This window comes from Dermacoccus sp. Ellin185 (genome assembly GCF_000152185.1).
GTDB classification, from domain to species: Bacteria; Actinomycetota; Actinomycetes; order Actinomycetales; family Dermatophilaceae; genus Dermacoccus; species Dermacoccus nishinomiyaensis.
The window spans coordinates 1-44,040 of the sequence record NZ_AEIQ01000105.1 but is presented as its reverse complement, the minus strand read 5'-3'; the positions used below and the strand labels follow the sequence as shown (position 1 = coordinate 44,040).

The following is a 44,040-nucleotide window of genomic DNA, read 5'->3' as shown; positions in this document are numbered from 1 at the left end:
CGCCACCCGCTCGGGGCAACTTCTTAACCGTAATCCATCCGGCTCTTGGGCGTCAATTCCGGCTCTCGCCGTTATCTCGCGCACTTGGCTCCAGATGAAGCATCAGCCGGGCCGCACCGTCGTGTACCTGCCGGACCTTCGATCATGGATCGAAGCGGGGTTTTCGCTTCCGGTGCCCGCCCTGTCGGGCTGACTTCGTAAACATTAGCCCAGGTTCTTCGGAGCGTGCAAATCGGGCCGGCCGAGCCGCTTGGGCCGTTCCCCTCCGCGGCGGGGGCGTGGCACCTAGACTCGCATCGGAAACCGTGGGCGACCGCGCCCAAAGCCGGAAGGAACACCCCATGCCTGAAGCCGTCATCGTCTCCGCAGCACGCACGCCCATCGGGCGCGCGTTCAAGGGTTCACTCAAGGATGTCCGACCCGACGACCTCGCCGCCCAGGTCGTCGAGGCCGCCCTCGCCAAGGTGCCCGACCTCGACCGCTCGCTCGTCGAGGATCTGTACCTGGGGTGCGCCGAGCCCTCCGGGCGCCACGGCAACAACATGGCTCGCGTCGTCTCGGTCCTGCTCGGGATGGACACCGTGCCGGGCGCCACCGTCAACCGCTTCTGCGCCAGCTCCGTGCAGACGACGCGCATGGCCGCTCACGCCATCAAGGCCGGCGAGGGCGACATCTTCATCTCCGCCGGCGTCGAGTGCGTCTCCCAATACACGAACTTTGCCGGTGCGGGTGCTTCGGACGACGCTGACCTCAACCCCCGCTTCGCCGACGCCATGGCCCGAACCCTCGAGACGGCCAAGACGAACGCACGCTGGAGCGACCCCCGTGAGTCGGGCGAGCTTCCCGACGTCTACATCGCGATGGGCCAGACCGCCGAGAACGTCGCCACCTACCGCGGCGTCTCCCGTCAGGAGCAGGACGAGTGGGCCGTCCGCTCGCAGAACTTCGCGGAGAAGGCCATCGCCGACGGGTTCTTCGCCCGCGAGATCGCCCCCGTCACGCTCGCGGACGGCACTGTCGTCTCCACCGATGACGGCCCCCGCGCCGGCGTCACGTACGACTCGGTCGCCGGACTCAAGCCCGTCTTCCGCGAGGAGGGCACCGTCACCGCCGGTAACTGCTGCCCGCTCAACGACGGCGCCGCGGCGCTCGTCGTCATGAGCGACGTCAGGGCCCAGCAGCTCGGTCTCAAGCCGCTCGCCCGTGTCGTCTCCACCGGCGTCAGCGGCCTCTCCCCCGAGATCATGGGCATGGGCCCCGTCGAGGCCAGCAAGCAGGCCCTCGCTCGCGCCGGAATGAGCATCGGCGACATCGACCTGTACGAGATCAACGAGGCCTTCGCCGCGCAGGTGTTGCCGAGCGCCCACGACCTCGGCATGGACCTCGACAAGCTGAACGTTCACGGCGGCGCCATCGCTCTCGGCCACCCCTTCGGCTCGACCGGCGCGCGCATCACGACGACGCTGCTCAACGGACTCCAGTCCACCGACGGCCAGTTCGGCCTCGAGACGATGTGCGTAGGCGGCGGCCAGGGCATGGCCATCATCTACGAACGCCTCAACTGATCGACCCGCTGCTCGGCGCGGCCGAGCGGCGCTGGCGATCAAGACACCGCATGACACGAACGGCGGGCCCTTTGGGGCCCGCCGTTCGTGTCATGCCGTGGCACTCGTCCCGTGGTGACGCTCGGCCGAGGCATCGCATGCGGGTGGTCGTCATGCGCACGTTCCCATGGGATGCGCGTGTGCAGGCTGTACCGCGGGGTGGATGAACGCCGCGATCGATCTCGTAGGGTGTGCCGGCCATGCCCAGCCCGGGTTCAGGCCTACGGACGGGCCTGCGACGTCGCGATGTTGATCATCCAGTTCGTGCCGAAGCTGTCGGTCAGCATTGCGAACTCGTCCCCCCACATTTGGACGGCGAGCGGCAGCGTCACGTCGGCGCCTTCAGAGAGCGCTGCGAGCCATCCGCGCAGGTCGTCGGCGTCGTCGCCGGAGAGCGAGATCGTGATGTTGCCACCGGGCGTGTGCTCCATCTGCTCCGGCGTGTCCGAGGCCATGAGCGTGAAACCGGACGGCGTCGTCAGCATGCCGTGCATGACCTTGCCCGCCTCGGCGCCCTCGACTCCCATGTCACCGAACATCGAGATCGTCAGTTCGCCACCGAAGACCCGGGCGTAGAACTCGAGTGCGTCCTTCGCGGTGTCGCGGAACTGGATATAGGGGTTCATCCGCGAGGTCATACGGAGCTCCTGAGATCAACGCGGCGGGGCGCCACGCCCGTGCGACGCCCTGTGATCGTCAGCGTAATGGCGTCGAGTCACCACACGTGCCCCCTGCGACTCCTGCGAGGGCCCCCGGGGCAGCACCCACGGCCGTCGAGTTCGCGTCTCAGCCGACGGAGCTCATCTGCCAGTGCCAGGCGCTGCTCGTCGGATGCGCCGGAGGAGCCGTCAGCCATTGTCGCGGGGTTCACCACGTCGCGGACGAGCGTCGCGATGACCGCGGCAGCCCACGCGCCGTCGAACTGCGCCGTGCGCGCCGCCAGCCGTTCCGACTCCTCGTCCTCCCCCGCGGCCATGCGAACGAACCGGGCGAACGCGCAGGCTGCATGGTCGGGCGGCGCGCCCGGGGGCAGCGCCCGCAACGTGCGGACGACCCGCCCGAGTTCATCCTCGAGCGGGTCGCCGGCGCCAGGAAGAATCGCCGTCATCGTCAGTCGCGGAAGCGGGCGATGAGACGCAGCATCTCGACGTAGAGCCACACCACGCTCACCATCAGGCCGTACGCCATGAGCCACGACGTCTGGCGCGGAACGCCCGCATTGACGCCCTGCTGGATCGAGTCGAAGTCGATCGCGAGCGAGTACGAGGCAAGTGCCACCGCGAACAGGGAGATGCCGATGCCGAGGGCGCCACTGCCGCCGATGCCGAAGCCGCTCTGCAGCCCCGTCAGGACGAGAACGAAGTTGACGAGGGCGAACAGCAGGTACCCGATGAGCATGCCCGCGAAGATGCGACGGGAGCGAGCCGTCACGCGGATGACGCCGGTCTTGTACCCCAGCAACATCCCGCCGAAGACACACAGCGTCGCGAGGATCGCCTGCCCGACCACCCCGGGGTAGGCCGAGTTGAAGAACGCGCTGGCGGCGCCGAGGAACAACCCCTCGAACACCGTGTAGGCGAGGATCAGCGGAACCGAGATCGTCTTGCGGAACGCGATGACGAGCGACAGCACGAAGGCGACGATGCCACCGCCGGCCCACAGGCCGAGGGCCGTCGAACTCGTCTGCGAGTCGATCGCCCGATCCGCGAAGACGAACGTGCCCGCCGCCACGACGAGCAGCAGCCCGAAGAGGTTGAGTGACTTCGTCACGACGTCATCGAGCGTCATCCGCTCCGGCTGCACCTGTGGCGCACCGAACGTCGGGTTGTACATGGGCCCGGACGCCGGCTGCTGCGGGAAGCCGTACCCCTGCTGCTGCCCACCCGCCTGAAAGCCTGCGGCCTGACCTGAACGCATGTCACGCTCGAACTTGCTGAACACCGGATTACCGGCCATGGGGCCCCTCCTCAAGGACGTGACGTGGTGCCCTCGACGGGATTCGAACCCGCACTGAAGCGATTTTAAGTCGCCTGCCTCTGCCGTTGGGCTACGAGGGCACCTCATCCTAACGACAGGGTCATGACGCCCTTGCGGACGACATGACTTCGTTCACCCACGACAACGCCCCGGCAGAACACGGTGTTCCCCGGGGCGCCTCCGCGTCATGCGCTCCGACTCAAAGCATGCTCATCGCGATGCCGTCGAGAATGTCCGACTCGCTCGTCACGCACATGGTGACGCCCGCGCGCTCGCGCACGCGTTCGACAATCGTGCGCCAGATCAGCGCACCCGCGCCGATGACGTCGACACGACCCGGATGCATGAACCCCATCGCGCCGCGCTCGGCGCGCGTCGCACCCAGGACGGCGTCGCACGAGCCGATCACCTGCTCGCTCGTGAGGCACGCACCGTGGATGCGCGACGAGTCGTACGCAGACAGCCCCAGCGCGTGCGCCGTCACCGTCGTGATCGAACCGGCGAGGCCGACGAGCGTCGCGACCTGTGACAGGTCGACGGCGGCCTCCGCCTCGTCGAGGGCGGCATCGATATCGACGAGGGCAGCGTCGATCTCGGCCTGCGTCGGCGGATCGCTGCGCAGGTGACGCTCACTCAGGCGCACGGAGCCGATGTCGAGGGAGATCGACTGCTCGACATCCTGCGAGCCGCGCACCAGCTCCGTCGACCCGCCGCCGAGATCGACGACGAGATACGGCGCGCGCGCCTCGGCACCGAGGCCTGCCGTCGCGCCGGCGAAACTGAGCGCCGCCTCCTCCAGCCCGGAGACGACCTCGGGGACGACGTCGTCCCCGAACGCGGCGAACGCGCGTCGCACGCCGTCGGTGAATTCATCCGCGTTGGCGGCGTCGCGGGAGGCCGAGGTCGCGACGAAGCGGACGGCGTCGACGTCGTACTCCCGACACAGCTGGGCGTACTCGCGCGTGACGAGCAGGGTGCGCTGCATCGCGGCGTCGGCGATGCGGCCCGAGACGTCGATGCCCTGGCCGAGGCGCACGATCTCGCTGCGCCGCGCCAGGTAGGTGAGCCCCGACCCGCCGTCGGCCGCCACGAGCAACCTGATCGAGTTGGTCCCGCAGTCGATCGCCGCGACCCGACGCTCACTCATCGTCATCGTCTCCTTCGTCTCCCGCACCGCAACAACCGTTCTTCCACCACGCATCGCCGAGCAACGCCAGCGCTTCGTCACCGAGCGGGTTGATGCCGGGGCCCACCGACAGCGAGTGCGCGACCAGCACGTGCAGGCACTTGACGCGCGTCGGCATGCCGCCGGCGGAGATGCCGTCGATCTCCGGCACGTCGCCGAGCTCGCCGCGGCGCCTCAGATAATCCTCGTGGGCGGCGCGGTAGGCGGCCGCAAGGTCGGCGTCGGCTTCGAGACGCTCGCTCATCTCCTTCATGACACCCTGCGACTCGAGCGTCGAGATGGCACCCGTCAGGCGGGGGCACGTCGCGTAGAACGACGTCGGGAACGGAGTGCCGTCCGGCAGGCGCGGCAGCGTGCGCACCACCGTCGGACACCCGCACGCACAACGCGCCGACACCTCGACCGCACCGCGCGGCACCCGTCCGAGCTGCTTCTCGATCGCCGCAACGTCCTGCGGGCTGACGCCCGAGTGTTCGTTCATGTCCGTCGTGCTCACTTCTCGCCCTCCGCCGGGGTCGAGATCGAACCCCAGATCTGCCCGTACCACGGGTGCGATGACAGACCCGTGGCATCTGCCACACCGTTGCGCGGCGTCGTCGCGTGCGTCGTGCCGGCATCGTCCACGTACACCGTGATCGACTTGCCCGGCATCGCGTACCCGAGCCGCTCCTGCGCCTGCTGCTTCACGTACGCCGGGTCGTCCCAGCGTTTGCGCTCGGCGGTCAGCGCGTCGACGCGCTGCTGACCGGCGACCTTCTCCCGCTTCAATTCCGCGATCTCGCTGCGCTGCTGCAGATAGCTACGCAGCGTGGGCGTGAGGACGACGAGCATGACGGCGAGCAGAGCGCTCATCGTGATGAAACGGCGAACCGTGCCCGGGTCGGCTCGACGACGCGCCACCGGCGCCTCGTCGAGCTGCTGACGCAGCGTCGGACGTGTCGAGCCACGCGGACTCGAGCCGCGTGGGCGGGAACGATCGCGGCCGGCGGGACGCGAGCCGGTGCGGGCGCGCGAACCCCCCGCCCCGGTGTCATCACCGGAGCGGGAGGTGGGGAAACTGCGATTCGCCAAGACGCCGCTCAGTTGTTCGAGAAGCGCGGGAAGGCCTTGCGACCGGCGTAGACCGCCGCGTCGTCGAGGTCCTCCTCGATGCGCAGCAGCTGGTTGTACTTCGCCACGCGCTCCGAGCGCGCCGGGGCACCCGTCTTGATCTGGCCGCAGTTCGTCGCCACGGCGAGGTCGGCGATCGTCGTGTCCTCCGTCTCACCGGAACGGTGCGACATCATGCAGCGGTAACCGTTCGTCTGGGCGAGGGTGACGGCGTCGAGCGTCTCCGTCAGCGAACCGATCTGGTTGACCTTGACGAGCAGCGCGTTGCCGGCCGCGTTGTCGATGCCCTTCTGCAGACGCTCGGGGTTGGTGACGAACAGGTCGTCACCGACGAGCTGCACGGCGTCACCGAGCTTGTCGGTGATGTGCGCCCAGCCGTCCCAGTCGTCCTCGTTGAGCGGGTCCTCGATGGAGACGAGCGGGTACGCCTCGACGAGTTCGGCGTAGTAGTTCGTCATCCACTCCGCGTCGCGCTTCTGCCCCTCGAACGTGTACGTGCCGCCGTCGTAGAACTCGGACGCCGCGACGTCGAGCGCCAGCGCGATCTGCTCGCCCGGCTTGTACCCGGCCTTCTCGACGGCTTCGAGGATGAGGTCGAGCGCCGCACGGTTCGACTCGAGGTTCGGGGCGAAGCCACCCTCGTCGCCGAGGCCCGTCGCGAGACCCTTGTCCTTGAGGACGGCCTTGAGCGCGTGGTAAACCTCCGTGCCCATGCGCAGGGCCTCCTTGAAGCTCTCCGCACCGATCGGCGCGATCATGAACTCCTGGATGTCGACGTTCGTGTCCGCGTGCGAACCACCGTTGAGGATGTTCATCATCGGCACCGGCAGCACGTGCGCGTTGGGGCCACCAACGTAGCGGTACAACGGCAGACCCGCAGACTTCGCGGCCGCCTTGGCCACGGCCAGCGAGACGCCGAGGATGGCGTTCGCGCCGAGCTTGCCCTTGTTGTCCGTGCCGTCGAGCTCGATCATCTCGGCGTCGATGAGGCGCTGCTCATCCGCGTCGAAACCGACGAGGTGCGGCGCGATCTGCTCGATGACGGCGTCGACGGCGTCCTCGACACCCTTGCCGCCGTAGCGCTTCTTGTCGCCGTCACGACGCTCGACCGCCTCGAAGGCGCCCGTCGAGGCACCCGACGGGACAGCCGCGCTCTCGTTGGTGCCGTCGTCGAGGAGCACGACGGCCTCGACCGTGGGGTTGCCGCGCGAGTCAAGGATCTCGCGAGCGCCGATGCCTTCAATGGTTGCCACAGAACTCTCCGATACACGTGGTTGATTCGGGCAGCGGGTCTGATCACCCGCGTCAGTGTCGAGCCTAACGAACCGCTGGGGTACTGCCGGGTAGGAACGTGGGGTCTGTCGAGAACGGGACGCGCGTCACCCGCCGCCTCGCGGCAGGTCGGCGTCCGGCGGGGCGGGGTGGGGCTCGGCGTGATCAGCGTGGTCGATGCCCCCGAGGTGATCACCGAGGGGCGCGGCGTGCAGGCGCGACAGCGTGGCGGAGAGCGCGACGCTCGGGTCGACTCCGAGGCCACGGGCCTGCACGACGAGGTCGAGCAGCGCCGCCCCGATGGAATCCTCGGCGGCGAGGGCCTCGACGCGTTCGGCCTGCCCCGCCTTCGTCAACCGCCCGACGACCTTGACGGCCCGCTCGAGCGGCGGCAGCCCGGCCGGGATACCTGCCAGCGGATCGTTCGCGTCACGCTCCGGCTCCTCGGCCGCCTTGATCCTCGCCCATTCGGCCTCGACCTCCTCGGGGTTCGAGGCGGCACCGTCGGCGAAGACGTGCGGGTGACGCCTGACCAGCTTCTCGACGAGCGTCGCCGCGACGTCGTCGACGTCGAAGCCGTCCTCCTCGCGCTCCGCGGCCACGCGGGCGTGGAAGAGCACCTGGAGCAGCACGTCGCCGAGCTCCTCCCGCAGGTGCTCGCCGCTCGCCTCGGCGATGGCCTCGGTGACCTCGAACGCCTCCTCGACGAGGTACGGAGCGAGGCTCGCGTGCGTCTGCTGGGCATCCCACGGGCAGCCGCCGGGCGAGCGCAACGTGTCCATGACGGCGACGGCGTCGAGCAGGCGCGAACCGGGGGCGTCCCACGACCCGACGACGACCTCGACGGGCGGCGGGTCGTCGAGACGCGTCAGCTCGCCGGCGAGCGCGTCGGTGAGACCGGGATCGGCGTCCGCCGAACCTAGCCAGACGACGTGACGCCCGGCGACCCCCGCCGCGACGAGGGCATGTGCCGTGGCGGCCGGGGGCTCGTCACGGATCTCGACGTCGAAGCCCTCGTCGCGCGTGACCTCGACGAGCGGTTCGTCACCCGCGCGGCCCAGGACGGCGTCAGCGCTTTCGAGCCGCCGCCAGGCGTCGCGCGTCATCAGCCCGGCGGGCACCCGCGGGCTGACGACGAGCAGGGCGATGCTGCCGCTCATCGTCGCGCTCCGCCCGCGCGCGCCATCTCCTGCGCCGCCGCGGCGGCGGCGATGTCGTCGAGCAGCACGGCCTGGACGAGCTGCGCTGCCCACTGCAGGATCGCCTGGTCGCGAAGCGGCTTGCCGGCGACGGGCTTCGTCATCGGCATGGGCACGAGCAACCGCTCCTGGTTGGTCTTGACGAGCGTGCCCGGGAAGAGGCGCTCGAGGCGCATCTGCTGCGACTCGCGCAACTCGGTGACCGGGCCGAAACGGACGTACTTGCCCTGCACCCCGATGTCGCTGATGCCCGCTTGCCGCGCGATGGTGCGCAGCCGGGCCACGTCGAACAGGTTGAGCACAGGTGCGGGCGGCTCGCCGTAGCGGTCCTTCAGCTCGGCGATGATCTCGTCGAGGGCCGCTTCGTTCTCCACACTCGCGAGCTTCTTGTACGCCTCGAGGCGCAGCCGCTCCCCCGGCACGTACTCGTGCGGCAGGTGGGCGTCGACGGGCAGCTCGATCTTGATCTCGACCGGCATCGACGAGGTGTCGTCGCCGCGGTAGTCGGCGACGGCCTCACCGACCATGCGGACGTACAGGTCGAACCCAACCCCCGCGATGTGGCCGGACTGCTCGCCGCCGAGCAGGTTGCCGGCACCGCGGATCTCCAGATCCTTCATCGCGATCTGCATGCCTGCGCCGAGGTCGGTGTTGCTCGCGATCGTCTGCAACCGGTCGTGCGCCGTCTCGGTCAGCGGCTTCTCGGCCGGGAACATGAAGTAGGCGTACGCGCGCTCGCGACCGCGCCCCACGCGTCCGCGCAGCTGGTGCAGCTGGCTGAGGCCGAGCTGGTCGGCGCGCTCGACGATGAGGGTGTTCGCGTTGGCGATGTCGAGACCCGTCTCGACGATCGTCGTCGAGACGAGCACGTCGAACTTGCGCTCCCAGAAGTCGACGACCACCTCCTCCAGGCGCGCCTCCCCCATCTTGCCGTGCGCCGTCGCGACCCGCGCCTCGGGCACGAGTTCGCGGATTCGCGCAGCCTGCTTCTCGATGCTGCCGACCTTGTTGTGGACGTAGAACACCTGACCTTCACGCATCAGCTCGCGTCGGATGGCCGCCGTCAGCTGCTTCTCGTCGTACGCCCCGACGAACGTCAGGACGGGGTGACGCTCCTCCGGCGGCGTCGCGAGCGTCGACATCTCGCGGATACCGGTGACAGCCATCTCGAGCGTGCGCGGGATCGGCGTCGCCGACATCGCAAGCACGTCGACGGCCGTGCGCATCTGCTTGAGCTGTTCCTTGTGCTCGACGCCGAAGCGCTGCTCCTCGTCGACGATGACGAGCCCGAGATCCTTGAACTCGATCTCCTTGCTCAGCAACCGGTGCGTTCCGATGACGAGGTCGATCGAGCCGTCCTTGAGCCCCGCGAGAACCTCGCGCGCCTCCTTGTCGCTCTGAAAACGCGACAGCGACGCGAGCTTGACGGGGAAGCCCGCGTAACGCTCGGCGAACGTCTGATAGTGCTGCTTGACGAGCAGCGTCGTCGGCACGAGGACCGCGACCTGCTTGGAATCCTGCACCGCCTTGAACGCCGCGCGCACCGCGATCTCGGTCTTGCCGTAGCCCACGTCACCACAGACGAGACGGTCCATGGGCACCGTCTTCTCCATGTCGGCCTTGACCTCTTCGATGCTCGAGAGCTGATCGGGCGTCTCGACGTACGCGAAGGCGTCCTCCAGCTCGCGCTGCCACGGCGTGTCGGGCGCGAACGCGTGACCCGGCGTCGCCTGTCGAGCCGAGTACAGGCGGATGAGCTCGCCGGCGATCTGCTTGACATGACGGCGGGCTTTCGACTTGGTCGCCGCCCAGTCCGAGCCGCCCATCTTCGACAGCGTCGGCATCTCGCCGCCGACGTAGCGCGTCACCTGGTCGAGCTGGTCGGTGGGCACGAACAGCCGGTCGCCGGGCTGACCGCGCTTGCTCGCCGCGTACTCGAGGACGAGATATTCGCGCGTCGCGCCGCCGACGGTACGCTGCATCATCTCGACGAACCGGCCGACACCGTGCTGTTCGTGGACGACGTGATCGCCCGGCTTGAGCTGCAGCGGGTCGACGACGTTGCGGCGGCGCGACGGCATGCGTCGCATGTCCTTCGTGCTCGCCGTTCCCGCCGAGCCGGTGAGGTCGGCCTCGGTGAGGACGACGAGCCCCGCAGCGGGCATCTCGAAGCCGCGGCCGAGCGAACCCGTCGCGACCTCGACACCGGGGGCGACCTGCGTCATCGGGCGCGCGGCGAGGTCGTGCTCGGCGAACACCTGGGTGACGCGCTTGGCGAAGCCCGGGCCGTCCGTCACGACGGCGACGCTGCGCCCGGCCGCGACGTGAGCCGCGACCTCGGCGGACGCGCGCTCGGTGTCGCCGCGGTAGTTCGGCACGTCCTGCGAGTCGATCGTGACGCGGGTACCCGGCAGGTCGTCCTCGAGGAACTCGTGCAACTCGTCGTCGGCCGCGAACGAGCTGAACGACCACCAGGGGTGAGCGGTCGCGAGCGCATGCTCACGCAGTTCGAGAAGGCTGCGGTACGACGCGCCGTCGAGCACGCCTCGTAGGTCGACGGGGACGGCGTTGCCGGCGGCCGCATTGGTCCAGCTCGCCTCGAGGAACTCCTGCGACGTCGAGACGAGGTCGTGCGCGCGGGTGCGGACGCGCTCGGGGTCGACGAGAACGACGCGCGCAGCATCCGGCAGCACGTCGATGAGCGTCTCCATGCCGGCCGGCAGCAGCGCCGGCATGAGCGACTCCATGCCCTCGACGGCGATGCCCTCGCTGACCTTCGTCAACATGTCGGCGACGCCCAGCAGGCTCGGCGCGAGCTCAGCCGCGCGCTCACGGACCTCGGGGGTGAGCAGCAGTTCGCGGCACGGCGGGGCCCACAGCCCGTGCGGGTTGACCTCGAGCGAACGCTGGTCGGCCACCTTGAACCAGCGGATCTCCTCGACGGTGTCGCCCCAGAACTCCAGGCGCACCGGGTGATCCTCGGTGGGCGGGAACACGTCGAGGATGCCACCGCGCACGGCGAACTCGCCGCGGCGCTCGACCATGTCGACGCGCGTGTAGGCCGCGGCGACGAGGGCTTCCACGATGTCCTCGAGCGGGCGCTCGTCACCGGCGGCGAGGCTCACGGGTTCGAGGTCGCCGAGGCCCTTCGCCATGGGCTGCATGAGGGCGCGCACCGACGCGACGACGACGCGGACGGGCCCGTACGTCCCGCCCGCTTCCGGGTGCCTGAGGCGGCGCAGCACGGCGAGACGCCGCCCGACCGTGTCGGAACGCGGCGACATGCGCTCGTGCGGCAGCGTCTCCCACGACGGAAACTCGGCGACGTCGTCGTAGTCGACGAAGTTGCGCAGGGCCGTCGCCATGTCGTCGGCCTCGCGCCCCGTCGCGGTGACGACGAGCATCGGCCCCGCCACGTCGCCGCCAGTCTGCAGCAGAGCCGCCACGAGAGGAGCGCGCAGACCGGCCGCGGCCGCGATGTCGACGAGCGACTCGTCCGCGGCCAGCGCGAGCAGCCGCTTGACGGATTCGTCGGCGCACACGCGCGTCAGCAGGGGCGCGAGCGGCAGGTGTGCGGCCTCGGGCATGCGGGCTCCTTCGTCGAATCGGTGACGACGCACGCAGGCGCCGCGCGCGCCCGGAAGGGGCGACGGCTTCGTCGGCGGGCGACGCGTGAAGTCTAGAACGGGGCGGCGACAACCCCGGAATTCCGGGCATTCACCCCCTCATCACCCTGCGGGGCACGAACGATGGAGGGATACGCCGGGGGCAGTCACGGCCGTCCGAACAATTCCACGTCACGCGCCGTCGACGAGCCGTCGAGACGCACGCGCGTCCACCCGTCGGGCGTCGGTTCGAGGACGACGCGCGGCGCGTCATCCCGCCCGGCTCGCTGGTCGCTGGGGCCGCGCTCCTCGATGACCCGGGCGTGCAGGAACGACGACCAGCGCGTTCGTACGATGACGTCGCGTGAGGGTTCGACCCGCAGGATGAGGTGGGAGGAGGTCTTGTCCGTGATCGTGGCGCCGTCGGTGACGAGCGGCTTGGCGTCCGGCACCTCGAACACGCGCCACTGGTCGTTCGACCATACCTCGTGCCAGCCCGGGGGCGTCGCGGCGACGGTGCGCCACTGCCCCGTCTTCTTCACCGGATGGCGGTTGAGAGCGACGTAGCGCACCGCCGAATCCTGCAGCCACCCGGTGAGTTCCGCGTCGGAGATGTGCGCCTCGCGGTCGACGAACGCGTCGGAGAGGCTGCGGTCGGCCTGCGTCTCGTACCCGCGCGCCAACCAGAAATCCTCTGCCAGGACGAACGCCGAGGTGTGCGTGCCGTCGGCGACGACCTCGATGCGGCTGTTCTCGATGCCGGGCAACGCCTGGAGCGCGTCCGACAGGGGCCGGTACACCGTCACCGACGACGCCGATGCGCGGGCGTCCGCGAGATCGTGGGCGGTGAAGTACCCCGACCAGACCAGGGCCGGCAGCACGGCGCACGCCGTCATCCGGTTGCTGCGGCGGGCCGTCGCGGCGACGGCGACGGGCAGCACCGCGAAGACGAGGCGCGCGAGGTTGGAGCCGAGCGCGTTGGGGACGGCGGAGAACACGAGCACCGCGACGGCGGCGATGGCGATGGCGAGGACGACCGGTTTCGCAGGCTTGGCGAGCAGGAACAAGCCGAGAAGGACGAGGGAGGTGAGCGCTCTGCCCCAGCCATACCCCTCTGGCCCACTGCTACCCCACACGAGCGACGAGACGCCCATGAAGGCGATGCCGACCAGGATGGGAACGAGCGAGATCCGACGGACGAGCAGCCCCGCCCCGAATCCGACGAGCACGAACGCCACTGCCACGGGTGAGGCGAGGCCGCTGAGGATGACGAGCAGCGACGCCGTCCAGCGACGGTCGCGGATGGCGGCATCAAGCGCCCCGAGGGCGATGACGGCACCGACGAGGAACGTCGTGCGGCCGGCGCCGAGCGTCATCACGGCGCTCAGCGTCGCGACCCACACGGCCACGATCGGGCGCCGCACCTGCGTGACGGTGAGTGCCACAGCCCATGGGATAGCCGTGGCCGCGAGCGCGACGACGGCGTGGGCACCGAGGGCGGCCGACAGCCAGGGCACGAGGACGGAGTATCCGCCCGGAGGGTGGGCGCCGCTGTACCAGCTGAACCAGTAGCCGAGGCCCACGCCGTCCCGCGCCGCCTGAGCGCGCGCGAGCGCCGCCCACATGTCGCCCACACCGGGCGCGACGACGACGAAGAGCACGCCGGCGAGCGCGACCACCGCGGTCGCGAGCCAGGTGTGCAGCGCGAGCCGGCGGCTCACGCCCTCAGCGGGCATGCACGAGGTTCTGTGCGTCGTCGAGACCGCGGTGGACGAGCAGTTCGACCGCCTCCGCGCCCGAGGGGATGAGGAAGTCGAGTTCGCGTCGCTCGGTCGCGGAGAAGTCCTTGAGTACGAAGTCGCTCACCTCCATGCGTCCGGGCGGGCGCCCGATGCCGAGGCGGACGCGCAGGTAGTCCTTCGTGCCGATGCTCTTGCTGATCGAGCGCAGCCCGTTGTGGCCGCCCTCGCCGCCACCGAACTTCAGGCGCACCGCGCCGAAGTCGATGTCGAGTTCGTCGTGGATGACGACGAGGCGCTCGGCGGGGATCTTGAAGAACTTCATGAGCGCGCTGACGGGCCCGCCCGATTCGTTCATGTACGTGCTCGGCACGGCGAGGACGACCTTCGGGCCGGGCAGCCCGCCCGGCAGCGTCCCCAACCGAATCTCTGCTGCCGCGGCGCGCGCCTTGTGCGCGCGCAGGGCGACGCCGGCGTCAGCGGCCATGCGCTCGACGACCATCGCGCCCACGTTGTGCCGGTTGCCGGCGTACCGGGGCCCGGGGTTGCCGAGCCCGACCACCAGCCAGGGTTGCGTGCGCGCCTCATCCACGAGGCCCAAGTATGCCGGATCGCGCATGGGCGCACGCTGGGCACGTTGACGAAACGCGCGCCCTCATCCGCGATCGGGCCAGCGATCGAGCCGACGACCGCGCCGCGACGGAACGCGAACGACGGGCTGCCGCTCACCAGGATCGGTGAGCGGCGGCCCGTCGTCGTGAAGATCCGATGCCCGCGTGGAGGCGGGCGGCGGATCACTCGGAGTCTTCGGAGCCAGCGGCGTCGCCCTCGGCGGGAGCCTCGGCAGCGTCGTCGCCCTCGGTCTCCTGGTCGGACTCCTCGTGCTCGATGCCGGCCTCGGCCTCGGCCTCGGCGAGCTCGGCATCGAGGGCCTCGGCGGAGATCTGCTCGGTGACGTTGATGACGAGCATCTCCTCGTCGGAGACGAGCTCGACACCGGACGGCAGCGTGACGTCCTTGGCGAGGATCTGCGTGCCGGCCTCGGCGCCCTCGACGGAGACGGTGAACGCCTCGGGGATGTCCGTGGCGGGCGTGAGGACCGTCAGCATGCCGTTCTCAGTCGTGACGACGGTCTCGGCAGCGGCCTCACCCTCGGCGTGGACCGGAACGTCGACCTCGACCTTCTCGCCCTTCTTGACGATGACGAGGTCGACGTGCTCGATGAAACGACGGATGACCTCGCGCTGGACGTCGCGGGCGAGCGCGAGCTCCTCCTTGCCGTCAAAACGGATCGTGAGCAGCGCATTCGGGTTCTTGACGGCCATCATCGTGTCGTGGCCGGGCAGTTCGAGGTGAACCGGCGTCTCGCCGTGCCCGTATAGGACGGCGGGGATCATGTCGTTGCGGCGGATGCGGCGCGCGGCGCCCTTGCCGAACTCGGTGCGAAGCTGAGCTTCGAGAACGATCTGGTCAGCAGCCATGGTGGTGCCCTTCGGTGCGTCAGGACCGACGACGCATGCCGCCGGAATGGTCGGTGGCCTCGTCGGGACGTGACGCGCGGACACGATGCGGGCGCGTCGACGCAGGTCGGCGCGGGCGGCCGGGGGCCGCGGGATCTCGCAGACGAGCGCCACCGCGTCGATCACGGACGCTCGGGGCTCGCTGCGCGCGCCCGTCTCGTCCCTCGCCGAGGCAACCGGAACATTCTAGCGGGGCGGCGCGCGAACACGAAACGGCGTGAACGCGCAGCACCGCGCACCCCGGGTGGGATGCGCGGCGCCGCGTTCGTCAGGGTGAGATCACTCCATCTCGTCGAACATGCTCGTCACGGAGCCGTCCTCGAAGACCTCGCGGATCGCCTGCGACAGCAGCGGTGCGATCGACAGCACCGTCAGCTTGTCGAACTTCTTCTCGTCCGTGATCGGCAGCGTGTCGGTGACGATGACCTCGCGCGCCACCGAGTTCGCGAGCCGCTCGACCGCTGGGTCGGAGAAGATCGCGTGCGTCGAAGCGATGACGACGGACGCCGCGCCCGCGTTCATCAACGCATCGGCGGCGTGGCAGATCGTGCCGCCGGAGTCGATCATGTCGTCGACGAGCAGGCACGTGCGGCCCTCGACGGAGCCGACGACGCGGTTCGCAACCGACTGGTTGGGGCGCGTGACGTCACGCGTCTTGTGGATGAACGCCAGCGGCGCGCCGCTGAGGCGTCTGCTCCACGCCTCGGCGACCTTGATACGGCCTGCGTCCGGCGAGACGACGGCGAGGTTCTCATCGCCGTACTTCTTCGCGACGTAGTCGGTGATGACGGGCAGCGCCTGCAGGTGGTCGACGGGGCCGTCGAAGAAACCCTGGATCTGGTCGGTGTGCAGGTCGACGGCCATGAGGCGGTTCGCGCCGGCCGTCTTGAACATGTCCGCGACCAGGCGCGCCGAGATCGGCTCGCGACCGCGCGACTTCTTGTCCTGACGGGCGTAGCCGTAGAACGGCGCGACGACGGTGATGCGCTTCGCGGAGGCGCGCTTGAGCGCGTCGACCATGATGAGCTGCTCCATGATCCACTGGTTCACGGGAGCGGTGTGGCTCTGGATGACGAACGCGTCGCAGCCGCGCACGGACTCGTCGTAACGCACGTACGTCTCGGAGTTCGCGAAGTCGTACGCCTGCATCGGCACGAGCTGCGTGCCGAGGCCCTCGGCGACCGCCTTCGCGAGCTCGGTGTTGGCCCGCCCGGAGAAGACCATGAGGTTCTTCTCGGTGGTGCGCTTCATGGACAGGCTCACTTCGTGATCCCTTCGTCTGCGGAGGATTCCTCGTCAACACTAGTGGACACCGCTTCACCGGCGGCGGCCCGAGGCGAGGCGTGCGCGACGTCACGCGCGGCGTCCGCCGTCTTCGTCCCGGCACGGCGGCGCTCGACCCAGCCGTCGATGTTGCGCTGACGGCCGCGTGCGACGGCCATCTGGCCGGCCTCGACGTCACCGTCGACGGCGCTGCCGGCGGCGACGTAGGCGCCCGGAGCGATCGTGACAGGCGCGATGAGCACCGAGTCGGATCCGACGAAACTGTGCGCGCCGACGTGCGTCGTGTGCTTGTTGACGCCGTCGTAGTTGGCGAAGATCGTGCCCGCGCCGATGTTGGCGCCCTCACCGATGACGGCGTCGCCGCAGTACGTGAGGTGCGGCACCTTGGCGCCGTCACCGATCTGCGCGTTCTTCGTCTCGACGAACCCGCCGATCTTGCCCTTCGCGCCGAGTTCGGTGCCCGGGCGCAGGTAGCTGAACGGGCCGACGCTCGCGCCGGCGCCGATCGTCGCGAGGTTGGCCTGCGTGCGCACGACGGACGCGTCGTCGGCCACCTCCGTGTCGACGAGCGTCGTGTCGGGGCCGATCTCGCAGCGCGCACCGATCGTCGTCGCGCCGCGCAGCTGGGTGTTCGGCTGGACGACCGTGTCGCGGCCGATGGAGACGTCGACGTCGACGAACGTCGTCGCCGGGTCGATGACGATGGCGCCGTCACGCATGGCCTGCGCGACGACGCGACGGTTCAGCTCGCGGCCCATCGCGGCGAGCTGCACCTTGTCGTTGACACCCTCGGTCTGCCACAGGTCGGTGATCGTGTGCGCCTCGACGCGCCCACCGGCCGCGCGGGCCAGGGCGAGGACGTCGGTGAGGTACTTCTCGCCCTGGGCGTTGTCCGTCGTCACCTTCGCGAGGCTCTCACGCAGCACGATCGCGTCGAAGGCGTAGATGCCCGAGTTGATCTCACGGATGTCGAGCGCGTGCGCGAGCTTCGCGTCCCCGGCCTCGCGGGCGGCGAGAGCGTCCTTGTGCTCGATGATGCCGGCGACGGAACCGGATTCGTCGCGCAGGATGCGGCCGTAGCCGGTCGGGTTCTCGACCTCCGCGGTCAGCACGGTGACGGCGTTGCCGCCCGCCTCGTGCGCGCTCGTCAGGTCAACGAGGGTCTGCGTCGCGAGCAGCGGCACGTCGCCGTAGGTGACGAGGACGGTGCCGCTCAGGTCGGCCGGCAGGACGTCGAGGGCGCACTCGGCGGCGCGGCCGGTGCCCTTGATCTCGTCCTGATCGGCGATCGTCGCGCCCGACTCGAACTGCTCGATGTGCGCGGCGACGACGTCGCGCTGATGACGCACGACGACCGCGAGATGCTGCGGCTGCGTGCCGCGCGCCGCGTCGATGGCGTGGCCGAGCAGGCTGCGGCCACCGATCGTGTGCAACACCTTCGGGATGTCGGACTTCATGCGGGTGCCCTCGCCGGCGGCGAGGACGATGACGGCTGCGGGACGGGGTGCGCTCACGCGAGTGACTCCCTGCGGATCGACGATCGGTGGTCTGGCCCGCCCCGGCGGCCCAACCGGTGCGGGCGACGGGGCATATAGAGGTGACTCTACCGCCCACCACCGCCAGAGGCGCTGCGTGCATTCGTCGCGCTCCCCTGTACGCCTTCATGCTGGGTGCATGTCACAGGCGATCGGCGAGACCACCGTGCGGCACCAACGCGTCGGGTCGTTGGAGCTGTTCTGCGACCTCGTCTTCGTCGTCGCCATCGAGCGCCTCACCCACCTGCTGCACGGCGACCCGGGTCGCGGGTGCATCGCCGCGACGATCGGGCTCACGATGCTCGTGTGGTTCGCATGGTTCAACGTGACGGCGCTGACGAACGTGCGCGGCGGCATCGGCCCACGCGGACGCCCGCTCATGTTCGCCTCGGTGGCCGGCGTCGGCGTGCTCGCACTCGGGGTCGAACCCCTCATCGACGGCCATCCGTGGCTGTTCGCCGTCGGCTACGTCATCGCGCGCACGGCCGTGTGGCCGCTGTGGTGGAGCGGACGACGCGGCGCCGGCGCCATGCGTCCGCTGCTGTGGGCCCGGGCGTCAGCTCCCTGTGGCTGCTCACCCCGCTCGTGCCCGAGCACCTGCTCGGCTGGGCGCTCGCCGCCCTCGCCTTCCTCGAGATGAGCCTGTTGCTGCTGCGCCCGGACGGCAAGGAGTCGGACGCGCCGCGCCTCAGCGGCCCGCACCTGGTCGAACGCATCGGCCTGTTCGTCATGATCGTGCTCGGCGAGAGCGTCGTGCAGATCGTCGACTCCCTCGACACCGAGCGCACGGCCATGACGTGGCTGACGGCCGCCTGCAGCGCGCACCTGCACCCCGGATCGCTGACGTGCCTGTGCCTCGGGATGATTCTCGTGCACGTCGGCACGCAGTCGTTGACCCGTCAGGCGTTCGCGACGAACCTCGGGCTGAAACCGCGACGCCGCCCGCAGACGGCCGCTGAGCGTGCACAGGTGCGTCGCGAACCGGCTGCGGCCCGCGAAGAGCGGGCACGCGACGCAACGGGGGCGCCGCACGATCCGCAGGGCACCTGGCACGCGATCCTTGGCGGGTTGACGCAACTCGCGACGTATCTCGTCCCCGTCGTCGTCATCTGGTGGCTCGGCGGTCACTGGGCGCCGTGGATCGTCATCACGTTGCTGTTCCTCTACATCTCCGCGGCGATCTGGGTGCAGGGGTACGGCGAGCGCCGCATCACGGCCTATGTCGAGACCATGCGCGCCGGCGAGGTTGCCGGTGGTACCGGCACTGTCGGTGGGGACGTCGCGGGCGCAGCCGGCGCGAGCACTGCTGACGACGCGACGAACGGCCGCGCCGAATGAGCCGCATGAGCACCGCCGCCAGTGCGCCCGACGGCGGCGCCTCCCCTGGCGGCCGGCCCGCTCCAGGGCGTGGTCGACGGCTGGTGCGCCGGGTGGCGCACGTCGTCGTCAAACTGTTTCTCGTCGTGACGATCGCATCGTTGACGTTCAACGCCCTCGTGCGGCCGCCGCAGACGCTGCAGGCGCCCGACGGGCGCGACGTCGTCGTCGACGGCGCGCGCGTGCACTACCGCGTGTGGGGTTCGCACGGCACGCCGATCGTGCTCGTCCACGGTTTCGCCGAGTCGACGGTCGCGTGGTCGCTCACGGCGCCGGAGCTCGCGAAGAACCACGTCGTCTACGCCATCGACCTGCCCGGGGCGGGCTACTCGCAGTACACGGGCCACTACTCGATCGAGGATCAGGCGCGTGCCGTCACGGGTCTGATCGAGGCGTTGCACATCGATCGGCCGGTGATCGTCGGGCACTCGCTGGGCGCGGCCGTCGTCGGGCGCGCGGCGCTGGATGCCCCGGGCGCCATCGGCGGTGTCATCTTCGCCGACGGCGACGCCATGGCCTTCGAGGGACGATCGGCCGACTCTGGTGCGTGGACGGGCGTCGTCTCGCGCCTGCCGTACGTCACGACTCTCTACCGACTCGGCACGCAGACGAACGTGTTCGCGCGCCCGATCTTCGACGACCAGTGCGGTTCGACGTGTCGCGGCCTGCAAGGCCCCGACGCCGACCGACTGATCGACGCGTGGATGCGGCCGCTGCGCTCGCGCGACGCGGAGGACGCCATGCGCGTCATGGCCGCACACGCGATGACGCACCTGAGCCCCGAGCAAGTGCGCGCCATCCGCGTGCCGCGCGGCATCGTCTGGGGCGCCGAGGACGCGATGTCCGGCGGCTCGCTCCAGGTCGCGCAACAGAACTTCGCGGGCGCGCCGACGGCGACGATTCCGCAAGCCGGCCACCTGTCGATGGTCGCCGACCCGGCAGGTTTCGCGGCCGCGATCGAAACACTGCTGACGCGGCTGTGAACGCCCTGACGTCAGGCGTTCGCCTGCTCTGCGGCCTGCGTGGTCTCGTCGACGAACTCCCAAGCAGCACGGGCTTGGGTGACGTCGCCGGCCTCGGTGAAGCGGCGTGCTGCCTGCAGCGCGACGGCCGTCGCCTGCGTGATGTCGCCCTGTTCGCCGTAGGCGTGGGCGGCTGCGAGGTACAGGCGCCCCTGCGTGCTCGGCGGCAGGTCGGCATCCTCGAGGGCGGCGCGGATGTCATCGAGCGCCTCATCCACGTGCCCCTGCGCCCGCGCGAACCGCGCACGCACGATGGCGAGGGTCGCCAATTCATCGGCGCTCTCGAGCAGGTCGAGGCGGCTCTTCGCTTCGCGTAACAGTTCCGCGACCCCGTCCTCGCAGCCGGCCTGGAGTCGCTCTTCCGCCGCAACGCGCGGAAAACGAGCCCAGTTACGGAAGTCTGCGGTGGGCGACAGGAGTTGGTTCGCTCGATCGTGCGCAGCCTTGCCGGCCTCGACGTCACCGCTGTGCCACGCCACGTTGCCGAGCACCCACTCGGCCAGGCCGCGGGTCGGACTGTCCTCCAGTGCAGCGGACGACTCCTCGAGCTCACGCGCATACACGGCCGAATCGACGTGACCCGCGGAGATCGCCGCGATCAGTGCTTGAACCGTCACGGTCAATGGCAGATGAGCCGATTGACACAGCCGCACGGCGTCGGCTGCCTTTGATGCCGCAAGGGCTGCATCGCCATTGACGCGCGCGGCCTTCGACAACAACACTCCCGCGCGGGCCTCGAGCAGCGCCGAGCCGACAGAACGAGCCGCTTCGAGGTGTCGTGATGCCTCTGTTACTGCGTCCTGGTAGTGACCCAGGTCGATGTGGATCTCGACGAGCAGTGCACCGATGAGGAGGTCGAGGTCAGAACGATTGCCTACCGTGAGGTGGGAACGTGCCTCCATGGCCTGCTCCTGCGCCAGGGCGAACACACCCTGCCGCCAAGAGAGGACGGCTTCCGAGTAGAGCGCGACTGCTTCTGCGTCTCCTGCCCGCCGGCGTCCTGCGCCCGACAGGTCAGAGGCGTCGCCCAGCGAACCCGGCGCCAAGCCCAGGGCCGTCTCGAAGTACCGAAGCATCTCCGGAGTCGGGGTGCGACGACCCGATTCGAGGTGGGAGACGTAGCTGACGCTGCACCTGTTGCCCGCCAATTCTGTCTGCGAAAGGCCCGCCTGTTTGCGCGCCGCCTTCAGGCGTTCACCAAAACTCATCGGTAACCACTTCCAGCCCCCAGGACGAGGCATACTTGACCTACAACTTGACCCCGCGACGGCCGAGTTGTTGAACCCTCTACATTACGCATCCTATCCAGGAGTGACCATGGCCATCTTCAAGAAGCTTTCCGCATCCGTTGCGCTCGTGGCTGCCGCCGCGGCCCCGACGGTGGCCATCGTCGCCGCCAACTCGGCCGACGCAGCGCGGGCGAGCTCCGCTCACCACGTCGTTGTGAAGACCGGCGAGCACCGTATGTCGGACACCTGGCCGCTCTGAACACGAGCCACTCATCGAACCGCCGTGCCCCGTAGCCCCCGAGGCTGCGGGGCACACGTCGTTCGTCGACCACTCGCCGTCCTTGCGAGCGCCACTCGGCAGTGCCAGGGTCCAGCCCCGTCCGCTGCACCCTGAGCGCCATCGCCGCAGGCGGACCACCATTGTCGACAGCTCGCGATGCACGAGCACCGTGACCCACGTGAGAGAGCCCTCATGACCCCGACTAAATCGACGACCGCGCGTCGCGCCCTGGCGGCTCTTCGTGACGGCCCGGCAGATCGCGAGACGCTCGAGGCCGCGTTGCCGCGGGCGCAGCGGGCCGCGCTCGACGATGCGCTCACGGCGCTGATCGAACGCGGCGTCATCGTGCGTCAGCATGTGCAGACCCTGCCGCCCCGCGTTCTGTACCGCGGAGTTTGACCAGCTTTCCGGTGTGCCGCTGACGGCGACCTCCGTTCGCACGACGACGCGGAAGCACAGACACCATCCCCACTCCCCGGTACGACGAAGCCGTCGGCACGCGTGTTGCGTGCCAACGGCGTCTGCATGAGTGCAGGGTCAGCGTCGATGAGCCGTCACACGCCCGTGACGTCGGTGATCCACTGGCGGCTGTCCGTCAGGTTGGCGTAGTTGGAGGCCGGCGTGGATGTCGGAGCCGGGATCGGTGGAGTCGCCCGTCGAGCAGACGCCAACGATCTGACCTATGACGATGAGCGGGCCACCCGAGTCGCCGTGATTCGAGGAGCCGTTGACGCCCTCGAGGTGTATTGCGCGACCACCGTAGGCCTCGGCGCTCTCACCCAGGACGGAGACGTCGGCCTTGTAGAGCCCCGACGTCGGGACGCGGTAGGCGCGCAGGCTGTAGCCCTCGATGACGCCGGAGTCGCCCGCCGTCGCGTCGTAGGAGCCCGCGAGCGGCATGTTCTGGTTGACGAGGGCCGGCTCGATGAGATGCGCGAGCACGACGTCGCCGTTGGACGAGCTCTGCATGGCGTCGACGGCGATCGGCGTGCCGCGGTTCGAGGTGGAGTTGGAGAGGTAGACGTTCATCGACGTGTCACCGTCGGTGCCAGGTGCCTCGGCCTGCTGGCCGGCCCGATTTTTATACATGACTGTATCGGCGACATGCATTTGTCGCATTGCGAAAATATGGATCACCCTGACGGATTCGGCGCAGAAGTGGGTCGTTGCCGCACCAAGCTGCGGTTCTCGCGGCCGACGTCGCGCGGAGGGAAGCGCCATCGTCACGCATTCGTCCTGAGAAGTTCCCCAGGAAGATGTTCCCTGCTCTCGCCGCTGCCGGCGTGGGTGCCCTGACCCTGGCCGCGGCCGCGCCGTCAATGGCGGCCGACTCGCCTGCGACGCCCAGCACGACCGGGGACCACGCCAAGTCGACGATCGTCGGCAGCCTTCAGCACACGCCGATCGAGTTCTGGTGCTCGAAGGGGATGCCGAACCACGTCATCGCAGTGGGCACGGTGAAGACGCCGGAGGCGACGGTGACGGTGAGCGAGCCGCAGCTGCACGAGACGCACACGATGGGCCCGGTGACGCACGACAAGCCGCTCGTCATCTTCTCGAAGATCAACCAGGCCGGGAAGACGGTGACGATCACCGTCAAGGGCAACACGAGCGGGTCGGCGTTCAGCGTCACCGGCACGATTCCGGCGACGTGCAAGGGTCTGCCGACGGTTCAGCCGAACGGCACCGTCATTCCCCCTGCCCAGCCGACGAAGCCGATGCCGGGCACGCCCACTCCGACGAAGCCCGCCCCGAAGCCGATCGACCCGAAGGTGCAGACGGACCTCGTCGCGTCGCGGAGCTCCCCGACGTCCGGTGAGCTAGGCCTCGCCGGACTCGCGTTCGCGGCCATCGCCGCCGGGGGTGCCGCGACGTCTCGTCATCGCTGATCGGCGTCACGTCCCGCGTGATCTTCGCCCGGAAACGCGTCGACGATGACGCGCTTTCGGGCGATGATGGTCGGGCTTTCAGGCTCCCCGGGTTGGAATCGAACCAACGTCGCTAGTCCTGATTCAAAGTCAGGCGGCCCCTGCCAGCAGAGCAACCGGGGAACGTCCGCGAAGCGCGGACCGCACAAGAGTAGTTCACGCCGGGCCGCGCTGCACTCCGTCGACGCACCGACGCGTCCCCGCGATCTACGGCGCGGACCCCGCCTCGGACCGCGTCAGCCCGCCCGGGCGCCCCAGGTCTCGGCTGCGACCTCCCGCCCACCCGGCACAATGGTGGGCATGACGACTCCTCGCCGCACGCGCATGTCGGGCACCCAGCGTCGCGAACAGCTCATCGACGTGGGGCGCCGCACGTTCGCGGAACGAGGCGTCGCGGCGGCGACCGTCGAGGAGATCGCGGCGGCGGCGGGCGTGACGAAACCCGTCGTCTACGAGCACTTCGGCGGCAAGGAAGGCTTGTACGCCGTCATCGTCGACCGCGAGACGCGCAGCTTCCTCGACCACATCGCGAGCGCCCTGACCGACGACGGCACACCCCGCGAACTCTTCGAACGCGCCGTGACCGCCCAACTCAGCTACATCAGCGCCAACCCCGACGGTTTCCGTGTGCTCATCCGTGACGCCCCGTCCTGGCACTCGACGGGCTCCCTCGCGAGCCTCATGTCGGACATCGCCACAAAGATCGAGAACGAACTCTCCCGCGTCATGTCGCGCCGCGAGATCGACCCCCGTTTCGCGCCGATCTACGCGCAGATGCTCATCGGCATGGCCGCCCTCACCGGCGACTGGTGGATCGAGCACGGCCAGGAATTCGACGCCACCGAGATGGCCGCCCACATGGTCAACCTCGGCTGGAACGGACTCACCGGCCTCGACGCCACGCCCACGCTCGTCGCGGCCGCGCCGGTGGCCAGCGGCGAGCCTGACGTCGACAACATGGTGGCACCGATGGGCCTGGGCGACGACGAGACGGACGACGACATCGCGTGACGAGGGCTGACGCCGTCTGCCGAGGGCAAGTCTCTCGACATCAAGTTTCTTGACGAGCGATAGAATGACCGCATGTCACTCACCGGCTCGCCGCGCCCTGCCGACTCGAACCGTGCCTTCGGCCCAAAGGGCGCCGACGACATCGCGTCTACGGCGTCGACCGCTCCCGGCGGCAAGCCGCACCATGACGAGGTCGACGTCATCGTCGATGCCTGGGCCAGCGTCCGCCCGGGGCTCGACACGACGCCGCTCGAAGTGCTCTCGCGCATCAGCCGTATCGCGCGGCGCCTCGACCAGGCGCGCAACGCCGTCTTCACCGAGCATGAACTCGACGGCTGGGAGTTCGACGTGATGTCCGCCCTGCGCCGCGCAGGCGAACCGTTCGAGCTCTCCCCCGGCGCCCTCGTGCAGAAGACACTCGTCACCTCCGGCACGATGACGAATCGCGTCGACGGACTCGAACGACGCGGCTTCGTCTCCCGTCAACCATCGCCGAGCGACCGCCGCGGCGTCCTCGTCCGGCTGACCCCCGCGGGGCTGCGGGCCGTCGACGCCGCGTTCGACGCGCTGCTGCATCACGAGCGCCGCCTGCTCGCCGGCATGGACGACGACGCTCGCGCTCACCTCGCCGCGTCGCTGCGGACGCTGCTCACGGCCGTCGAGAGCTGACCGCGAGGCACCTCAGTCGTCTTCGGTGCGGACGGTGCTCGACGTCCTGGATGCAGGCTCCGACAGCGCCGTCGGAAGAGATCCGGTCGGCGCCAGCTTCTCGACGAGGGCGGTGATGTCCGCGACGAGCCCGCGTCCCACCGGTAGCCGTGCGAGCATCAGCATGCGCGCGAGGATGGGGGCGACGCCGTCGATGAGCGTCATCGTGCGCGCCCGCTGCTCGCTGTCATCGCACACCCAGTGCAGCGTGATGCCGAGATAGACGAGCCACAGCAACATCGGCAACTGGCGTCGCAGTGCGCCACCCGGCACGCCCTTCGAGCGTTCGAGCACGTCGGTGACGAGGCCGATCGCATCGTCGCGCGCCTGCGCCGACGCTCCCGACAGCGGGCTCGTGCCCGACGACGCCTGCAGCGCCGTCGTCAGCAGCGTCGAACCGAAGCCGTGGTACGGCTCCATGACGTCGATGCCCGCCCGCCACAGCGCGCATAGGTTGTCGGCAAGCGGCGCTCCGTCGCGGATGGCGGCCAGCGCAACGTCGCGATGCTCGGCCTGGAGGCGCAGGTACAACTGCTGGACGAGCGCGTCCTTGCCGTCGAAGTAGTAGTACGCATTTCCTTGCGAGACGCCGGCTTCCGCGGCGATCGCGCGCATCGTCGTCTTCTCGTATCCGTGCTCGCGGAACATCGCCAACGCCGTCTCGACGAGGGCTTCACGCGTCTGCTCCGACTTCGTCGTCATGCGCTCAGTCAACCACGCTGTTGAACACGTTCAATCGGCGCTCGCGGGGACGTCGAGCCCTCGTAGACAGTCGTTCACGGCGCCTGGTGGCAAACGGCGCAGCGCCGCCAGGCGCCGCGCGCGACCGGAACACGCGCTCAGTTCAGGCGAGCACCTCGGCGGCCTCGAGCCATTCCATCTCGAGTTCGTCCTTCTCGGCGAGCACGGCACGCAGCTTGACGTCGATCTCCGCGGCCTTGCCGTAATCGCTTGCGGCAGCGGCGAGCTCGTCGTGCAGCTTGGTCTCGCGCTCGGCCAGCTTCGCGAGCTGACGTTCGATGCGCGCCACCGTCTTGCGCGCCTCGCGCTCCTCGGCGGCGCTCACCACGCGTCCGCCGGCGCCAGCGCCTGCTGCGTCGTCAGCCGCGAGCGAGGTCGCATCGACCCCCTTCGCCGCCGCGCCCTGACGCTCGAACGCCGCCTGCGCCTGCAGGTGGTGCGCACGCAGCTCGAGGTACTGCTCGACCCCGCCGATGAGGTCGAGGATCTTGCCGTCTCCGAGCAAGGCGACCTGGCGATCGCACATGCGCTCGAGCAGGTACCGGTCGTGGCTGACGACGACGAGTGTGCCCGCCCAGCCGTCGAGGACGTCCTCCATCGACTGCAGCGTCTCGATGTCGAGGTCATTGGTCGGCTCGTCGAGCAGCAGCACGTTCGGTTCGCTCATGAGCAGGCGGAGGAACTGCAGTCGCCGACGTTCGCCACCCGACAGCTCCGACACCCGCGCCTGCTGACGTCCCCCGGAGAAGCCGAGCCGCTTCGCGAGCTGCGAGGCGGACGTCTCCTTGCCGTCGAGCATGATGTAGCTCGCCACGTCCTCGATCGCCTCGATGACGCGCCAGCCCTCGACGTCGTCGAGCTCGCGCACCTCCTGCGTCAGGTACGCGATCTTGACGGTCTTGCCCTGCTTGCGCTTGCCCGCCGACAGCTCCTGGGTTCCCGCGATGGCGCGCAGCAGCGTCGACTTGCCCGCGCCGTTGACGCCGACGATGCCGGTGCGCTCGCCCGGCGCGAGCCGCCACGTCTGCTTCGTCAGCAGTTCGCGCCCGCCGAGCGTGACGGACGCGTCGACGAGGTCGATGACATCCTTGCCGAGCCGCGTCGTCGCGAACCGGACGAGTTCGACGTCATTGCGCGGATCCGGTTCGTTCGCGATGAGCGCGTTGGCCGCGTCGATGCGGAACTTCGGCTTGCTCGTGCGGGCCGGGGCACCGCGCTGCAGCCACGCGAGCTCCTTGCGCAGCAGGTTCTGGCGACGCTCCTCCGTCGCGGCCGCGATGCGTGCACGTTCGGCCTTCGCGAGCACGAACGCGGCGTAACCGCCTTCGTACTGCTCGACGCGTCCGTCGATGACCTCCCACGTGTTGGTGCTCGTCGCGTCGAGGAACCACCGGTCGTGGGTGATCGTGACGAGCGCCGAGTCGCTGCGTGTGCGGCGTGCGTTGAGGAAGTCGGCGAGCCATTGCACGCCCTCGACATCGAGATGGTTGGTGGGCTCGTCGAGCAGCAGCAGATCAGGGTCGTCGACGAGCAGCTTCGCGAGCGCGATGCGACGGCGCTCGCCACCGGACTTGGGGCCGACGACGTCGTGCAGATCCATGCCCGGCAACAACCCGTTGATGACCTCGCGGATGCGGGCCTCCCCCGCCCACTCGTGCTCGGCGCGATCACCGACGACGGCCTGCAGCACCGTCCACTCCGCAGGAATCGTGTCCGCCTGCGTCAGCATGCCGACGGTGACGCCGTTCGCCATCGTCAGACGCCCCGAATCGACCTCGTGCACACCCGCGAGCACCTTGAGCAGCGTCGACTTGCCTCCACCGTTGCGGCCGACGATGCCGATGCGCTCACCGCCGCCGATGCCGAGCGACACCGAATCGAGCAACTGCTGGGTGCCGAGGGCGAGCGAGATCTTCTCAGCGGACAGGAGGTTGGCCATGCCCGCGATTGTCTCACCGCCGTGTCACGTCGCCCAAAGCTGATGATGCGGCGCCCGTCAGAGCAGGTGCCGGACCGAGACGAGCGCTCGCCACGCCGTCCGTCAGATGTGGACGTAGTTCGCAGATGGGGACGTAGATCGCCGATGTGGATGGCAATCGCGAGGGTGGACGAAAATCGCAGGGTGGCAAGGCGGGGCGGGTCGGGGGTTCGGTCGGGGCGTCAGGAGGCGGAGGTGATCTGGGCGCCGTGGGGAGTGGAGGCGGCGAGGACGTAGTCGTCCGCGAGGTCACCGGCAGCGAGCACGTTGCGCAGCGCGACGGCGTCCTTGCGGCTCGCCATGAGGAACGCCACCGTCGGGCCCGAACCCGAGACCATCGCGTTGAGGGCACCCACCTCCAGGCCGAACTCCATCAGGGCGCGCAGCCTCGGCATGAGCGACAGCGCCGCAGGCTCCAGGTCGTTGTGCATGGCGACGGCGACGCCGTGGACGTCACCGGAGCGGACGCTCGCGAGCAGGCCGTCCGACGGAGAGGGCTCAGGCACGCGGTGGCCCTCCCGCAGCCGGTCGCACTCGGCGTAGACGGCGGGCGTGGACAGCCCCTCGTGCGTCAGCGCGAACAACCAGTGGTAGGTGCCCGTCGCGAGCACCGGCACGATCTTCTCCCCGCGCCCGGTGCCGAGCGCCGTGCCTCCGGTGAGGGCGAACGGGACGTCTGAGCCGAGCTGCGCGGCGAGCTCCTCGAGCGTCGCGCGCGACAGGCCGAGCCCCCAGAGCGCGTCGCAGGCGACGAGCGTCGCGGCGGCGTCTGCCGATCCGCCCGCCATGCCACCAGCCACCGGGATGGCCTTGCGAATCGCGATGGCGCAGCGGCCGTCGACGCCGTACGAGGTGGCCATGAGCTGCGCCGCTCGCCAGGCCAGGTTCGACTCGTCGCACGGCACGACGTCCGCGCCGAGCCCCGTCACCGTGAGCGAGAACTCGTCGGCCGACGTGACATCAACCTCGTCGAACAGGTCGACGGCATGGAACGTCGTCGCGAGGTCGTGAAACCCGTCGGCTCGGCGTGGCCCCACGCACAGCTCGAGGTTGACCTTCGCAGGCACCCTCACGCTGACGCGGGTGATCTGTGCGCTCGAAGCCGTCATGCCCCCACCCTATGCATGGACCGCCCTCCGGGCAGCCACCCGAGCCAACAGGCGCCGTCCGCCACAGTGTTGGGTGGGCATTGCGGCCGGAGGACGACTCAGTCCTGCGTCGCCGCCGCGTGGGCGGAGGCGATGGCGGCGAACTCGTCGATACCGAGGCGCTCGCCTCGCGTCCGCGGGTCGATGCCCGCCGCCACGAGTGCCGCCTCGGCCCGGTCGGCGCCGCCCGCCCAGCCGGCGAGGGCAGCCCGCAGCGTCTTGCGGCGCTGTGCGAACGCGGCGTCGATGCACGCGAAGACCTGTGCGCGCGTCGCCTCCGTCGTCGGTGGGTCACGACGCACGAGCGAGACGAGACCCGAATCGACGTTCGGGGCCGGCCAGAAGACGTTGCGTCCGACGCGGTCGGCGAGACGCACGTCGGCGTACCAGGCGGCCTTGACGCTCGGCACGCCGTAGACCTTGCTGCCCGGCTCAGCTGCGAGGCGCTGCGCGACCTCGAGCTGCACCATGACGAGCACGCGCTGCAGCGACGGGAAATGCTCGAGGAAGTTGAGGACCACGGGCACCGACACGTTGTACGGCAGGTTCGCGACGAGCGCGGTCGGTGCCGGCTCGAGCGAGTCGACCGTCATCGCATCCGCTTGGACGACGTTCAGCTTCGATGCGTGCTGCGGCGCGAACCGCTCCACCGTCGCGGGAAGCTGCGCCGCCAGGTTCGGGTCGACCTCGACGACGCTGAGATGCGCGACGGCCGGCAGCAGCGCGAGCGTCAACGACCCGAGCCCCGGGCCCACCTCGACGACGGTGTCGTCGGCCCCGACCCCTGCCAGGCGGACGATCTTGCGCACCGTGTTCGGGTCGATGACGAAGTTCTGCCCCCACGTCTTCGTCGGACGCACCCCGTGACGCTCGGCGAGCTCGCGGATGTCGGCGGCACTCAACAGGCCCGTCGTGTCGTCACGGCCTGCGGGCGTCGCGTCGTCGTCATGCATGACGCCAACCCTATCGGCACATGCGAAGACCCGGCCCGCCCCACGAGGGGACGAGCCGGGTCTTCATGACCGGGCGCGCGGTGCGCGTCAGGTGTCGATCAGGCTGCGTGGCCGCAGGCCCACGGCTGCAGGCCGCGCTGGGCGTAGACCTTGTTCGCGATGGCGATCTGCTGCTCACGGGTCGCGAGGTCGGCGCGCGGGGCGTAGGCGCCGCCGCCGGAGCCGAGCCACGTCTGGTTGTCGAACTGCAGGCCGCCGTAGTAGCCGTTGCCCGTGTTGATGTGCCAGTTGTTCGTCGACTCGCAACGAGCGATGCGGTCCCACATGCCCGAGTTGGCGGCGGCCGGAGCGGCAGCGCTCTTCTGCGTGCGCTGGGCCGACGAGGCGTAGGTGCGCTGCTTCGGCGCGCTCTGCTGCGTCACGGCCTTGCGGGCGGTCGAACGCGACACCTGGGTCTGCTGCGACTGCTGCGGCGCCTGCTGAACGGCCTGCTTCGTACCGATCGTGACGACGCGGCGCACGGCGTTGCGCGTGACGGTCGTGTCGATCACCTTGGAGGAGACGACCTTCTCGCCCTTCTTGGCGCTGCGGTACGTCACCGTCTCGGCGCCCGAACGGCCTTCCTGCGTCACCTTGGACGTGCCCTTGGGCATGTCGGCGCTGTAGACGTACTTCGTCTTCGCCGGGATCGTCTGGACCTGGCTCCAGTTGACGTACGTGACGGCGGGAGCAGCGGCCTTGGCGGGCGTGGCGGGCTTGGCCGGCAGAGCCTGACGGGCCTGCGAACGCGAGGCGCGCTCGGCCTGCGTCTGCTTCGGCGCAGCCTTCGTCGTGGACGGCTTCGGCGCAGCCTTCGTCGTGGACGGCTTCGGCGCAGCCTTCGTCGTGGACGGCTTCGGCGCAGCCTTCGTCGTGGACGGCTTCGGCGCAGCCTTCGTCGTGGACGGCTTCGGCGCAGCCTTCGTCGTGGACGGCTTCGGCGCAGCCTTCGTCGTGGACGGCGTCGAGGTCGCGGACTTCGTCGGCGTCGAGCTCGAGGAGATCGAGGGAACGTCGGACGCGGTCTTCGAGTCGCTCGAACCGCAAGCGGCCAGCGTCGAAGCGGCTGCCACGGCAGCGGCCGCGGCGATCGTACGAGAAGTGGTGCGGGTGGTCGAGAACGTCATCATGCTCCGATGTCGAAGGTCCCTCACTGGCGGCGCGCAGAGCACCGAAGGCTCGGTGCGAAGCGCTCGGCTCAGGCCTGCGCTCCAGCCCGTCGACCATGAGGTCGAGGGCACGTCCGTGTGATCCAGACTCGGGTTAACCCGGACAACACTGCCGAGGCAACCCGCGAGGGTCAAATTCAGATAACGGAACCGTAACGGATACTGCGACGCGATGGGGCGTCAGGTGCGGCATCCCGGGAAATCTTCCGCTGCAGTGGGATTCGTCACACGCGGTGCCAGCCCCCTTGCGTCGATCGCTGCGCTATGGAATCACGCGCGTGACGCTCACCACGGCCCGTAGACGCGCTCGGACGTCTCCGACAACGCCGCACACAGCGCCGGGACGTCGACGTTCTTGACCTCGGCGAGCGCTCGCACCGTCAGCGGCACGAGGTACGGCGCATTGGTCGCCCCGCGGTGCGGCGACGGCGTCAGGTACGGCGCATCCGTCTCGACGAGGAGCTGCTCGAGCGGCACCTGTGCGAGTGCCGCCCTCAGTTCGCGGGCGTTCTTGAACGTCACGACGCCGGCGACGCTGACGTAATAGCCGCGCTCGACGCACTCGCGCGCCATCGCGACATCACCGCTGAAGCAGTGCAGGACGGTCTTCTCAGGCGCGCCCTGCTCGGCGAGGATGCGCATGACGTCCTCGTGCGCCTCACGGTCGTGGATCTGCAGCGCCTTGCCGAAGCGCTTGGCGAGCTCGATGTGCCACCGGAAACTCTCCTGCTGCACCGCGACGCCGTCGGGGCCGGTGCGGAAGTAGTCGAGCCCGCTCTCACCGACGACACGCACCCGCGGGTGGGCCGCGATGCGCTCGATTTCGGCGTATGCGGCGTCGAGCTCGCCCGCGGCGTACAGCTTGGGCGCCTCGTTGGGGTGCAGCGCGACGCCGCCGAGCAATTCGGGGTGGGCGTCGATGACGCGCTCGGTGAAGCGCGCGCCCGCAAGATCACACCCCACCTGCACCATCCGATCGACGCCGACCGCGACGGCCTCGTCGATGACGGCGCGCACGTCGGGTGGCGCGCCGCCGTCACGGGAGATGTCGAGGTGAGTGTGATTGTCGACGACCGGTGACGGCAGCGGCTGCGGCGGCGTCGGCTTGTCGCTGCGGCGCAGGTTTGGGTCGCTCACGCCGAGATGTTCATTCGCTCGAGTTCCTCCTCGACCACCGCCGGGTCGAACTTCTTGAACGCCGGCTTCGGCTTCGCGATCGGCGTGCCCGGCGCGGCGTCACGCGGCTGCCAGCGCGGCGTGGCCGAGTACTCGCCCGTGATGATGCGGTACGGACGTCCGTCGTCGAGGTCGGTGACCTCCTTCGCGACCGGCATCGGCATGAACTCCCCCTCACCGCCCATGACCTCGTGCACGAGATTCGCGGAGAACGGCACGAACGGCGCCATCATCGTGTTGAGGTCGACGACGCACTGCGCGAGCGTGTGCAGCACCGTCGCGAGACGCTCCCGCTCGTCCTCACCCTTGAGCTTGAACGGCTCCGTCACCGCGACGTACCGGTTGACCTCGCCGACGAGACGCATCGTCTCCGTGAGGGCCGCCTTGAGACGGTTGCGCTCGATGAGCGCACCCACCGTCGCGAACCCGCCGCGCACCGCGTCGAGCACCTCGCGGTCGACATCGGCCAACTCGGACGGCGCCGGGATCTCACCGAAGTTCTTGTGGATCATGCTCGCCGCACGATTGACGAGATTGCCCCAGCCCGCGACGAGTTCCGAGTTGTTGCGCTGCACGAACTCGGCCCACGTGAAGTCCGCGTCCTGACTCTCGGGGCCGGCCGCGACGATGAAGTACCGCAACGGATCGGGACCGTAGCGCTCCAGCACGTCCTTGACGTAGATGACATGCCCCCGACTCGTCGAGAACTGCTTGCCCTCCATCGTCATGAACTCGGACGAGACGACCTCCGACGGCAGGTTGAGATGCCCGAAAGGACTCTCCACCCCGCCCTTCGCGCCCTCGCCATTCGCAGCAAGAAGCTCAGCGGGCCAGATCTGCGAATGAAAGACGATGTTGTCCTTCCCCATGAAGTACTTGGAAACCGCGACTCCGTCGCTGTTTCCAAGTACTTCCGATGCCTTCTGGGCTCCGACGCTGCCCTCGTCGGACGTCGCACGCTCCGCCCGAGCGAGCTCCGCATCTCCGCCCGTGCTCGCAGGCGCGTTCCACCACTCGCGCCACTTGTCGGGCTCGCCGAGGCGACGTGCCCACTCGATCGAGGCCGACAAGTAGCCGACGACGGCGTCGAACCACACGTACAGACGCTTCGTCGGCTGCTCGCGCCATCCGTCGAGCGGCACGGGAATGCCCCAGTCGATGTCGCGCGTCATCGCGCGCGGACGGATCTCCTCGAGGATGTTCTGGCTGAACTTGATGACGTTCGGGCGCCACGTGCCCGTCGCCTCACGCCCGTCGAGCCACGACGACAACGCGTCCGCGAGCGCCGGCAGGTCGAGGAAGAAGTGCTGCGTCTCGATGAACTCCGGCGTCTCACCGTTGATCTTGGAACGCGGATCGATGAGATCCGTCGGGTCGAGCTGGTTGCCGCAGTTGTCGCACTGATCGCCGCGCGCCTCCGCGTACTTGCAGATCGGGCACGTGCCCTCGATGTACCGATCCGGCAGGGTTCGCCCCGTCGACGGGCTGATGGCGCCCGACGTCGTCTGCTCGACCATGTACCCGTTCTCGTGCAGCGCGAGGAACAGCTTCTGCACCACCTCGTAGTGGTTCGCCGTCGTCGTGCGCGTGAACAGGTCGTAGCTGAGGCCGAGGCCGACGAGGTCGTCGACGATGATGCTCGCGTTCTCGTCCGCGAACTCCTGCGGCGTCTTGCCCGCCTTCTCCGCCATGATGACGATCGGCGTGCCGTGCTCGTCGGTGCCCGAGACCATGAGCACGTCATGACCCGCCATGCGCATGTACCGGCTGTAGACGTCGGAGGGCACACCGAAACCGGCGACGTGCCCGATGTGGCGGGGGCCGTTGGCGTACGGCCAGGCAACAGCGGAGAGAACCTTGGTCATGGGCCCATCCTAGGAGCCGCCGCCGACAACCGCTCTCTCGTGTCACCTCCCCTGCCGCGCCCCGAGGTGGCCCCGGCGAGGAGCGCACGCCGACGAGGTCGACTCAGTGCAGTCCGCTCTCGTGCGCCGCGTGGCTCGCGGGCTCGAACTGCAGCGTCGAGTGGTCGACGTCGAAGTGGCCGACCAGGCACTCGAGCACCTCGTCGAGCAGCCGCGGGGCGTGCCCGTCGTGGAAGCACTCGTCGTCGATGACGAGGTGCGCCGACAATGCCGGCAGGTCGCTCGTCACGCTCCACACGTGCAGGTCGTGCACGTCGCGTACGTGATCGACCTCGAGCATGTGCGCGCGGATCGCCTCGACGTCCGTGCCGTCCGGCGCGCCCTCGAGCAGCACGCGCCCGGCCTGCGCGACGAGCCCTGCCCCCGCGTGGAACATGAGAGCGACGACGATGAGCGTCGCGACGGCGTCGGCGCGCATCCACCCCGTCGCCCAGATGACGGCGGCGGCCACGGCCGTACCGATGAACCCGTACAAGTCGGTGATGATGTGACGGTACGCGCCCTCGACGTTGAGCGACGTCCGGTTCGCGCGGGCGAGCAGCATGCCCGCGGCGACGTTGACGACGACGCCCGCCAGGGCGACCGCGAGGACGGGTTTCGGCTCGACCTGCGGCGGGTCGACGAGGCGCCGCACCGCCTCGACGAGCAGCACCGCACCGAGCAGCAACAACGTGATGCCGTTGCCGAGGCCGGAGAGGATCTCGGCGCGCTTGAACCCGAACGTCAACCGCGCGTTGGCGGGCTTCGCAGCGAGGTGGATCGCCCACAGCGCCAACGCGATGGCGGCGGCATCCGTCAGCATGTGCGCCGCGTCCGACAGCAGCGCGAGCGAACCCGTCGCGAAGGCCACGACGACCTCGGCGAGCATGTAGAGCACGAGCAGCGCGAGGGCTGCGCTCAGGTAGCGCCGGTCGGCGTCAGCACTCGGAGCATGGCTGTGGGCGTGGCCGCCATGTCCGTGGCCGTCATGCGCAGCCTGCTGCTCATGGGCCTCGCGCCCGTCATGCGATTCGTGTCGTGTGCCCACGCGCCACCTCCTCGGTCGGCACGATGCTAACGGCCCTCATCGACGGCTGAGTCACGTGATGCGCGCTGCGTCAGTCCTGACTGACTCGACGCGCATCATGTGACTCAGCTGCACCGGCGTCGTTCGGGGGAATGCCCGCGGCTGTGCCAGAGTTGACGCAGTGTTTCGCCGGGGCCGGAGGCGCCGGCGGTCGTTGACCCGAAGGACGTGCCATGTTCGCAGCGCTCACCGGGGCGGGCCTGTCCGCCGCCGCCGGTCTCAACGCCTACATCCCGTATCTCGTCGTCGCTCTGCTCGCGCGCTTCACCGACGTGATCACGCTGCCCTCCGGGTTCTCGTGGGTCGAGAGCACGCCGTCGATCGTCATCGCGTCGATCCTTCTCGTGGGCGAGATCATCGTCGACAAGATCCCGGCCCTCGACAGCGTCAACGATGCGCTCGGCACGATCGTGCGCCCCGCCTCGGGCGCCGTCGTCTTCGCGGGGACGGCGGCCGCCGCGAACCTCGACAACTCGCCGTGGATGACGCAGCATCCGTGGGTCGGCCTCATCGGCGGCGCCATCGTCGCGGGCATCTTTCACACGGGAAAGGCCGCCGCGCGCCCCGTCGCGAACGTCGGGACGGGTGGGTTCGCCGCGCCCGTCCTGTCGACGGCGGAGGACGCGACGTCGATCCTGCTCAGCCTCGCGGCCGTCTTCGCGCCGATCCTCGCGCTCGTGCTGCTCGCCGTCGTCGCGTGGGTGATGTGGCGGCTGTGGCGCCGGGTCGTCGCAATGCGTGAGCGCCGCGCCGCGCGCGCCGCGGTCTGAGAGCGCCCGGCCCATGTCGTTTCCCGCCCTCGCCGCCGACTCCGCGCTCGAACACCGCCTTCGGCGCCGTCGTCTCGTGCGCAACATCGTCGCGGCGCTCGTCATCGCGCTCGTCGTGTTCGGGGTGATGCGGACGTGGCACGCCGTCACCGCCTCGGGTCAGAACCCGCACGTCGCGACGAAGACGGTGACGCTCATCGCCGCCGAACCGCGAGACGACGGCGTCCACGTGCGGGCGCGACTCGACGCGCCGTCGGTCGATGCGACCTCACACGAACTCGAAGCCGTCATCCCGACCGCGACGTGGAACCTCACCCATGCGCTGTGGGCCTGCTACCCCCCGAACGACCCGGCCCGCGGCAGCCTGCGCACGCCCCTCGACCCCGGTTGCGTGTACTTCGTCGACGCCCAGGACTGACGACCGGGCCTGCGGTTGCTCGGGGGCGCTAACCGTCAGCGCGCCGCGAGAGCAGCGTCGTACAGGGTCTTCTTGGACAGGCCGCTCGCCTGGGCGACCTGGCCGCACGCGTCCTTGAGCCGCACTCCCCCGGCGACGAGATCGAGCACCGTCGCGACCGCATCCTCGAGCGACGCCTCGCGAGGTTCGGCACCCTCGACGACGACGGTGATCTCGCCGCGTGCCCCGTCGAGGGCCCACGCCGCGAGTTCGCGCAGACCACCGCGGCGGACCTCCTCGTACGTCTTCGTCAGTTCACGACAGACCGCGCCGCGCCGCTCGTCGCCGAACGCGTCGGCCATCGCCTCGAGCGTCACCGCCAAACGGTGCGGCGCCTCGAAGAACACCATCGTGCGTGCCTCGTCGGCGAGCGCCGCGAGCATGCGGGCGCGTTCGCCGGCCTTGCGCGGCAGGAACCCCTCGAAGCAGAACCGGTCGACGGGCAGCCCTGACACCGCGAGCGCCATGAGTACGGCCGACGGGCCGGGCACGCACGTCACCGTCAGGTCGCGTTCGACACACGCGGCGACGAGGCGGTACCCCGGGTCGCTGACGCTCGGCATCCCGGCGTCGGTGACGAGCAGGACGCGTTCGCCTGCGGCGATGCGCTCGACGATCTCGCCCGTGCGCTGGGCCTCGTTGTGCTCGTGGTAGCTCATCATCGACCCGCTCGGGGTGACGCCCAGCGCGTCGCAGAGCCGCTTCGTCCGCCGCGTGTCCTCCGCGAGGATCAGCGGCGCGCTCGCGAGTTCGTGCGTGAGACGCGGTGCCGCGTCCGCCGGGTCGCCGATCGGCGTCGCGGCGAGAACGAGGGCGGGGACGGGTGCTTCGGTACTCACGCGGCCATGGTGTCACGCTGGCGCAGGCGCGCCTCGTGCCCGCCGCGGGTCGACCTGGGTCACGGGGCGTGACGTCGGAGCGGGCCCCTCCTGTCAGTGCCACCGACTACGCTGGCCAACCGGGGCAGACCGTCCCACCGCCAGCCCGCGAGGATCGAGGACGCCACCGGTGAACGCCACCCTGACTGACGCCCCGTCGTCCGCCACCCGCGTCGACACCGACGGCCATCCCGACCGTGACGAGTTGATGCTGCGCGAGCGCCTGCTCGGCGCCCCGGCGAGTGCGCAGCAGAAGTTGTGGAGCTGGTTCGGCCCCCTGACGGTCATGCTGATCGGCGGTTTGCTGCGGCTGTGGGATCTGGGGCGCCCGCACCAGCTGATCTTCGACGAGACGTATTACGTCAAGCAGGGCTGGTCGATGATCCTGTACGGCCACGAACGCAAGACGCCCGCGAACATGCCGGAGCCGGACGCGTTCTTCACGCACGGCCAGGTGCCGACCGTATACGGCACCGAACCCGACTTCATCGTCCATCCGCCGTTCGGCAAATGGATGATCGGCGCAGGCGAGCACCTGTTCGGCATCACCTCCTCGTTCGGCTGGCGCATCGCAGTGGCACTCACCGGCACGCTCGCGATCCTGCTCGTCGGGCGCGCGGCCTGGCACCTGTTCCGCTCGGCGACGCTCGCGACGATCGCGGCGCTGCTGACCGCGTTCGAGGGCATGGAATTCGTCATGTCGCGCACGTCGATCCTCGACGGGCTCGTCAGCTTCTGGGCTCTCGCCGGGTTCGTCGCGATCCTCGCCGACCGCGACCGCAGCCGTCGGATCCTCGCGCGCAAGGTCGCGCAGCTGCGTCGTGACGGCGACTGGTCGTCCGATGCGAAGCAGCGCCTCGCCGGCCCGTCACTCGGCCTGCGCCCGTGGCGCTGGGTCGCCGCCGTGTGCCTCGGCCTCGGCATGGCAACGAAGTGGTCCGACGGGTTCTATCTCGCCGCGATCGGTCTGCTCACCGTGTTCTGGGATCTCGGAGCGCGCCGCGCCGTCGGCGTCCGCCGCTGGCTCTCGGCGACCGTCGTCAAGGACGCCGTCACCGGGGCGCTCATCATCGTCCCCACGGCATGCCTGACATATCTGCTCACCTGGGCCGGATGGTTCCACTCGAACGACGCCTGGGGACGCAACTGGGCTGCGAGCAACCCGGCGACCAAGAACACCGGGTTCGCACCCGATTCGAGCCTGTTCTCGTGGCTGCCCGACAGCCTGCGCAGTCTGTGGCAGTACCACATCCAGATGTACGACTCGGCGGAGAGCATCACGTCGCCACACACGTATCAGTCGAACCCGTGGTCGTGGATGGCGCAGACACGCCCCACCTCGTTCTTCTACGAGGCGCCTGCGAAGGGCGATCAGGGGTGCTCGGTCACGGAATGCTCTAAGGCGATCACCTCGCTCGGCAACGTCAGCATCTGGTGGTTCGGCATCGCCGCCCTGCTCGTGTGCGTCTTCATGTGGGCGCTGCGCCGCGACTGGCGTGCCGGGACGCTCATCGCACTCGTGCTCGCCGGATGGCTGCCCTGGTTCAGCTATCAGGAGCGCACCGTCTTCACGTTCTACGCGGTCGTGTTCGCGCCCTACGTCATCCTCGCCGTCACGTACTGCCTGGGCTTGATCCTCGGACCCGCCACCGCGAGCCTGCGACGGCGACGCATCGGCGCCGGCGTCGTCGGTGCGTACGTCGTGCTCGCCGTCGCGACGTTCGTCTTCTTCTGGCCGATCTACACCGCGCAGGTCATCCCCCACGACCACTGGAGCTGGCGGATGTGGCTGCCGTCCTGGATCTGACGGGGGCTTCCGGCGCGGGTCGCGTACCGACCGGCGGTCGAGGCTCGTGATGCCGGCGGCGGAGCCCGCGGCTTCGCCGATCACCAATGCGCGACCTCTCATCATGCTATGACTCAGGTCACGATCTGGGTACGAATCGGGTGACGCGCGGCGGGGCGTTTGTCGGATGAGATACGAGCCGTCACAGTGCTCCACATGAACGCACCCCATCCGCCCGCTGACGGCGAAGCTCTCAGCAGTGGTCTCAAGCCGCGCCACGTCACGATGATCTCGATCGCCGGCGTCATCGGCGCCGGCCTCTTCGTCGGCTCGGCCTCGGCGATCAAGCTCGCCGGCCCGTCGGTCCTCATCGCCTACGCGCTGGCCGGGACGCTCGTCGTCCTCGTCATGCGCATGCTCGGCGAGATGGCGACGGCCAACCCCGACTCCGGCTCGTTCTCCGTCTATGCCGACCGCGCGCTCGGCAAGTGGGCGGGCTTCTCCATCGGGTGGTTGTACTGGTGGTTCTGGGTGCTCGTCATCCCCGTGGAGGCGACGGCCGGCGCGAAGATCCTCTCGGGCTGGATCGACTGGCCCCAATGGGTGTTCGCTCTCATCATCACCGCGTTGCTGACGGTGACGAACCTGTTCTCCGTCGCCAACTACGGCGAGTTCGAGTTCTGGTTCGCGCTCATCAAGGTCATCGCCATCGTCGGGTTCATCGTCCTCGGTGTGCTCGCGATCCTCGGCATCCTTCCCGGCTCGCACGCCTCGGGGCTGCACGGATTCACCGACCACGGCTTCTTCGCCGACGGCTGGAGCGGCGTCCTCGCCGCCATGCTGACGACGATGTTCACGTTCATGGGCACCGAGATCGTGACGATCGCCGCGGCCGAGTCGAAGAACCCGGTCGAGGGCATCCGCAAGGCCGTCAACAGCGTCATCTGGCGCATCTCGCTGTTCTACCTTGGCTCGATCTTCGTGGTCATCGCATTGACGACGTGGAACTCCCCCTCGTTGCAGGAGAACGGCTCCTACCAGGAGGCGCTCAACAACATGGGCCTGAAGAACCTGTCGAGCGTGCTCGACTTCGTCATCCTGACCGCCGTCGCGAGCTGCCTCAACTCCGCGCTCTACACCGCGAGTCGCATGGCCTTCAGCCTCGGCCAGCGCGGCGACGCACCCAAGGCGTTCGCGCGCATCAACCGACGCGGCGTGCCGCAGGTCGCGATCCTCGTCTCCGTCGTCGTCGGCTTCGTCGCCGTGTTCGGCAACTACCTGCTGCCGGAGAAGATCTTCACGTACCTGCTGTCGACGTCGGGCGCCATCGCGCTCATCGTCTACCTCGTCATCGCCGCGACGCAGCTGCGCTCGCGCGCCGCGATGAACCGCGTCGGCGCACGCCCGGCCGTACGCATGTGGGCCTTCCCCGTCCTGACCTACGTGACGATGGCGTTCATCGTCTTCACGATCGTCGCGATGGCGCTGCGCGCCGACCAGCGCCTCAACCTGTGGCTGACGCTCGGCCTCACCGCAGTCGTCGTCGGCATCGGCATCGCTCGCTACGGCGCGAAGGGCGGCAGCGAGGAAGCGATCCTCGAAGCGGTCGAAGCATCGCCGCACGTCGACACCGAGACCAGCGACCTCGCACGTCACGAACGTCACCCGTGACGCGCGCCTGACCCGAAGCTCGCGCGACGCGCCGCCCACGACAATGTGGGCGGCGCGTCGGCATTCGGGCGTCATCGCGGCTCTACACTCACGCCATGGCCTCGACGATCTTCAGCGTGATCCTGCTTCTGCTCGCCCTCGTGGCCTTCCTCTACGGGCGCCACCTGCGCCGCGCGGGGCGGGAGCACGCCGTCTCGCACTCGCGGGGCGGGGCGGCCACGACCGGTCGTGCCCGCGCGGGTGATCTCGACGCATCGGATGACGGTGTAGCAGATGCCGACACCGACAACAGCGATGATCTCGACACCGGCGCCTCCCCCGCCCGCGTGTTCCTGCACGCCGCGCGTCCCGAGGCGCCGAGCACGCGGGCTCGCGCGCGTCTGGCCTACCTCGTCTCTGCGGCCTGCGCGACGCTCGCCGTCATCGTCCTCGCCGTCGCGAGTTCCGTCGTCGTGCCGACGAAGGAGATCGGTGTCGTGACGACGTTCGGCAAGCCGACGGGCAGCCTCAGCAATGGCTTCCACCTCAAGGCGCCGTGGCAGAAGGTGACGTACATGGACGCCGCGATCCAGACCGACAGCCACACCGCCGACGACAAGAGCTGCATCAACGTGCGCATCGCCCACCAGGCGACGGCGTGCGTCGACGCGTCCATCCGCTGGCGTATCCGCCCCGACGCCTCCGACGCGCTGTTCCAGAATTACCGCGAGTTCTCCAGCATCCGCTCGAGCCTCGTCGACCGGCAGCTCTCCTCGAGCCTCAACAAGGAGTTCGCGTCCTACGACGCCCTCGCCGTCGACGAGAAGGGCAACCCGACGACCCCGACGCTCGCGAAGCTCTCAGACGACGCGACGAAGGACATGCGCGACCAGATCGGCGACCAGATCGAGGTGCTGTCGGTGATCATCCCGGTCATCAAGCTCGACGACAACACGCAGTCGAAGGCCAACGCGCTGCTCGCCCAGGTCGCGCAGACGCGCATCGCCGAGCAGGGCGTCAAGACGGCCGAACAGCAGGCGAAGGCCAACGAAGCGCTCGCGAAGTCGGTGAGCAAGGACCCGAACGTCCTCGTCTCCAAGTGCCTCGACATGGTCGAGGGCGGCAAGGTGACGCTGCCCGCCGGCTTCTCGTGCTGGCCGTCCTCGGGCTCCGCCGTCGTCGTCCCCTCCACCGGCTCCTCGTCGAAGTAACCCCCGCCCCCCTGCGATTCTCGTCCCCCTTCGCGAATCTCGTCCACATCGGCGAACGGCGTCCCCCTTCGCGGATCTCGTCCACATCGGCGATTTTCGGCCGCATTCAACGGACGTTGTGGCGTTGCGGTCGGTGAGCGGCGTTTCAACGCGTCGGGCGGACTCGTTGTTACAGCGCGAAGCGTCACCCCTGACCGCGGACTCGCGCCGCACTGCACCGACCCACGCTTTCACCGATGAGGACGGGGGAAGCACGCAGCGCGCCGGGGCGGGCGAGTAGCCTGACACCATGCGTACCTGGGCCATCGCCACCGTCACACCCCTGCTCGTCCTGACCGCGTGCTCCGCCCAGACCCACCGCTTCGACACCGCGACGGAACTGCGCAGCGCAGCCGTCAACGCAGGCCTGCACTGCACCGGGTACAACCCGACGACGCCGCCAGCGGGCGCCTCCAGCTCAGGCGAATGCGTCGGCGGCACCCACGCCATCTTCGTCGTCTACGACGGCGAGAACGCAGCCAAGAAAGCCATCACCGACGCGACCGGCAAACTGACGGGCGACGACGCCATCCTCGCCGGCCCCAACTGGTACGTCATGAGCAGCACCTCAGCCCTCGACGGCATCAAGGACTCCATCGGAGGAGACATCAAGAGCAAGTAGGCGGCGGCTGAACCCGGACTTGAGACGCGCTTTGCGCGTCGGCGCCACAGGCGGGGCTCGGCACGCGCTTCGCGCGTCGGAGCCATGGGGACTTCGCCATCCTCGCTCCGCTGCGGCGGCTCCTCGAATCACAGTGTTCGACAGATGTGAATACAGACAGCCACCCGGACGGCAATCATGTCCGGGTGGCTGTCTGTATTCATCTCGGTGGAGCTATGGGGATTCGAACCCCAGACCTTCTCATTGCGAACGAGACGCGCTACCAACTGCGCCATAGCCCCGTGAAGCGAGAGATACGTTACCACCAAGCGGCGCACAGACCAACACGAGGCGCCCCAATCGGCCGTCACCCACCCTGCTCGCCGGGCCCGGCGACCCACGCACGGCTCCCTGCTCCTCCACTACCCCACCAGCAGAACGCTCCTTCGTGCCACCGAAAGCACACGTGCAACCCGTCACACCGGAAACGCACCCTCATACACACGAAGACGGCGGGCGCCCCGTGGGCACCCGCCGTCCGTCGTCAAAGCCTCGCGTGCGGCCTCAGCCGGCGCGGTAGACCTGCGGAAGCTCTTCGTAGTCCTCGTCGAGCGCCATGCCGTCGAACGGCAGATCCTCGACGGGCGTGTTCTCGTACCGCGCGGCGAGCGGGCGCGTATCAACCTCATCGACGGTCGCCGCCGGCTCGACAGGTTCGCGCTCGGCCTTCGCCTTCATCGTGTACGTCGGGCGCGGCACCTCGACGGGCGCCCATGCCGCAGCGTCGAACACCTCGGCCTGCGCACGCGCCACGGCGTCCACGTCAGGCTCGACGTCGACGGCCGGCTCGGCGTCGACGTAGCGCTC

General features: G+C 69.3%; 39 protein-coding genes, 3 tRNA genes and 2 pseudogenes. 15 read left to right on the top strand and 29 right to left on the bottom strand.

Annotated features, from left to right (window positions below):
• Window positions 1-193 (top strand): hypothetical protein (locus HMPREF0321_RS16820; protein ID WP_217490553.1); only part of this gene is annotated, 193 nt, incomplete at its 5' end.
• Between the two features lie 148 nt (window positions 194-341).
• Window positions 342-1,565, top strand: coding sequence for an acetyl-CoA C-acetyltransferase (locus HMPREF0321_RS12135; protein ID WP_006946796.1), 1,224 nt, complete (start codon window positions 342-344; stop codon window positions 1,563-1,565).
• A 260-nt stretch (window positions 1,566-1,825) separates the two neighbouring features.
• Here HMPREF0321_RS12135 and HMPREF0321_RS12130 read toward each other — a convergent pair whose 3' ends face one another.
• The 15 genes from HMPREF0321_RS12130 to glmU all read right to left on the bottom strand — a co-directional run bounded on the left by HMPREF0321_RS12130 (window position 1,826) and on the right by glmU (window position 18,010).
• A complete protein-coding gene (locus HMPREF0321_RS12130) occupies window positions 1,826-2,242 on the bottom strand; it encodes a VOC family protein (protein WP_006946815.1) in 417 nt (138 codons plus the stop codon).
• 77 nt (window positions 2,243-2,319) lie between these two features.
• Window positions 2,320-2,712 (bottom strand): hypothetical protein, encoded by a 393-nt coding sequence (locus HMPREF0321_RS16575; protein WP_006946778.1) that lies wholly within the window; start codon window positions 2,710-2,712, stop codon window positions 2,320-2,322.
• 2 nt (window positions 2,713-2,714) lie between these two features.
• The gene (locus tag HMPREF0321_RS12120; protein ID WP_006946798.1) at window positions 2,715-3,560 is read right to left on the bottom strand and encodes a Bax inhibitor-1/YccA family protein; all 846 of its coding nucleotides are present in this window, start codon (window positions 3,558-3,560) and stop codon (window positions 2,715-2,717) included.
• Window positions 3,561-3,585: 25 nt separating this feature from the next.
• Window positions 3,586-3,661 (bottom strand) — tRNA-Leu (locus tag HMPREF0321_RS12115).
• A gap of 119 nt (window positions 3,662-3,780) precedes the next feature.
• Window positions 3,781-4,728: an exopolyphosphatase gene (locus tag HMPREF0321_RS12110; protein WP_006946770.1), complete on the bottom strand. Its 948-nt coding sequence runs from the start codon at window positions 4,726-4,728 to the stop codon at window positions 3,781-3,783.
• Complete coding sequence (locus tag HMPREF0321_RS12105; RefSeq protein ID WP_040015017.1) at window positions 4,721-5,248, bottom strand: DUF501 domain-containing protein; 528 nt, start codon at window positions 5,246-5,248, stop codon at window positions 4,721-4,723. Before HMPREF0321_RS12105 ends, HMPREF0321_RS12110 begins: the two co-directional genes overlap by 8 nt.
• A gap of 11 nt (window positions 5,249-5,259) precedes the next feature.
• Entirely contained in the window at window positions 5,260-5,838 is a 579-nt protein-coding gene (locus HMPREF0321_RS12100; RefSeq protein ID WP_006946801.1) for a septum formation initiator family protein, read from the bottom strand.
• Window positions 5,839-5,846: 8 nt separating this feature from the next.
• Complete coding sequence (gene eno / locus HMPREF0321_RS12095; protein ID WP_006946760.1) at window positions 5,847-7,130, bottom strand: phosphopyruvate hydratase; 1,284 nt, start codon at window positions 7,128-7,130, stop codon at window positions 5,847-5,849.
• Window positions 7,131-7,256: 126 nt separating this feature from the next.
• The gene (locus tag HMPREF0321_RS12090; protein ID WP_006946812.1) at window positions 7,257-8,309 is read right to left on the bottom strand and encodes a MazG family protein; all 1,053 of its coding nucleotides are present in this window, start codon (window positions 8,307-8,309) and stop codon (window positions 7,257-7,259) included.
• The gene (gene mfd / locus HMPREF0321_RS12085) at window positions 8,306-11,935 is read right to left on the bottom strand and encodes a transcription-repair coupling factor (RefSeq protein ID WP_006946784.1); all 3,630 of its coding nucleotides are present in this window, start codon (window positions 11,933-11,935) and stop codon (window positions 8,306-8,308) included. The genes HMPREF0321_RS12090 and mfd overlap by 4 nt, the downstream gene beginning before the upstream one ends.
• Before the next feature lie 185 nt (window positions 11,936-12,120).
• Window positions 12,121-13,689, bottom strand: coding sequence for a hypothetical protein (locus HMPREF0321_RS12080; RefSeq protein WP_040015003.1), 1,569 nt, complete (start codon window positions 13,687-13,689; stop codon window positions 12,121-12,123).
• Window positions 13,679-14,311 carry an aminoacyl-tRNA hydrolase gene (pth, locus tag HMPREF0321_RS12075; RefSeq protein ID WP_006946776.1) on the bottom strand — a complete coding sequence of 211 codons (633 nt, stop codon included), beginning with the start codon at window positions 14,309-14,311 and terminating at the stop codon, window positions 13,679-13,681. The genes HMPREF0321_RS12080 and pth overlap by 11 nt, the downstream gene beginning before the upstream one ends.
• 175 nt (window positions 14,312-14,486) lie before the next feature.
• Complete coding sequence (locus HMPREF0321_RS12070) at window positions 14,487-15,173, bottom strand: 50S ribosomal protein L25/general stress protein Ctc (RefSeq protein WP_040015012.1); 687 nt, start codon at window positions 15,171-15,173, stop codon at window positions 14,487-14,489.
• Window positions 15,174-15,491: 318 nt separating this feature from the next.
• Complete coding sequence (locus HMPREF0321_RS12065; protein WP_040015011.1) at window positions 15,492-16,463, bottom strand: ribose-phosphate diphosphokinase; 972 nt, start codon at window positions 16,461-16,463, stop codon at window positions 15,492-15,494.
• 8 nt (window positions 16,464-16,471) lie between these two features.
• The gene (glmU, locus tag HMPREF0321_RS12060) at window positions 16,472-18,010 is read right to left on the bottom strand and encodes a bifunctional UDP-N-acetylglucosamine diphosphorylase/glucosamine-1-phosphate N-acetyltransferase GlmU (RefSeq protein ID WP_006946788.1); all 1,539 of its coding nucleotides are present in this window, start codon (window positions 18,008-18,010) and stop codon (window positions 16,472-16,474) included.
• On the opposite strand from glmU, the pseudogene HMPREF0321_RS17465 reads away from it, so the two are divergent.
• Together HMPREF0321_RS17465 and HMPREF0321_RS15070 are read left to right on the top strand one after the other, a co-directional pair.
• Window positions 17,940-19,369, top strand: a pseudogene (locus HMPREF0321_RS17465) (low temperature requirement protein A). The gene glmU and the pseudogene HMPREF0321_RS17465 sit on opposite strands and share 71 nt — an antisense overlap.
• A 5-nt stretch (window positions 19,370-19,374) precedes the next feature.
• On the top strand, window positions 19,375-20,391 hold the full coding sequence (locus HMPREF0321_RS15070; RefSeq protein ID WP_175282492.1) for an alpha/beta fold hydrolase: 1,017 nt from the start codon (window positions 19,375-19,377) through the stop codon (window positions 20,389-20,391).
• Window positions 20,392-20,402: 11 nt separating this feature from the next.
• Here the strand turns inward: HMPREF0321_RS15070 and HMPREF0321_RS12040 are convergent, their stop codons facing one another.
• Complete coding sequence (locus tag HMPREF0321_RS12040; RefSeq protein ID WP_006946814.1) at window positions 20,403-21,638, bottom strand: helix-turn-helix domain-containing protein; 1,236 nt, start codon at window positions 21,636-21,638, stop codon at window positions 20,403-20,405.
• Between the two features lie 109 nt (window positions 21,639-21,747).
• Here HMPREF0321_RS12040 and HMPREF0321_RS16570 point away from each other — a divergent pair, with 109 nt between their 5' ends.
• Both HMPREF0321_RS16570 and HMPREF0321_RS12035 read left to right on the top strand, forming a co-directional pair.
• A complete protein-coding gene (locus HMPREF0321_RS16570; RefSeq protein WP_006946811.1) occupies window positions 21,748-21,918 on the top strand; it encodes a hypothetical protein in 171 nt (56 codons plus the stop codon).
• Window positions 21,919-22,131: 213 nt separating this feature from the next.
• Complete coding sequence (locus HMPREF0321_RS12035) at window positions 22,132-22,338, top strand: winged helix-turn-helix transcriptional regulator (protein WP_006946772.1); 207 nt, start codon at window positions 22,132-22,134, stop codon at window positions 22,336-22,338.
• Window positions 22,339-22,476: 138 nt separating this feature from the next.
• On the opposite strand, the gene HMPREF0321_RS12030 is transcribed toward HMPREF0321_RS12035, so the two are convergent.
• On the bottom strand, window positions 22,477-23,028 hold the full coding sequence (locus tag HMPREF0321_RS12030; RefSeq protein ID WP_006946773.1) for a trypsin-like serine protease: 552 nt from the start codon (window positions 23,026-23,028) through the stop codon (window positions 22,477-22,479).
• Between the two features lie 194 nt (window positions 23,029-23,222).
• Here HMPREF0321_RS12030 and HMPREF0321_RS12025 point away from each other — a divergent pair, with 194 nt between their 5' ends.
• Window positions 23,223-23,828, top strand: coding sequence for a hypothetical protein (locus HMPREF0321_RS12025; protein WP_143181301.1), 606 nt, complete (start codon window positions 23,223-23,225; stop codon window positions 23,826-23,828).
• Between the two features lie 83 nt (window positions 23,829-23,911).
• On the opposite strand, the gene HMPREF0321_RS12020 is transcribed toward HMPREF0321_RS12025, so the two are convergent.
• Window positions 23,912-23,990, bottom strand: a tRNA-Gln gene (locus HMPREF0321_RS12020).
• Between the two features lie 168 nt (window positions 23,991-24,158).
• On the opposite strand from HMPREF0321_RS12020, the gene HMPREF0321_RS12015 reads away from it, so the two are divergent.
• Both HMPREF0321_RS12015 and HMPREF0321_RS12010 read left to right on the top strand, forming a co-directional pair.
• Window positions 24,159-24,878 (top strand): TetR/AcrR family transcriptional regulator, encoded by a 720-nt coding sequence (locus HMPREF0321_RS12015; RefSeq protein ID WP_006946809.1) that lies wholly within the window; start codon window positions 24,159-24,161, stop codon window positions 24,876-24,878.
• Window positions 24,879-24,950: 72 nt separating this feature from the next.
• On the top strand, window positions 24,951-25,547 hold the full coding sequence (locus HMPREF0321_RS12010; protein WP_006946807.1) for a MarR family winged helix-turn-helix transcriptional regulator: 597 nt from the start codon (window positions 24,951-24,953) through the stop codon (window positions 25,545-25,547).
• Between the two features lie 12 nt (window positions 25,548-25,559).
• Here the strand turns inward: HMPREF0321_RS12010 and HMPREF0321_RS12005 are convergent, their stop codons facing one another.
• From HMPREF0321_RS12005 to HMPREF0321_RS11970, 8 genes are all read right to left on the bottom strand, one after another.
• The gene (locus HMPREF0321_RS12005; protein WP_006946800.1) at window positions 25,560-26,288 is read right to left on the bottom strand and encodes a TetR/AcrR family transcriptional regulator; all 729 of its coding nucleotides are present in this window, start codon (window positions 26,286-26,288) and stop codon (window positions 25,560-25,562) included.
• 142 nt (window positions 26,289-26,430) lie between these two features.
• Window positions 26,431-28,266 (bottom strand): ABC-F family ATP-binding cassette domain-containing protein, encoded by a 1,836-nt coding sequence (locus HMPREF0321_RS12000; RefSeq protein ID WP_006946765.1) that lies wholly within the window; start codon window positions 28,264-28,266, stop codon window positions 26,431-26,433.
• A gap of 221 nt (window positions 28,267-28,487) precedes the next feature.
• A complete protein-coding gene (locus tag HMPREF0321_RS11995) occupies window positions 28,488-29,414 on the bottom strand; it encodes a 4-(cytidine 5'-diphospho)-2-C-methyl-D-erythritol kinase (protein WP_006946766.1) in 927 nt (308 codons plus the stop codon).
• A gap of 98 nt (window positions 29,415-29,512) precedes the next feature.
• A complete protein-coding gene (gene rsmA / locus HMPREF0321_RS11990) occupies window positions 29,513-30,406 on the bottom strand; it encodes a 16S rRNA (adenine(1518)-N(6)/adenine(1519)-N(6))-dimethyltransferase RsmA (protein WP_006946797.1) in 894 nt (297 codons plus the stop codon).
• Between the two features lie 98 nt (window positions 30,407-30,504).
• Window positions 30,505-31,575 (bottom strand): resuscitation-promoting factor, encoded by a 1,071-nt coding sequence (locus HMPREF0321_RS17295; RefSeq protein ID WP_006946808.1) that lies wholly within the window; start codon window positions 31,573-31,575, stop codon window positions 30,505-30,507.
• A 324-nt stretch (window positions 31,576-31,899) separates the two neighbouring features.
• On the bottom strand, window positions 31,900-32,751 hold the full coding sequence (locus tag HMPREF0321_RS11980) for a TatD family hydrolase (RefSeq protein WP_006946782.1): 852 nt from the start codon (window positions 32,749-32,751) through the stop codon (window positions 31,900-31,902).
• Complete coding sequence (gene metG, locus HMPREF0321_RS11975; RefSeq protein WP_006946793.1) at window positions 32,748-34,655, bottom strand: methionine--tRNA ligase; 1,908 nt, start codon at window positions 34,653-34,655, stop codon at window positions 32,748-32,750. The genes HMPREF0321_RS11980 and metG overlap by 4 nt, the downstream gene beginning before the upstream one ends.
• A gap of 103 nt (window positions 34,656-34,758) precedes the next feature.
• Window positions 34,759-35,742, bottom strand: coding sequence for a cation diffusion facilitator family transporter (locus HMPREF0321_RS11970; protein WP_006946805.1), 984 nt, complete (start codon window positions 35,740-35,742; stop codon window positions 34,759-34,761).
• Between the two features lie 212 nt (window positions 35,743-35,954).
• Between HMPREF0321_RS11970 and HMPREF0321_RS11965 the strand changes: the two genes are divergently transcribed.
• Both HMPREF0321_RS11965 and HMPREF0321_RS11960 read left to right on the top strand, forming a co-directional pair.
• Entirely contained in the window at window positions 35,955-36,551 is a 597-nt protein-coding gene (locus HMPREF0321_RS11965; protein ID WP_006946758.1) for a DUF4126 domain-containing protein, read from the top strand.
• 13 nt (window positions 36,552-36,564) lie between these two features.
• Window positions 36,565-36,969: a hypothetical protein gene (locus HMPREF0321_RS11960; RefSeq protein WP_006946813.1), complete on the top strand. Its 405-nt coding sequence runs from the start codon at window positions 36,565-36,567 to the stop codon at window positions 36,967-36,969.
• Between the two features lie 35 nt (window positions 36,970-37,004).
• Here HMPREF0321_RS11960 and rsmI read toward each other — a convergent pair whose 3' ends face one another.
• Window positions 37,005-37,847, bottom strand: a complete 843-nt coding sequence (gene rsmI, locus HMPREF0321_RS11955; RefSeq protein WP_006946759.1) for a 16S rRNA (cytidine(1402)-2'-O)-methyltransferase — start codon at window positions 37,845-37,847, stop codon at window positions 37,005-37,007.
• 169 nt (window positions 37,848-38,016) lie between these two features.
• Here rsmI and HMPREF0321_RS11950 point away from each other — a divergent pair, with 169 nt between their 5' ends.
• The 4 genes from HMPREF0321_RS11950 (at window position 38,017) to HMPREF0321_RS11935 (ending at window position 43,194) form a co-directional block, all read left to right on the top strand.
• On the top strand, window positions 38,017-39,693 hold the full coding sequence (locus HMPREF0321_RS11950; protein ID WP_006946803.1) for a dolichyl-phosphate-mannose--protein mannosyltransferase: 1,677 nt from the start codon (window positions 38,017-38,019) through the stop codon (window positions 39,691-39,693).
• Window positions 39,694-39,888: 195 nt separating this feature from the next.
• Window positions 39,889-41,343 carry an amino acid permease gene (locus tag HMPREF0321_RS11945; RefSeq protein WP_040014996.1) on the top strand — a complete coding sequence of 485 codons (1,455 nt, stop codon included), beginning with the start codon at window positions 39,889-39,891 and terminating at the stop codon, window positions 41,341-41,343.
• Between the two features lie 95 nt (window positions 41,344-41,438).
• Window positions 41,439-42,533, top strand: a complete 1,095-nt coding sequence (locus tag HMPREF0321_RS11940; protein WP_006946774.1) for an SPFH domain-containing protein — start codon at window positions 41,439-41,441, stop codon at window positions 42,531-42,533.
• Between the two features lie 289 nt (window positions 42,534-42,822).
• On the top strand, window positions 42,823-43,194 hold the full coding sequence (locus HMPREF0321_RS11935) for a hypothetical protein (protein WP_006946795.1): 372 nt from the start codon (window positions 42,823-42,825) through the stop codon (window positions 43,192-43,194).
• 208 nt (window positions 43,195-43,402) lie between these two features.
• Here the strand turns inward: HMPREF0321_RS11935 and HMPREF0321_RS11930 are convergent.
• Window positions 43,403-43,475, bottom strand: a tRNA-Ala gene (locus HMPREF0321_RS11930).
• A gap of 262 nt (window positions 43,476-43,737) precedes the next feature.
• Window positions 43,738-44,040: pseudogene (locus tag HMPREF0321_RS11925) on the bottom strand (hypothetical protein); the annotation flags it as partial.

What these genes read in the sequence shown, in the direction of transcription:
- HMPREF0321_RS12010 (WP_006946807.1), top strand. Translation starts at nt 24,951, where the DNA reads ATGTCACTCACCGGCTCGCCGCGCCCTGCCGACTCGAACCGTGCCTTC.
- HMPREF0321_RS12005 (WP_006946800.1), bottom strand. Translation starts at nt 26,288, where the DNA reads ATGACGACGAAGTCGGAGCAGACGCGTGAAGCCCTCGTCGAGACGGCG.
- HMPREF0321_RS11940 (WP_006946774.1), top strand. Translation starts at nt 41,439, where the DNA reads ATGGCCTCGACGATCTTCAGCGTGATCCTGCTTCTGCTCGCCCTCGTG.
- HMPREF0321_RS11960 (WP_006946813.1), top strand. Translation starts at nt 36,565, where the DNA reads ATGTCGTTTCCCGCCCTCGCCGCCGACTCCGCGCTCGAACACCGCCTT.
- HMPREF0321_RS16570 (WP_006946811.1), top strand. Translation starts at nt 21,748, where the DNA reads ATGGCCATCTTCAAGAAGCTTTCCGCATCCGTTGCGCTCGTGGCTGCC.
- HMPREF0321_RS12110 (WP_006946770.1), bottom strand. Translation starts at nt 4,728, where the DNA reads ATGAGTGAGCGTCGGGTCGCGGCGATCGACTGCGGGACCAACTCGATC.
- HMPREF0321_RS16575 (WP_006946778.1), bottom strand. Translation starts at nt 2,712, where the DNA reads ATGACGGCGATTCTTCCTGGCGCCGGCGACCCGCTCGAGGATGAACTC.
- HMPREF0321_RS12015 (WP_006946809.1), top strand. Translation starts at nt 24,159, where the DNA reads ATGGTGGGCATGACGACTCCTCGCCGCACGCGCATGTCGGGCACCCAG.
- HMPREF0321_RS11995 (WP_006946766.1), bottom strand. Translation starts at nt 29,414, where the DNA reads ATGACGGCTTCGAGCGCACAGATCACCCGCGTCAGCGTGAGGGTGCCT.
- HMPREF0321_RS15070 (WP_175282492.1), top strand. Translation starts at nt 19,375, where the DNA reads ATGAGCACCGCCGCCAGTGCGCCCGACGGCGGCGCCTCCCCTGGCGGC.
- HMPREF0321_RS12035 (WP_006946772.1), top strand. Translation starts at nt 22,132, where the DNA reads ATGACCCCGACTAAATCGACGACCGCGCGTCGCGCCCTGGCGGCTCTT.
- metG (WP_006946793.1), bottom strand. Translation starts at nt 34,655, where the DNA reads ATGACCAAGGTTCTCTCCGCTGTTGCCTGGCCGTACGCCAACGGCCCC.
- HMPREF0321_RS12080 (WP_040015003.1), bottom strand. Translation starts at nt 13,689, where the DNA reads ATGCCCGCTGAGGGCGTGAGCCGCCGGCTCGCGCTGCACACCTGGCTC.
- HMPREF0321_RS17295 (WP_006946808.1), bottom strand. Translation starts at nt 31,575, where the DNA reads ATGATGACGTTCTCGACCACCCGCACCACTTCTCGTACGATCGCCGCG.
- HMPREF0321_RS12090 (WP_006946812.1), bottom strand. Translation starts at nt 8,309, where the DNA reads ATGAGCGGCAGCATCGCCCTGCTCGTCGTCAGCCCGCGGGTGCCCGCC.
- HMPREF0321_RS12120 (WP_006946798.1), bottom strand. Translation starts at nt 3,560, where the DNA reads ATGGCCGGTAATCCGGTGTTCAGCAAGTTCGAGCGTGACATGCGTTCA.
- HMPREF0321_RS12040 (WP_006946814.1), bottom strand. Translation starts at nt 21,638, where the DNA reads ATGAGTTTTGGTGAACGCCTGAAGGCGGCGCGCAAACAGGCGGGCCTT.
- HMPREF0321_RS11945 (WP_040014996.1), top strand. Translation starts at nt 39,889, where the DNA reads ATGAACGCACCCCATCCGCCCGCTGACGGCGAAGCTCTCAGCAGTGGT.
- HMPREF0321_RS12030 (WP_006946773.1), bottom strand. Translation starts at nt 23,028, where the DNA reads ATGTATAAAAATCGGGCCGGCCAGCAGGCCGAGGCACCTGGCACCGAC.
- pth (WP_006946776.1), bottom strand. Translation starts at nt 14,311, where the DNA reads ATGCGCGATCCGGCATACTTGGGCCTCGTGGATGAGGCGCGCACGCAA.
- HMPREF0321_RS12105 (WP_040015017.1), bottom strand. Translation starts at nt 5,248, where the DNA reads ATGAACGAACACTCGGGCGTCAGCCCGCAGGACGTTGCGGCGATCGAG.
- HMPREF0321_RS12130 (WP_006946815.1), bottom strand. Translation starts at nt 2,242, where the DNA reads ATGACCTCGCGGATGAACCCCTATATCCAGTTCCGCGACACCGCGAAG.
- HMPREF0321_RS12000 (WP_006946765.1), bottom strand. Translation starts at nt 28,266, where the DNA reads ATGGCCAACCTCCTGTCCGCTGAGAAGATCTCGCTCGCCCTCGGCACC.
- mfd (WP_006946784.1), bottom strand. Translation starts at nt 11,935, where the DNA reads ATGCCCGAGGCCGCACACCTGCCGCTCGCGCCCCTGCTGACGCGCGTG.
- HMPREF0321_RS12135 (WP_006946796.1), top strand. Translation starts at nt 342, where the DNA reads ATGCCTGAAGCCGTCATCGTCTCCGCAGCACGCACGCCCATCGGGCGC.
- HMPREF0321_RS11935 (WP_006946795.1), top strand. Translation starts at nt 42,823, where the DNA reads ATGCGTACCTGGGCCATCGCCACCGTCACACCCCTGCTCGTCCTGACC.
- HMPREF0321_RS11965 (WP_006946758.1), top strand. Translation starts at nt 35,955, where the DNA reads ATGTTCGCAGCGCTCACCGGGGCGGGCCTGTCCGCCGCCGCCGGTCTC.
- rsmA (WP_006946797.1), bottom strand. Translation starts at nt 30,406, where the DNA reads ATGCATGACGACGACGCGACGCCCGCAGGCCGTGACGACACGACGGGC.
- HMPREF0321_RS12065 (WP_040015011.1), bottom strand. Translation starts at nt 16,463, where the DNA reads ATGAAGCGCACCACCGAGAAGAACCTCATGGTCTTCTCCGGGCGGGCC.
- HMPREF0321_RS12070 (WP_040015012.1), bottom strand. Translation starts at nt 15,173, where the DNA reads ATGGCTGCTGACCAGATCGTTCTCGAAGCTCAGCTTCGCACCGAGTTC.